General features: G+C 68.1%; 46 protein-coding genes and 1 pseudogene (1 of these 47 running past the window's edge). 13 read left to right on the forward strand and 34 right to left on the reverse strand.

The features are described 5' to 3' along the window. Positions 1-339: 339 nt before the first annotated feature. A complete protein-coding gene (locus tag AB0F41_RS16005; RefSeq protein WP_357424339.1) occupies positions 340-1,029 on the forward strand; it encodes a hypothetical protein in 690 nt (229 codons plus the stop codon). Positions 1,030-1,036: 7 nt separating this feature from the next. Here AB0F41_RS16005 and AB0F41_RS16010 read toward each other — a convergent pair whose 3' ends face one another. Together AB0F41_RS16010 and AB0F41_RS16015 are read right to left on the reverse strand one after the other, a co-directional pair. After that, on the reverse strand, positions 1,037-1,978 hold the full coding sequence (locus AB0F41_RS16010; RefSeq protein ID WP_357424341.1) for a diacylglycerol kinase family protein: 942 nt from the start codon (positions 1,976-1,978) through the stop codon (positions 1,037-1,039). Beyond that, on the reverse strand, positions 1,975-3,552 hold the full coding sequence (locus AB0F41_RS16015; protein WP_357424475.1) for an FAD-binding oxidoreductase: 1,578 nt from the start codon (positions 3,550-3,552) through the stop codon (positions 1,975-1,977). The genes AB0F41_RS16010 and AB0F41_RS16015 overlap by 4 nt, the downstream gene beginning before the upstream one ends. Positions 3,553-3,692: 140 nt before the next feature. On the opposite strand from AB0F41_RS16015, the gene AB0F41_RS16020 reads away from it, so the two are divergent. Both AB0F41_RS16020 and AB0F41_RS16025 read left to right on the forward strand, forming a co-directional pair. Next, positions 3,693-4,409 carry a TetR/AcrR family transcriptional regulator gene (locus tag AB0F41_RS16020; protein ID WP_357424343.1) on the forward strand — a complete coding sequence of 239 codons (717 nt, stop codon included), beginning with the start codon at positions 3,693-3,695 and terminating at the stop codon, positions 4,407-4,409. A gap of 37 nt (positions 4,410-4,446) precedes the next feature. Further along, the gene (locus AB0F41_RS16025) at positions 4,447-6,000 is read left to right on the forward strand and encodes a glycerol-3-phosphate dehydrogenase/oxidase (protein WP_357424345.1); all 1,554 of its coding nucleotides are present in this window, start codon (positions 4,447-4,449) and stop codon (positions 5,998-6,000) included. On the opposite strand, the gene AB0F41_RS16030 is transcribed toward AB0F41_RS16025, so the two are convergent. Continuing rightward, entirely contained in the window at positions 6,001-6,522 is a 522-nt protein-coding gene (locus AB0F41_RS16030; RefSeq protein ID WP_357424347.1) for a GNAT family N-acetyltransferase, read from the reverse strand. After that, a complete protein-coding gene (locus tag AB0F41_RS16035) occupies positions 6,519-6,659 on the reverse strand; it encodes a hypothetical protein (protein WP_357424348.1) in 141 nt (46 codons plus the stop codon). The genes AB0F41_RS16030 and AB0F41_RS16035 overlap by 4 nt, the downstream gene beginning before the upstream one ends. A 132-nt stretch (positions 6,660-6,791) precedes the next feature. On the opposite strand from AB0F41_RS16035, the gene AB0F41_RS16040 reads away from it, so the two are divergent. From AB0F41_RS16040 to fdhD, 3 genes are read left to right on the forward strand one after another with little or no spacing between them, the layout of a single operon-like run. Continuing rightward, positions 6,792-8,087 (forward strand): FHA domain-containing protein, encoded by a 1,296-nt coding sequence (locus tag AB0F41_RS16040; protein WP_357424350.1) that lies wholly within the window; start codon positions 6,792-6,794, stop codon positions 8,085-8,087. A gap of 48 nt (positions 8,088-8,135) precedes the next feature. Beyond that, entirely contained in the window at positions 8,136-10,445 is a 2,310-nt protein-coding gene (locus AB0F41_RS16045) for an FdhF/YdeP family oxidoreductase (protein WP_357424352.1), read from the forward strand. Continuing rightward, entirely contained in the window at positions 10,442-11,269 is an 828-nt protein-coding gene (fdhD, locus tag AB0F41_RS16050; RefSeq protein ID WP_357424354.1) for a formate dehydrogenase accessory sulfurtransferase FdhD, read from the forward strand. The genes AB0F41_RS16045 and fdhD overlap by 4 nt, the downstream gene beginning before the upstream one ends. Before the next feature lie 48 nt (positions 11,270-11,317). On the opposite strand, the gene AB0F41_RS16055 is transcribed toward fdhD, so the two are convergent. After that, on the reverse strand, positions 11,318-12,517 hold the full coding sequence (locus AB0F41_RS16055) for an FAD-dependent monooxygenase (RefSeq protein WP_357424356.1): 1,200 nt from the start codon (positions 12,515-12,517) through the stop codon (positions 11,318-11,320). Positions 12,518-12,595: 78 nt separating this feature from the next. On the opposite strand from AB0F41_RS16055, the gene AB0F41_RS16060 reads away from it, so the two are divergent. Then, positions 12,596-13,315, forward strand: coding sequence for a TetR/AcrR family transcriptional regulator C-terminal domain-containing protein (locus AB0F41_RS16060; protein ID WP_357424358.1), 720 nt, complete (start codon positions 12,596-12,598; stop codon positions 13,313-13,315). A gap of 22 nt (positions 13,316-13,337) precedes the next feature. On the opposite strand, the gene AB0F41_RS16065 is transcribed toward AB0F41_RS16060, so the two are convergent. Further along, positions 13,338-13,775 carry a nuclear transport factor 2 family protein gene (locus AB0F41_RS16065; protein WP_357424359.1) on the reverse strand — a complete coding sequence of 146 codons (438 nt, stop codon included), beginning with the start codon at positions 13,773-13,775 and terminating at the stop codon, positions 13,338-13,340. A 118-nt stretch (positions 13,776-13,893) separates the two neighbouring features. Next, on the reverse strand, positions 13,894-14,208 hold the full coding sequence (gene mihF, locus AB0F41_RS16070) for an integration host factor, actinobacterial type (protein WP_030523251.1): 315 nt from the start codon (positions 14,206-14,208) through the stop codon (positions 13,894-13,896). Between the two features lie 455 nt (positions 14,209-14,663). On the opposite strand from mihF, the gene AB0F41_RS16075 reads away from it, so the two are divergent. Next, positions 14,664-15,041, forward strand: a complete 378-nt coding sequence (locus tag AB0F41_RS16075; RefSeq protein ID WP_357424361.1) for a nuclear transport factor 2 family protein — start codon at positions 14,664-14,666, stop codon at positions 15,039-15,041. A 224-nt stretch (positions 15,042-15,265) separates the two neighbouring features. After that, positions 15,266-15,835: a carboxymuconolactone decarboxylase family protein gene (locus tag AB0F41_RS16080; RefSeq protein WP_357424363.1), complete on the forward strand. Its 570-nt coding sequence runs from the start codon at positions 15,266-15,268 to the stop codon at positions 15,833-15,835. 3 nt (positions 15,836-15,838) lie between these two features. On the opposite strand, the gene AB0F41_RS16085 is transcribed toward AB0F41_RS16080, so the two are convergent. The 6 genes from AB0F41_RS16085 to AB0F41_RS16110 all read right to left on the reverse strand — a co-directional run bounded on the left by AB0F41_RS16085 (position 15,839) and on the right by AB0F41_RS16110 (position 21,959). Beyond that, entirely contained in the window at positions 15,839-16,222 is a 384-nt protein-coding gene (locus tag AB0F41_RS16085) for a hypothetical protein (RefSeq protein ID WP_357424365.1), read from the reverse strand. A gap of 143 nt (positions 16,223-16,365) precedes the next feature. Beyond that, positions 16,366-17,646 (reverse strand): ATP-dependent Clp protease ATP-binding subunit ClpX, encoded by a 1,281-nt coding sequence (gene clpX, locus AB0F41_RS16090; protein ID WP_357424367.1) that lies wholly within the window; start codon positions 17,644-17,646, stop codon positions 16,366-16,368. Positions 17,647-18,009: 363 nt separating this feature from the next. Beyond that, on the reverse strand, positions 18,010-18,675 hold the full coding sequence (locus AB0F41_RS16095) for an ATP-dependent Clp protease proteolytic subunit (protein ID WP_357424369.1): 666 nt from the start codon (positions 18,673-18,675) through the stop codon (positions 18,010-18,012). 86 nt (positions 18,676-18,761) lie between these two features. Continuing rightward, positions 18,762-19,349 carry an ATP-dependent Clp protease proteolytic subunit gene (locus AB0F41_RS16100; protein WP_357424477.1) on the reverse strand — a complete coding sequence of 196 codons (588 nt, stop codon included), beginning with the start codon at positions 19,347-19,349 and terminating at the stop codon, positions 18,762-18,764. 439 nt (positions 19,350-19,788) lie between these two features. After that, positions 19,789-21,177 (reverse strand): trigger factor, encoded by a 1,389-nt coding sequence (gene tig / locus AB0F41_RS16105; protein WP_357424371.1) that lies wholly within the window; start codon positions 21,175-21,177, stop codon positions 19,789-19,791. Positions 21,178-21,395: 218 nt separating this feature from the next. Beyond that, positions 21,396-21,959: an FKBP-type peptidyl-prolyl cis-trans isomerase gene (locus tag AB0F41_RS16110; protein ID WP_357424373.1), complete on the reverse strand. Its 564-nt coding sequence runs from the start codon at positions 21,957-21,959 to the stop codon at positions 21,396-21,398. A 283-nt stretch (positions 21,960-22,242) separates the two neighbouring features. On the opposite strand from AB0F41_RS16110, the gene AB0F41_RS16115 reads away from it, so the two are divergent. Further along, complete coding sequence (locus AB0F41_RS16115) at positions 22,243-24,705, forward strand: phosphoketolase family protein (protein ID WP_357424375.1); 2,463 nt, start codon at positions 22,243-22,245, stop codon at positions 24,703-24,705. 333 nt (positions 24,706-25,038) lie between these two features. Continuing rightward, the gene (locus tag AB0F41_RS16120) at positions 25,039-25,350 is read left to right on the forward strand and encodes a hypothetical protein (protein ID WP_357424377.1); all 312 of its coding nucleotides are present in this window, start codon (positions 25,039-25,041) and stop codon (positions 25,348-25,350) included. Positions 25,351-25,363: 13 nt separating this feature from the next. Here AB0F41_RS16120 and AB0F41_RS16125 read toward each other — a convergent pair whose 3' ends face one another. From AB0F41_RS16125 to AB0F41_RS16140, 4 genes are all read right to left on the reverse strand, one after another. Further along, entirely contained in the window at positions 25,364-27,898 is a 2,535-nt protein-coding gene (locus tag AB0F41_RS16125; protein ID WP_357424379.1) for an AAA family ATPase, read from the reverse strand. Positions 27,899-28,006: 108 nt separating this feature from the next. Further along, positions 28,007-28,579 carry a dihydrofolate reductase family protein gene (locus AB0F41_RS16130; protein WP_357424381.1) on the reverse strand — a complete coding sequence of 191 codons (573 nt, stop codon included), beginning with the start codon at positions 28,577-28,579 and terminating at the stop codon, positions 28,007-28,009. Between the two features lie 214 nt (positions 28,580-28,793). Continuing rightward, positions 28,794-29,549: a MerR family transcriptional regulator gene (locus tag AB0F41_RS16135; RefSeq protein WP_357424383.1), complete on the reverse strand. Its 756-nt coding sequence runs from the start codon at positions 29,547-29,549 to the stop codon at positions 28,794-28,796. An 87-nt stretch (positions 29,550-29,636) separates the two neighbouring features. After that, complete coding sequence (locus tag AB0F41_RS16140) at positions 29,637-29,933, reverse strand: WhiB family transcriptional regulator (RefSeq protein WP_357424385.1); 297 nt, start codon at positions 29,931-29,933, stop codon at positions 29,637-29,639. Between the two features lie 146 nt (positions 29,934-30,079). Here AB0F41_RS16140 and AB0F41_RS16145 point away from each other — a divergent pair, with 146 nt between their 5' ends. Then, positions 30,080-30,463: a DUF1707 domain-containing protein gene (locus tag AB0F41_RS16145; RefSeq protein WP_357424387.1), complete on the forward strand. Its 384-nt coding sequence runs from the start codon at positions 30,080-30,082 to the stop codon at positions 30,461-30,463. 4 nt (positions 30,464-30,467) lie between these two features. Here AB0F41_RS16145 and AB0F41_RS16150 read toward each other — a convergent pair whose 3' ends face one another. Together AB0F41_RS16150 and AB0F41_RS16155 are read right to left on the reverse strand one after the other, a co-directional pair. After that, on the reverse strand, positions 30,468-33,059 hold the full coding sequence (locus AB0F41_RS16150) for a tetratricopeptide repeat protein (protein WP_357424389.1): 2,592 nt from the start codon (positions 33,057-33,059) through the stop codon (positions 30,468-30,470). A gap of 222 nt (positions 33,060-33,281) precedes the next feature. After that, the gene (locus AB0F41_RS16155) at positions 33,282-34,805 is read right to left on the reverse strand and encodes an amino acid permease (protein ID WP_357424391.1); all 1,524 of its coding nucleotides are present in this window, start codon (positions 34,803-34,805) and stop codon (positions 33,282-33,284) included. Positions 34,806-35,009: 204 nt separating this feature from the next. On the opposite strand from AB0F41_RS16155, the gene AB0F41_RS16160 reads away from it, so the two are divergent. Continuing rightward, complete coding sequence (locus AB0F41_RS16160) at positions 35,010-36,146, forward strand: SPFH domain-containing protein (protein WP_357424393.1); 1,137 nt, start codon at positions 35,010-35,012, stop codon at positions 36,144-36,146. An 83-nt stretch (positions 36,147-36,229) separates the two neighbouring features. On the opposite strand, the gene AB0F41_RS16165 is transcribed toward AB0F41_RS16160, so the two are convergent. The 15 genes and pseudogenes from AB0F41_RS16165 to eccCa form a co-directional block, all read right to left on the reverse strand. Next, the gene (locus tag AB0F41_RS16165) at positions 36,230-37,207 is read right to left on the reverse strand and encodes a hypothetical protein (RefSeq protein WP_357424395.1); all 978 of its coding nucleotides are present in this window, start codon (positions 37,205-37,207) and stop codon (positions 36,230-36,232) included. A 132-nt stretch (positions 37,208-37,339) separates the two neighbouring features. Next, a pseudogene (locus tag AB0F41_RS16170) lies at positions 37,340-40,588 on the reverse strand (NAD-glutamate dehydrogenase domain-containing protein); the annotation flags it as partial. A 240-nt stretch (positions 40,589-40,828) separates the two neighbouring features. After that, positions 40,829-41,728, reverse strand: coding sequence for a hypothetical protein (locus AB0F41_RS16175; protein ID WP_357424397.1), 900 nt, complete (start codon positions 41,726-41,728; stop codon positions 40,829-40,831). A 27-nt stretch (positions 41,729-41,755) separates the two neighbouring features. After that, positions 41,756-42,874, reverse strand: coding sequence for a discoidin domain-containing protein (locus tag AB0F41_RS16180; protein ID WP_357424399.1), 1,119 nt, complete (start codon positions 42,872-42,874; stop codon positions 41,756-41,758). Between the two features lie 95 nt (positions 42,875-42,969). Then, the gene (locus AB0F41_RS16185) at positions 42,970-43,314 is read right to left on the reverse strand and encodes a helix-turn-helix transcriptional regulator (RefSeq protein ID WP_357424401.1); all 345 of its coding nucleotides are present in this window, start codon (positions 43,312-43,314) and stop codon (positions 42,970-42,972) included. A 23-nt stretch (positions 43,315-43,337) separates the two neighbouring features. Then, positions 43,338-45,065 (reverse strand): type VII secretion protein EccE, encoded by a 1,728-nt coding sequence (gene eccE, locus AB0F41_RS16190; protein ID WP_357424403.1) that lies wholly within the window; start codon positions 45,063-45,065, stop codon positions 43,338-43,340. Continuing rightward, a complete protein-coding gene (gene mycP, locus AB0F41_RS16195; RefSeq protein ID WP_357424404.1) occupies positions 45,062-46,420 on the reverse strand; it encodes a type VII secretion-associated serine protease mycosin in 1,359 nt (452 codons plus the stop codon). Before mycP ends, eccE begins: the two co-directional genes overlap by 4 nt. Next, positions 46,420-47,958, reverse strand: a complete 1,539-nt coding sequence (eccD, locus tag AB0F41_RS16200) for a type VII secretion integral membrane protein EccD (protein ID WP_357424405.1) — start codon at positions 47,956-47,958, stop codon at positions 46,420-46,422. Before eccD ends, mycP begins: the two co-directional genes overlap by 1 nt. Beyond that, entirely contained in the window at positions 47,955-49,829 is a 1,875-nt protein-coding gene (locus AB0F41_RS16205) for an AAA family ATPase (RefSeq protein WP_357424407.1), read from the reverse strand. Before AB0F41_RS16205 ends, eccD begins: the two co-directional genes overlap by 4 nt. Positions 49,830-49,859: 30 nt before the next feature. Continuing rightward, the gene (locus tag AB0F41_RS16210) at positions 49,860-50,693 is read right to left on the reverse strand and encodes an ESX secretion-associated protein EspG (RefSeq protein WP_357424409.1); all 834 of its coding nucleotides are present in this window, start codon (positions 50,691-50,693) and stop codon (positions 49,860-49,862) included. Positions 50,694-50,810: 117 nt separating this feature from the next. Further along, positions 50,811-52,193, reverse strand: a complete 1,383-nt coding sequence (locus AB0F41_RS16215; RefSeq protein WP_357424411.1) for a PPE domain-containing protein — start codon at positions 52,191-52,193, stop codon at positions 50,811-50,813. A 27-nt stretch (positions 52,194-52,220) separates the two neighbouring features. Next, positions 52,221-52,580 (reverse strand): hypothetical protein, encoded by a 360-nt coding sequence (locus AB0F41_RS16220; RefSeq protein ID WP_357424413.1) that lies wholly within the window; start codon positions 52,578-52,580, stop codon positions 52,221-52,223. Between the two features lie 348 nt (positions 52,581-52,928). After that, positions 52,929-53,228, reverse strand: coding sequence for a hypothetical protein (locus tag AB0F41_RS16225; protein WP_357424415.1), 300 nt, complete (start codon positions 53,226-53,228; stop codon positions 52,929-52,931). A gap of 37 nt (positions 53,229-53,265) precedes the next feature. Continuing rightward, positions 53,266-53,682: a hypothetical protein gene (locus tag AB0F41_RS16230; protein ID WP_357424417.1), complete on the reverse strand. Its 417-nt coding sequence runs from the start codon at positions 53,680-53,682 to the stop codon at positions 53,266-53,268. Positions 53,683-54,347: 665 nt separating this feature from the next. Then, on the reverse strand, positions 54,348-57,671 hold the 3' portion of the coding sequence (gene eccCa / locus AB0F41_RS16235; RefSeq protein ID WP_357424419.1) for a type VII secretion protein EccCa. 687 nt of this gene lie beyond the right edge of the window; only the last 3,324 of its 4,011 coding nucleotides appear in the window; its start codon lies beyond the right edge, outside the window — the gene reads right to left on this strand; its stop codon occupies positions 54,348-54,350.

The following is a 57,671-nucleotide window of genomic DNA, read 5'->3' on the forward strand; positions in this document are numbered from 1 at the left end:
GCTGTCAGCCCTCGAAGCGCATGTGGCGAAGCCACGAGTCTCGAGGGCTGACAGCAGACGCCAAGAGGGCCGAACCCTCGAGCGGCGGAGCCGCTCCAAAATTAAAGAGGCGGAGCCTTCGGTGGATGAGGGACACCGAGGACTCCGCCTACACCGATCAGACTACCGTCGTTCGGGCCCGTCGCCCTGAATCCATAAGCAATTCTCAGCTTCAGAGCGGATATTCTCAGGTCACGGGCGGGCCAGGGGTATGGACCGCCGGCACCGGCCGACCCCCCTGGATCACCGGCGGAAGTACACATCTTGCCGAAATCGGTCACACTGGGGACCCTGGACCGAGTGAACCCCCCGCTCGATTCCGTGCCGCTGTATCCGCCCGAAGCCGTCCTACCGGAATCGGATTCGGAAATCCTCCGCCCTCGGGGCCTCGACGATCTACGCGGCCGGCACGCGGGGTCGCTGTACTATCCGGCAACCGCGGCGGTGATCTTCGCCGGAATACCCGGGGCCGGTAAGAGCACCGCGCTGCGCAGGCTTTTCGATGCCGGGCCGGAGGCCGAGCACGCCTCACCCGGGCCCGATGAGTCGCTGGTGTTCGATTCGATCCAGGCCCGCAATTCGTGGCGGCCCCGGCTGTCCTGGCTGCCTTACCCGCTGTGGCGTCCGGTGGTGCATATGGTGCATTTCCACCGGATCTGGATCGCTTTGCGCGATCATCGCGGCCCGGTGGTGATCCATGACTGCGGCACTGTCGATTTCACCCGCGGGATGCTGGCCCGCTGGGCGCTGCGGCAGGGTCGTGAACTGCATATGGTGCTGCTCGATGTGCCGGCGGAGTCCGCGCGGGCTGGTCAGTTCGCGCGTGGGCGGCGGGTGGGGCGGGCATCGTTCCATTGGCATGTGTGGCGGTGGAGACGCCTGGTGCGCCGGGTGGAGGACGGTACGGGTCTGCAACCGGCGCCGGCGTCGGTGGTGCTGCTCGACCGGCGCGCGGCCGACCGGCTGCGCGAGGTGCGTTTCGCCGCGTAAGCCGTGTTCAGGGAATCAGGACGGTCAGCGCCGCGGGTTCGACCCGCGCGGTCAGCGGTAGCCGGCCGGCCGGTTCGCCGTCGGCGGTGGCCGGGGCGCCGGGGGCGCGCAGGCTCAGTGAACGTGCCCGGTACTGGGATACCGCGGGGTGCTCGATGCGTTTGCCCGCCGAGAGGGCGGGCAGGATCCGCAGCATTTCCGCATGCGACACCTTGCCGACGACTGTCAGGTCGAGCAGGCCGTCGTCGCAGCGGGCGTCGGGGCAGATGAGCATGCCGCCGCCGTAGGTGGTGGTGTTGCCGACTGCCGCGAGCAGGGCTTCGGTTTCGATGACGGTGTCCGGGTGATCGCCGCCGTCGAGTTCGATCCGGTAGGGGACGGCGATTCCGTGCGCGATTTCCGCGACCGCGGCGAAGGTGTAGCGCAGCCGGCCCCGCGGGTAGCGCATCCGGTTGGCGCGCAAGGTGACCCGGGCGTCGAAACCGGTGCAGGTGACGGTGGCGAACCACATCGGTTCGTGGTCGGCGGGTTCCAGCCGGCCCAGGTCGATGGTGCGCACCCGCCCGTGCCGGATCAGGTCGGCGGCCGGGCGCGGATCGTCGCCGATACCGAGTTCGCGGGCCAGGTCGTTGCCGGTACCGGCCGGGACCAGTGCCAGCGGGATGCCGCTGTGCGCGAGGGGTTCGAGGATCGTGTTGACCAGGCCGTCGCCGCCCGCGCACACCACCACATCCGGGGCGTCGCCGGCGAGTACTTCGCCCACCCGGCGGCGGGTGCCCGCGGCGGAGGGCTCGTGGATTTCGAGGACGTCGATATCCGCCGCGGCGAGCAGCTGGACCACGGTGGCGGCGGCCTCCCGTGCCTTGCCCTGGCCCGACGAGGGATTGGTCACCACGGCGACCGAGCGCACCGTACGGATATCGGCCCCGGGGCGATCGGCGTCGCTCATGGCAGCAGTGTGCCAGGGTTGAGAATGCCGGCCGGGTCGATTTCGCGTTTCACCGCGCGCAGGATCCGGATGCCCACTTCGCCGATCTCGCCGGGCAGCCAGGCCCGGTGGTCGGCGCCGACCGCGTGGTGGTGGGTGATGGTCGCACCGACGGTGGCGATGGCGTCGCCGGCCGCCTGCTTCGCGGCGCGCCATTGGGCGATCGGTTCGTCGAGCAGTTTCGCGACCACCGTGAAATACAGCGACGCGCCGGTGGGATAGGTATGCGATATATGGCACATGACCAGCGCGGGAGTCCCCTGCGCGGTGAGCGTTTCGGTGAGCGCCGCGGTGACCTTCGTCTTCAGTTCGCTCAACCGGCTCCAGGTGGTCGCGGTTTCCAGGGTTTCGCACAGCACCCCGGCGTCGAGCAGCGCGTCACGCAGATAGGGCGCGGCGAAGCGGCCGTGCTCCCAGTCCCGCGCGGGTCCGGGACCCAATTCCGTTCCGCCCGCGGCACGTAGCAGTTCCGCCGCTTCCGCGCTGCGCGCGGCGACGTGCGCGGCGGTGCCCTCGAAGGTGGTCACGGCGAGACATCCCGCGACCGGGGCACCGCCGATATCACCGGCCCGGGCCAGGTTCAGCCCGGTTTCGGCCTCGTCGGACAGCCGCAGCACGGTGGGGGCCGCGCCGGTCTGCACCACGCTGCGCAGCGCGGCGGCGCCGGTCGCGAAATCGGGGAAGGACCAGGCCGTATGCGCGGTGGTTTCGGGGACCGGATGAACCCGGACGGTGACTTCGGTGAGCACCCCCAGGGCGCCCTCGGAGCCCACGAACAGTTCCCGCAGATCCGGGCCGGCGGCCGAAGCCGGCGCACGCCCCAGGTCCACGGTTCCGGTGGGGGTGGCGACCCGGATGCGCTGGACCATATCGTCGAAGCGGCCGTATCCGGCCGACGCCTGTCCCGAGGACCGGGTCGCGGCGAATCCGCCGATACTGGCGAACTCGAAACTTTGCGGGAAATGCCCCAGTGCGAATCCGTGCGCGGCGAGCAGTTCTTCGGCGCGCGGGCCGGTGACACCCGCACCGAAGGTGGCCGTCGCGGAAACCGGATCGCAATCCAGGAGGGCGTCGAGCCGACGCAGGTCCAGGGCGATCACGGTGTCGAATCGTCCGCGGACCGGATCCACTCCGCCCACCACGCTGGTGCCGCCACCGAACGGGACCACGGCGATACCGTGCGCGGAGCAGTAGGCGAGAACCGCTGCCACCTGCTCGTGGTCGGCCGGGTACACCACGGCATCCGGCGCGTCCTGCGGAGATCGGTCGCGGCGTCGCAGCAGGTCGAGGGTGCTCTTGCCACCCGCATGCCGGAGCCGTTCGCCCGCCGCGGTGGTGAGGTGCCCGGCTCCGACGATATCGGTCAGACCGGCCCGCCGGTCCTCGGGGAGGACCAGCGGGCGCAGCGCCACGTCGCCCTCATCGCGACGCGCCGCGAGCTCCCCCGAGACCCCGAACACCTGCGTAAGCAGACCGCGGATCGGCTCGGGCAGCGTGGTACGGCCCTCGGGGACGCCCCAGGCATCCCACACCATATCGGGCCGTTCGGTGCCGTGGGCCGGGTCGGCGTCACTGGGGTGGTGCTCGGTCTGGCCGCGCCGTGTGGTCATGCGTTACAGTTTGACATGTTCTGTCAAGCAGTAACTGCCCGGTCCCGAAAGTGAGGGCGGAATCCGTGTCCACCGGCACCGGTCTCCCGGACCCCGGCCCCGCGCCGGTCGATCAGACGATCCTGGACGCGGCGCGGGAATGCGTGGCGGAGTTCGGGGTCCGGCGCACAACACTCACCGAGGTGGCCCGGCGGGCCGGGGTGAGCCGGCCCACCGTCTATCGGCGCTGGCCCGACAGCCGCGCGCTCATCGGCGAACTCCTGGTCCGGGAACTGCGCGCCATCGTCGCCACCGCCATGCCCGGCACCGGGCCCGCGCGCACACGGCTGATCACCGGCGTGGTGACCGGGGCGGCCGCGGTCAGATCGAATCCGCTGTTCGGCAAGATCTTCCGGACCGATACCGATCTGATGCTGACCTATGTGTTCGGCCGCCTGGGCCGTAATCAGCGCCAGCTGCTCGACCTGTTCACCGCGGCCATCGGCGAGGGCCAGGCCGATGGGTCGATCCGCGGCGAGGATCCCGGCCGGCTCGCGGCCATGGTGCTGCTCATCGCGCAATCGGCGGTGCAGTCGGCGACCACCGTGGCCGATCTGCTCGACGACGACGCGATGGATACCGAACTGCGCCACGCCCTGGATGCCTACCTCGCCCCCGGGATTCCCTCATCGCCAACCCCCGCGGCTCCCTCGTCACAGCCCCCCGCGGCTCCCTCGTCGCAGCCCCCCGCGGCTCCCCCCTCGTCACAGCCCCCCGGGGTTCCCCCGTCACGGAAGGAGTAGCGCACGGCGTCCGGCGACGCACCCGTGCCGCGAACAGATGTCCGACACCACACCCCCACACCCCGGTCCCGCACTCGACGCCGGGCGCCGCCGCCGCGAACTCGCCGCGCTCGGTGACGCCCCCGATATCGACCTGCTGGTCATCGGTGGCGGCGTCACCGGCGCCGGAGTCGCCCTGGACGCGGCCGCGCGCGGCCTGCGCACCGTCCTGGTGGAGAAATCCGATCTGGCCAACGGCACCAGCCGGTGGAGTTCGAAACTCGTCCACGGCGGGTTGCGCTACCTGGCGAGCGGCAAGATCGGCATCGCGCACGAGAGCGCGGTGGAACGCGGCATCCTGCTGGCCCGCAACGCCCCGCATCTCGTGCGGCCGCTACCGCAACTGGTTCCGCTCCTGCCCGGGATCGGATTCCCGGCCCGGACCCTCATCCGCACCGGCTTCCTCGCCGGAGACGCCCTGCGGGTGGCCGCGGGTACACCGGCCGCGATGCTGCCACGCTCGCGCCGGGTCACCCGGGCCGAAGCGCTGCGGCTGGCGCCCACGGTGCGGCGGGACGGTTTGCGCGGCGGGTTGCAGGCCTGGGACGGACAGCTCGTCGACGATGCGCGGCTGGTGGTCGCGCTGGCGCGGACGGCGGCGGCGCACGGCGCCACCGTACTGACCCGGGTCGCGGCCGAATCGGTGCACGGCGACCGGGCCACGTTGCGCGATACCCGCACCGGCGAGACGCTGGCCGTACGTGCCCGGGCGGTGATCAACGCGACCGGGGTCTGGGCGGATCTGGTGGACCCCAGCATCCGCCTGCGGCCCAGTCGCGGTACCCATCTCGTCTTCGACGCCGCCGCGTTCGGCGGGCTCACCGCCGCGCTCACGGTTCCGGTGCCGGGGACGGTAGGCCGGTTCATCTTCGCGCTACCCGCCCCGCACGGCCGGGTATATCTGGGACTGACCGACGAGGACGCGCCCGGACCGGTGTCCGACGAACCCCGCCCGTCCGAATCCGAGATCGGCTTCCTGCTGGACACGGTGAACACGGTGCTGCGTATCCCGTTGACCCACAGCGATATCCGCGGCTCCTACGCCGGCCTGCGGCCACTGCTGCGGACCGAGGGCGACAGTACCGCCGATATCTCCCGCGAGCATGCGGTCCTCACCTCCCCGGACGGCGTGATCACCGTGGTCGGCGGCAAATTGACGACGTACCGGAAAATGGCCGAGGACGCGGTCGACACGGCGGTCGCCGGGGGCGGGCTTGTCGCCGGACCGTGCCGCACCACCGATCTACCGCTGGTGGGCGCTGTCACCGGGGCGGCCCGGGACGGGCTCGCGGCGCCGCAACTGCTGATCGACCGTTACGGCGCCGAAGCCCCCGCGGTGGCCGCGCTGGCCGCGGCGAATCCGGACCTGGCCGGACCGGTGGCCCCCGGACTGGACGTGATCGGTGCCGAGTTCGCCTGGTCGCTCACGCAGGAGGGCGCCCTGGACGCCGGCGACCTGCTGGACCGCCGCACCCGGATCGGCCTGGTCCCGGGCGACCGCGCGGCGGCCGAGCCGGCCGCGGCGGCCGCCGTGGCCGGCTGGAGCCGATGATCAGGCGTAGCGCCAGGTCGCGATCTCGGCCCGCATACAGGCCCGCGGCCACATATCCAGGCCGTGCGCGGCTTCGGCGGCGCGCAGGGCGCGCAGTTGCGGTGTCTCCTCGGACCGGTCGAGGTACCGGAATCCCAGTCGTCGGTAGTAGGGACCGTTCCACGGCACCTCGGTGAACGTGGTGAGGGTTATCGCCGGTAGTCCCCCGTCGGCGGCCCAGCGCACCGCCCGGTCGATGAGACGGCGTCCGATCCGGGCCCCGCGGAGTCCGGGCAGCACCGACACCTGGTCGATATGGGCCATCCCGTCGACAACGCTCGCGATCAGATAGCCCACCGGCACTCCGTCGCCGGGGTCCCACACCCAGGCCCGGCCGTCGAGGACGAATTCGCCCAGCGTCTCCGCCGGCAGGGGTTCGTCGCCCGCCACGGCCGTCATCCCCACGTCGGCGAAGGGTTGCCCGGCGCGCACCTCGATATCTTGCAGCACCGGGATATCGGTGACGGTCGCCTCCCGGATCACGACCGGGACCCCTCTCGGAGCCACGGTGCGCGGGCCCGGGACACGAACGGGACGATTCGGATATCCGGGCCGGGGAGTGCGCGGTATCCGGCGACCACTGTCGGGTTCGCGGTGACTTTCGCGCTGATGAACGTCATAGGTTCCTTTCCGGAGCCGACCGGCGGTGTGACCCGTCCCGGTACGGGCCCTCTTGTCGTCCCCATCTCACACGCCGGGTAACGGATCCGCATCTATGCTGGATCCGGTGCTGCGCCAGGAAGGAGCCGTGAGTGCGCGTCGATACGTCCACCATCGGTATCGCGCCGGGTGAAGGCCTGGTCGCGCGCTTCGGTGAGGTGGTGATCTACCTGGTGGGCGCCAACGCGTCCACCGAGCGGATACTCGGCGCCGTCGAGGCCGTGGCGAATGCCGAACATCCGGGTGCGGCCATCGCGCAGCGGCTCGCGGCCGTCGTCTTCGGAACCGGATCCGAACCACCCCCGTTCGGGCTGGTGGCACCGGCCGCCGACGGCACGCTGGTCCTGCTGCGGGGTCCGGTGTCGGCGTCCATCTCCGGCGCCGAGGGCACCCGGACCCTGGTCGGGGCGCGCGCCTTCACCTGGGTCGACGAGATCCTCCGTGATCCGGTGCGCACCCTCGCGGTGGGCCCCGGCTCGGACGCACGGGTCACCCCGTATCCGCGCACCGACCTCCGCGCCGGTGTGGTTCCCGGCGGCGGTTTCGTGATCCACGCCGCGGTGCGCCGCACCAAACGCGCGAAGAATCCCGCCGCCGTGGTGGCCGCCGGCACCCCGAACGAGCCCGCGGCCACCGCCCCGGCCGGACTGGCCGCCGCCGAACCGGAACCCGAATCCGATTCCGGCCCGCCCACCGGGTTCGCGGGATCGCCCGCCGCGGATCCACTGCCCGGTACCCGGGCCTGGTCCGCCGCACCGGGGCCCCGGGTCAAGGCGGAACCGGTCCGAATCCGTCCCGAGGCGGAGCGATCCCGCGCCGGTACCGCGGCGAAGGCGATCGGTTCGGGCGGCCCTCAGGCGAAACCGGCTCGGGTGGACCCGCAGACGAAAGCGGCTCGGGTGGAGCCGCAGACGAAGGGGGCTCGCGCGGAGCCCGAGGCGAAGCCGGGACGAGCCGGAGCCGAGCAGAAACCGGTCCGCCTCGGTAAGGAGCCGGGACACCCGTACGCGTCCCGCGGACACGACGAGGGCCGGCACCCCGCCGCCCCGGTCCTGGTGGCCGAGGACGGGACCGCCTACCCGCTGGACCGCGCGTACGTCATCGGCCGGGGCCCGTCGGTCGACGAATCGGTGCGCCGCAACACCGCCGCACCACTGGTGCTCCAGCGGGACAGGCATATCTCCCGGGTGCACGCCTACCTCGCGGTCGACGGCGGCAAGGTTTTCCTGCGCGATGCCGGGACCGCGGCGGGCACCTTCGTCTCCACCCCCGGCGAACCCCGGTGGACCAGGATCAGCCAGTCGCCCACCGAACTGCCGCCCGGCGGCCGTATCAGGATCAGTGAACAGGTCCTGACCTACCAGGATTCGGGGAACGGCTCGTCCTGAGCCGGTGCCCCCACCGCGCCGCCGGCCGGCCCGGCGCACAATGGCGGTATGCACCGCAACAGCCCGGCCGACGATATCGACGAGGCGGAACTCACCGTCACACCGCCGAAAACCCAGGCGGCGGGCCTGCGGGCGGTCGGGGTCGCCCTGCAGCGGGCCGTCTCCGATATGGGTGTGGTTCGCACCGCGCGCTCGCTGGCCCGGGTGAACCAGGTGCACGGGTTCGACTGTCCGGGCTGCGCCTGGCCGGAGCCGACGGGTCATCGCCGCCCCGCGGAGTTCTGTGAGAACGGCGCGAAGGCGGTCGGCGAGGAGGCGACCCTCGACACCGTGGGCCCGGAGTTCTTCGCCGAACACTCCCTCGCCGATCTCGCCGGGAAGAGCGGTTACTGGCTGGGCCGTCAGGGCCGGCTCACCCACCCGATGGTGCTGCGTCCCGGCGATACCCACTACTCCCCCATCTCCTGGGACGACGCCTACCGCCTGATCGCCGGGCAACTCCGGAACCTGGAATCTCCGGACGAGGCGGTGTTCTACACCTCCGGCCGCACCGCGAACGAGACGGCGTTCCTGTATCAGCTGCTGGTCCGCAGTTATGGCACCAACAACCTGCCCGATTGCAGCAATATGTGTCACGAGTCCTCGGGGACCGCGCTCACCGCCTCGATCGGGATCGGCAAGGGTTCGGTCACCATCGACGATTTCGCCGCCGCCGATCTGATCCTGGTGGCCGGGCAGAACCCGGGCACCAACCATCCCCGGATGCTCAGCGCACTCGCCGACGCCAAGAAGTCCGGCGCCCGGATCATCGCGATCAACCCGCTGCCGGAGACCGGGCTGATCGGCTTCCGGGATCCGCAAACCGTGCGCGGGCTCACCACCGGTGTGGATATCGCCGACGATTTCCTGCAGATCCGGCTCGGCGGCGATATGGCCCTGTTCCAGGGCCTGGCGAAACTCCTCTTCGACGCCGAGGACCGCGCGCCGGGCACGGTCCTGGACCGCGCCTTCCTCGAGTCGCATACCGCCGGGTTCGACGAGTACGAACGACATATCCGCGCCGTCGATCTCGATACCGTGGTCGAGGCGACCGGGCTCACCCGCGCCGACCTCGACCGCACCGCCGCGCTGCTGGCCGGGTCCGAGAAGACCATCCTGTGCTGGGCGATGGGTCTCACCCAGCACACGCATGCGGTCGCCACCATCGAGGAGGCCACCAACCTGCTGCTGGCCCGCGGCATGATCGGCAAACCGGGCGCCGGGGTGTGCCCGGTACGCGGGCATTCCAATGTGCAGGGCGACCGCACCATGGGCATCTGGGAGAAGGTCCCCGATTCGTTCCTCGAAGCCCTCGACCGCGAGTTCGATATCACCAGCCCCCGCGCGCACGGGTACGACACCGTGGCCGCCATCCGCGCCCTGCGCGACGGCCGGGCCAGGGTGTTCTTCGGTATGGGCGGCAATTTCGTCGCCGCCACCCCGGACACCGCCGTCACGGAGGCGGCATTACGGGGCTGCGCGCTCACGGTCCAGGTATCCACCAAACTCAACCGCAGCCATATCGTCCACGGCGCCACCGCGCTGATCCTGCCGACCCTGGGCCGGACCGATCTGGACCTCCGGAACGGTGTACGCCAGCAGGTCTCGGTCGAGGATTCGATGTCGATGGTGCATCTGTCCACCGGCCGTCTCACCCCGGTCTCACCGGAACTGCGTAGTGAGGTCGCCATCGTCTGCGAACTCGCCCGCGAACTGCTGGGCCCGGATCATCCGGTGCCCTGGGCGGAATTCCGCGACGACTACGACCGCATCCGGGATGCCATCGCCCGGGTCGTACCCGGCTGCGAGGACTACAACACGCGGGTCCGGCAGCGCAACGGTTTCGTGCTCCCGCATCCGCCGCGCGATGCCCGCGAGTTCCGCACCGCCACCGGCAAAGCGAATTTCGCGGTCAACGATCTGCACTGGGTCCCGGTTCCACCGGGCCGGCTGGTGCTACAGACCCTGCGCAGCCACGACCAGTACAACACCACGATCTACGGACTCGACGACCGCTACCGGGGCGTACATCACGGCCGGCGGGTGGTGCTGGTACATGCCGGGGATATTGCCGAACTCGGTTTCCGCGACGGCGATCTCGTCGATCTGGTGTCGGAATGGACCGACGGCGTCGAACGCCGGGTCGAGGGCTTCCGGGTGGTTCCCTACCCCACACCGCGCGGCAACGCGGCCGCCTACTATCCCGAGACAAATCCGCTGGTACCGCTGGACCACGTAGCGGCACGATCGAATACGCCGGTATCGAAGGCCGTCACCGTCCGGCTCGAAGCCCATATCCACCGGCCCGGGCCGCGATGAGCCGAGTCACCGCACGACGCCGGATGCGGCGTCTCACGCCGTCCGGCGAGATCATCCGCCCCGACACCCTGGCCGTCGAAGAACCCCTGGAAATCCGGGTGCGCGGGGAATCTCTCACCGTCACCATGCGCACCCCGGGCAACGATATCGACCTGGTGCACGGATTCCTGTTCGGCGAGAACCTGATCGCCGACGCGTCCGATATCCATACCGCCCGCTACTGCGCCGGTACCGACGACGAGGGCCGCAACACCTACAACGTGCTCGACGTGGATCTCCGTGCCCCGGTCGCGCTTCCGGCCCGGCCCTTCCTGACCACCGGCGCATGCGGGCTGTGCGGGCGAACCGCGCTCGAGGAGATCCGGTTGCGCAGCCGCCACCCCATCCCGGCGCCGGAACCACTGCTCGACGCGACCGTCGCGGCCGGGCTTCCGGAGGTCCTGCGCGGCCGGCAGACGGTATTCGACGCCACCGGCGGTCTGCACGCCGCCGGCCTGTTCACACCGGACGGCGCGCTGCTCGCTGTGCGCGAGGACATCGGCCGCCACAACGCCGTGGACAAGGTGATCGGCTGGGCGCTACGGGAGAACCGGATCCCGGCCTCCGACCTGATCCTGGTGGTCAGCGGGCGGGCGTCGTTCGAGCTGGCGCAGAAAGCGGTCCTTGCCGGTATCCCCGTGCTGGCCGCCGTTTCGGCGCCCAGTTCGCTGGCCGTCGACCTGGCCGAGGATTCCGGGCTCACCCTCGCGGGTTTCGTCCGTGGCGCAACGATGAACATCTACAGCCACCCGGAGCGGATCCGCGGATCCGCTCTCGCCGGGTGACGTCGGCCGGCAGCCGGCTCGGCAGGCATCGGAGGGGGGCCAGGCCCGCTATCGCGCCACCGCGCCGGCATAGTCGGTCAGCTCGATATCGTCTTTGGCGCCGGCGGCGAACCTGTCCATCAGGCCGAACCAGCGCGACCCCAGGAACCAATTGCGGAGTCGCAGGCCCCAGGCGGTTTTCGGCGCGAGGAACGGACCCGGGCTGCTGCTGCCGCCGAGCTTCGCGTACCGGCGCATGATCCGCTCGTAGCGGGCGAAGGCCGCGGTGTGATCGCCCGCGGCGGCGGCGAGTTCACCGGCCAGTACATAGGCCCCCACGAGCGCCAGACCGGTCCCGAAGCCGGCCAATGCATTCCCGTAGGCGCTGTCACCGACCAGGGCGACGCGCCCCGATGTGTAGGCGGGCAGGCGCACCCGGGCCAGCGCGTCCAGGTAGAACTCCTCGCAATCCGGGAGTTCGGCGAGCATCTCGGGTACGGCCCCCGCCATGCCGGCGAAACGGTCGGCCAGGACGCGGCGCTTCTCGGCGTCGTCGGCGAATCGCAGTGCGGGCGCGGCGAACATGTACAAACTCTGCGCCTTCGGGCCACCCCGGACCGCGAGCCGTCCCGGCGCGCTGTAGGCCGGTGCCACGCGCCGGCGCGGACCGTCGGCGAGTTCGCCGGCCGGCGGCTTCCCCGCTATGGCGTAGTAGTAGCCGCGGTGCTGCACGAATTGCTCTTCCGGCCCGAATACCAGGCCGCGCACCCGCGAATGGATACCGTCCGCACCGATCACCAGGTCGAACCGCCGCGCCGGGCCGCGCTCGAATTCGACCTCGACACCGTCGGTGGTCTCCCGCAGCGCGCTGACCGAATCGCCGAACAGGTAGGCGCAGCGTTGTGCCGTGAGCCCGTAGAGAATTTCGGCGAGATCACCCCGCAGGATCTCGATATCGCCGCCGGTGAAATCTCCGGAGATCCGCGCCCGCTCTCGCCCGCCCGCGTCCACGAAGACCATATCGGTGGCGCCGGTACGGCGCCGCCGGATCTCGTCGTAGACGCCCATCCGTTCGAGCACTGTGCGCTGCACCGACCCTTTGAAGTCGACCGCCTGACCGCCCGGGCGCAGGGCCGGGGCGCGCTCGACCACGGTGACGTCGAATCCGTAGCGGTCGAGCCAGTAGGCGATAGCGGGGCCGGCGATGCTCGCGCCGGAAACGAGAACCGTGCGGTTCTGCATGACGAACTCCCTCTTATCGGCGTCCACCGGAAACTGTTTATGATGGACGCTGATTAGCGTATGGTAGACACGGTGGCACGTCAACGACTTTTCGAAAGGCCCCCGATGGCGACCCCGACCGTGCTCGAACTGCTCTGGGGCACCGACCGGCGGCCGACCCGGGGCCCGAAACCCACGCTGACACGTGCCGCGATCGTCACCGAAGCGGTCGGGCTGGCCGATACCGAAGGTCTGGCCGGACTCTCCATGCAGCGCCTGGCCGACCGGCTGGGCTACACCAAGATGTCCCTGTACCGCCATCTCCCGGGCAAATCGGAACTGACCGCGCTGATGCTGGAGGCAGCGCTCGGGCCACCACCGGAATTCGATACCGCCGCGGCACCGCAGTGGCGGCCAGGACTCCGGTCCTGGGCCCTGCTGACCTTCGAACGCTACCGGCGCCACCCCTGGGTCATGGAATTACTGACCGGCGCGCGACCGATCGGCCCCCACGAACTCGGCTGGATGGATACCGCCCTGCGAGCCCTCGACGGAACCGCCCTCAGCGGACCGGAACGCCTGGACACCCTGGTCGTCCTCAACGGCCACGTGCGCAGCCTGGCACAGCAGCTGATGAGCCCCGGCGGTAACGAGGCGGCGTTCTCCCGGGGTATCGCCGCATCACTGGAAATGGCCGGCGATCGCTTCCCCGCCGTCCTCGCCGCACTATCGGAGCCGTCGGGCGCGGGCGCGCCGGGCCGGGACGCCGCCCTCGAATTCGGGATCGAACGGATTCTGGACGGTATCGCCGCCCTGCTCGCGGAACGCGACGGGCGCGGGGCGTGAACGCCGGCGGCCCGGGCATCGGTCACATTCCCGGCAACCGGACGCCCTTCTCCGCGGCCAGCCGGGACAGCTGCTCCGCGGCGTCGATATCGATCGCGACATAGGCGCGCCAACCTTCGTCATCGCGACGCAGCACATATTCGTAATCGCTATCGGCCATGAGTGCGTCGTCGCTGTCGAAGAAGTGCCAGCGCACCCGGATCCGGACCAGCGCGGCGGTCAACTCGGCGAGTTCGATGATCGTATGATCGACGCGGGACAATCCCAGCGCCTGATAGATCGGATGCGCCTGGGCCAACCCCTGGGCCATATCCTCGCGCGAATGCAGGGCGCCGACGAACTCGTCACCGACGATGGTGCCCGGCGTCCCCCACAACGACGCGGTGCGTTCCGCGTCATAGCTGCTCAACGTGGACTGGTACTCGTCCAGGAACGATTCGATTTCGTCGCGAACGGCCATACCGCCACAGTAACCACCCCCACCGCGTCCCGCCCGGGCCATGCCGGTCGTGTCGCGCTACGACCGGCCCGGCCCGCGGCCGGAGTTCGGAGCGTTCACGACGGAACGCTCCCCCTCCTCAGTTGGCCAGCGCCTCGAGCAGCGCGGCGCGCTGCCGGGCTCCCAGGCCGCCGATACGGCGGTCCTCCGGGATATCCGCCTGATCCATCAGCTTGGCGGCCTTCACCGGACCGACGCCGGGCAGCGCCTTGATCACGGCGACCACCTTCGTCTTCTTGACCAGCTCGTCGCTGTCGGCCTTGCGCAGCAGGTCGGCTACAGAAACCTTGCCGTCCTTCACCTGACCGATCAGTTCGGAGCGCGCCTTGCGCACCGCCGCCGCTTTGGCCAGAGCCTCCGTGCGTTGTTCCGCGGTCATCGTTGGCAGTGCCATATTTCCTCCGCTTCCACTTGTCGCTCGAACATCTGGTTGATCGGGTCGATTCAACATCACAATACCGACACCTAACCGCAGACACACCGGTCGGACCTGCAGTCATAGCAATGATTTCTCACTGGCGACCGGATCGTGGCTCGCGGAACGGCTGCACACGTGACCGGGAATTCTGCGCGATCGGACACTGGAACACGTAACACTCGGAGTCGGCAGACCGACATTCCTGGCAGACGCATAATCTGCACGGCGGCGATTCAACGGCGAACCGAGGGAGTCAGCGGCGATACCCGCCCGCCAGCAGCGGCAACCGCGTCCACCAGCAGTTTTTCTTCGACAACGAGGCGGAGGCCGCTACCCGGTATTCGGTCGCGCCGCACCAATCCGCTGACGTAAACCCACACGACTGCTACGCTGCCGAACCTAGAACACGTTTCAATTCGGTAGGAGTGATGATGGCACGCGAGATCCGCGATGTGGTCGAGCAGTATGTGAAACTCGTCGGCTCGGGCCCGACCGAGGATATCGTCGCTCTCTACGCTCCGGACGCCATCATCGAGGACCCCATCGGCACCGAGCCGAAACAGGGCCACGACGCCATCCGCGAGTTCTACAACGTGATCGCGAGCCTGGATCGAGAGACCGGCCTTGCCCCGGAAACCGTCCGCATCGCCGGACGCCATGCCGCCTTCGTCTTCACCCTGGTCACCAAGGCGGGCGGGCAGCGGATGACGCTGAGCCCGATCGACACCATGGAATTCGACGACGAAGGCCGGATCACCCGGATGCGCGCCTACTGGGGTGCCGACGATATGTCCGTCGAACCCGAATGAGCCGCGATGCGGCGACTCGACTGCGCTGAGCCGCCCGCATCGCTTGCCCGGGTCGCCCACGACCGGCCCTGCCCCCATCACGCAGCCGGCACCTGCCCACAAGTTCCGGCTGCGCCGGGCCGAGATCGTGGGCGCCCCGGGCGCCATATTCTCGTCCGCGTCACGCGGAGCGCCCCTGTCTCGTCCTGCTTGTAGACCGATAACCACCGGCACGAGGAGCATCGATGAGCACAACCCGCATCCCCGCAGTCGCACCGCAGGACGCCGGACCTCTGACCCGGGTGATGTACTGGTTCGCCCGCCGGCGAATGGGCGAGGTCCCGGAACCATTCGCGGTCTCGGCCCATCACCCCGGAATCCTGATCGCGAGCGGCATCCACGAACTCGCCGTCGAGCGGGCATCGAAGAAATTGCCCGCCAATATCCGCGAGATCGCGGTGTACCGCACGGCGTGGACCGTCGGCTGCTCGTGGTGCGTCGACTTCGGCACCATGCTGCAGCGCTTGGACGGCCTCGATATCGACCGTCTCCAGCACATCGCCGACTACGAGACCTCGCCGCATTACACCGACGACGAACGCGCCGCCATCGCCTACGCCGACGCCATGACCGCCACCCCGATGACCGTCACCGACGACCAGGTCGCCGACCTCGAACGGCGCTTCGGCCGCCCGGGGGTGATCGAACTGACCTATCAGATCGCGCTGGAGAACTCGCGGGCCCGGGGCAATCACGCTCTCGGTATCACCGCCCAGGGATTCAGCACCGATTCCTGCCGGGTGCCCTGGGCCTGATGCTCAGATAACCCAGCAGGCGTAGCCGATATGCTCGCCGCGCCCGACGAAGACCCGCACAGTGGGCGCCTGACCGTCCCCGCCGGCCTGCAGCGCGGACAGAGTGTGATCACCCTCGTACCCGGGCACCCAGTGCGCCAGCGCCAGCCCACCGCCGAGGGGCGGGACGGTGCGGAACGGGACCCCGTTGTCGAAGAACGTCACCGGTGACACCGCCTCGCTCAACCAGGCTCGCACGGTGTACGTGCAGCCGGTGCCGTAGTTGGTACGGATGCCGGCATTCATATCGGGCGCCACGCTCACCTGACGCACGGTCGCGGCGGCCGGGGGCGCGGCGAGCAGCACGACCGCCACCGCCGCACCGAGCACAGATACGAAAGCACCCACACGGTTCATCCGTGTGGGTGCACATCGTCGCGGTATCGCCATGACCTGCTCCTACATCGCACGAATGCCGGGTGGTCACCGAGGGTACTGCGAGCCGGATCAGGATAGGCCCCGATCCGGCATCGGAACGATTGCGACTGCCGTCAGGCGGACTTTTCCCGGCGCTCCGGGCGCTCCCGCTTACGCGGCACGATGGTCGGCAGCACATTGTCGTTGACGGTATCCGCGTCGACCACGACCTTGGCCACATCGTCGCGGCTCGGGATATCGAACATCACCTGCTGGAGCACCTCTTCCATGATGGCGCGCAGCCCACGTGCCCCGGTGCCCCGCAGAATCGCCTGATCCGCCACGGCCTCGAGCGCGTCCCGGGTGAACTCCAGATCCACACCGTCCATCTCGAACAGCCGGATATACTGCTTGACCAGCGCGTTCTTCGGCTCGGACAGGATCTTGACCAGCGAATCCTTGTCGAGGTTGGTCACCGAGGCCACGACCGGCAGGCGGCCGATGAACTCGGGAATCAGACCGAACTTGATCAGATCCTCCGGCATCACCTCGGAGAAATGATCCGTGGTGTCGATCTCGGCCTTGGACCGGACCTCGGCACCGAAACCGATCCCGCGGTGCCCGATGCGATCGGAGATGATCTTCTCCAGGCCCGCGAACGCGCCCGCCACGATGAACAGCACGTTCGTCGTATCGATCTGGATGAATTCCTGATGCGGATGCTTGCGCCCGCCCTGCGGCGGCACGCTGGCCTGGGTACCCTCCAGGATCTTCAGCAATGCCTGCTGCACACCCTCGCCGGAGACATCGCGGGTGATCGACGGGTTCTCGCTCTTACGGGCGATCTTGTCGACCTCGTCGATATAGATGATCCCGGTCTCCGCGCGCTTCACATCGTAATCGGCGGCCTGGATGAGTTTGAGAAGAATATTCTCGACGTCCTCACCCACATAACCCGCCTCGGTGAGCGCGGTGGCATCGGCGATCGCGAACGGAACGTTCAGCATTTTCGCCAGCGTCTGCGCGAGATAGGTCTTACCGCAACCGGTGGGACCGAGCATCAGGATATTGGACTTCGCCAACTCGACGCTCTCCCCGCGCGCATCCCGGCCCTTGTCCCCGGCCTGAATACGCTTGTAATGGTTGTACACGGCGACCGCGAGGGTGCGCTTGGCGGTGTCCTGCCCGATCACGTAATTCTCCAGGAAATCCCGGATCTCCGCGGGTTTGGGCAACTCGTCGAGTTTGACCTCACTCGACTCCGCCAGTTCTTCCTCGATGATCTCGTTGCACAGATCGATGCACTCGTCGCAGATGTACACCCCTGGTCCCGCAATGAGCTTCTTGACCTGCTTCTGGCTCTTTCCGCAGAACGAGCATTTGAGCAGATCGCCGCCGTCGCCGATGCGCGCCATCTCGTGGGTCCCTACTTCCTTGTTCGCGTGCAACCATCCGTCCAGCTGTCAGCCGGCCGCCGCCTGAGGTGGAGCGAATCCGGCGGTATCACCCGGATCTGTGGGCGGTGCTGTCAACCGGGAACAAAGGTCCCTGTGTTTGACCGTACCCGGTGTGCGCGATGGAGGTCGACAACTCGGGCAGGTTTCTCGTCGCGGTTGTGCGGGGTTTCACGCGGATACCTCGTCGCGGTGCCTTTTTCGCGCGCCGCGCCGAACGGGGCGTGTCGGGCGACGCGCCCGCGATATCCGCATGGGCCACAGGCCCACCCCCGCCCGGTCCGGCGTACCGCGCTCGCACGGCCCGCCGGATCCGGGCACGCCCTACTTCTGGGCGCTGAGCTTGCGGTAGTCGAACACCGTATCGATGATCCCGTACTCCTTGGCCTCCTCGGCCGTCAGGATCTTGTCGCGATCGGTGTCCTTGCGGATGGTGTCCGCGTCCTTACCCGTGTGCCGGGCCAGGGTGGTCTCCATCAGGCGGCGCATCCGCTCGATCTCGGCGGCCTGGATCTCCAGATCCGACACCTGCCCCTGGATGCCGCCCTCGACCGAAGGCTGGTGGATCAGCACCCGCGCGTTCGGCAGGCACGCCCGCTTACCCGGCGTACCGGCGGCCAGCAGTACCGCCGCCGCCGACGCGGCCTGCCCGAGGCAGACGGTCGCGACATCGGCACGCACGTACTGCATGGTGTCGTAGATGGCCATCAGCGAGGTGAACGAACCACCGGGCGAATTGATGTACATCGTGATATCGCGGTCCGGATCCAGCGATTCGAGCACCAGCAGCTGCGCCATGATGTCGTTCGCCGACGCGTCGTCGACCTGCACGCCGAGGAAGATGATGCGTTCCTCGAACAGTTTGTTGTACGGGTTGGACTCCTTGACGCCGAAACTCGAATGCTCGATGAACGACGGCAGGATGTAGCGCGACTGCGGCCCCGCCGGGGCGATACCACCCAGGCCGCGAGGATCGTTCGGATTGGCCATATTCGTCTCCAAGTCTGTGAGTGAGCTTTCCGCCGGACGGATTCGCGAAAACGAACCGCGCACCGGTCCGGATCCGCGGCGACGCCCTAGTTGCCCGTGCCGCCCGCCTGGCGAGCATTGCTGATCACGCGGTCGATGAAGCCGTACTCCAGCGCCTGATCGGGCGTGAACCAGCGATCGCGGTCGGCGTCGGCATTGATCTGCTCCACCGGCTTACCGGTGTGCTGCGCCTGCAACTCGTTCAGCTCACGCTTGGTGTAGGCGAACTGCTCGGCCATGATCGCGATATCCGCGGCCGAACCGCCGATACCGGCCGAGGGCTGATGCATCATGATCCGGGTGTGCGGCAGCGCGAAACGCTTCCCCGGCGCACCCGCGGTCAGCAGGAACTGCCCCATGGACGCCGCCAGACCCATCGCGGTGGTGGCGATATCGCATTCGGCGTACTGCATGGTGTCGTAGATGGCCATACCGGCGTTCACCGAGCCGCCCGGTGAGTTGATGTAGAGCGAAATATCTTTGGTCGGGTCCTCGGCCGACAACAGCAGGATCTGCGCGCAGATCTTGTTCGCGATGTCATCGTCGACCTGGGTGCCGAGAAAGATGATGCGCTCACGCAGCAGGCGCTCGTACACCGAATCACTGAGATTGAGCCCAGCGGTCGGAGCTGTCATGACCTCGGCTTTGTTGATTGTCACGGATACCTGCCTTCTCTTCGCCGGCTCGTTGCTGTCACAAACACTAACGAAACAGGGCGGCACCGATCTCCCGGTACCACCCCGATTCGCTCAGAGCGCAATATCTATGGCGCCGCCTCCGGCGGCGCGGGGGTTCGGGGCCCCCTGGTGTCTCGGTTCTTCACTCCTGCGCTCAGTCGCTGCGCTCCTTCGCTCCGTCGCTCCAGAACCGAGACGGGCCCCGAACCTTGGATGCTGACCATACGGATGAAGGAAAGGTACGACCTCCCCGCCCACTGGATGCGACCATCGGGAGGACGCGGAAGCCCTGGGGGTCGGGGTGTGGGCACAACGCGGACAGCGATTGTTCGTTTGCTGTCTCCGGATGGCCAACACCGCCTCGGTCCCAGGGCTTCTCTGCGCGGTCCTCGTGGAATTACTCGGCGTCGGTGGTGGATTCCTCGGTGGTGGCGTCGGCGTCGGCGTCGGCGTCGGCGTCGGCCTTGTTGCCGAACATCTCGTCGGTGTCGACGGTGTTGCCCTCGGAATCGGTGACGGTCACCTGGACCACCACCTCCGCCAGGGCCTTGCCGCGGCGGACGTCGGCGAACACCGCGCCGAGCTGGCCGGCCTGCTGCACCTGCTGGATGAACTGCTCGGGCGCCATCCCGTAACGCTGGGCCTGGAACAGGATCCGCTCGGTGAGCTCCTCCTGGCCGACCTGGGTGCCCTCGGCCTCGGCGACGGCGTCCAGCAGCAGCTGGGTCTTCACCGACTTCTCCGCGGCTTCCTTGGTGTCGGCGTCGAACTCTTCACGGCTGGAGCCCTGCGCCTCGAGCGCCTCGGCGAATTTGGCCTCGTCGTGGTCGAAACCGTGGACGGCGTCGTGCTCGACGGCGTCGATCTCGGCCTTCACCACGGCCTCGGGCAGCGGCACCTCGACGGTGTCGAGCAGATGTTCCAGGACCTTGTCGCGGATCTCGCCGGCCTGGGTCACCTTCTTGACCCGCTCGACGCGCGCGCGCAGATCGGTCTTCAGCTCGTCGATCGTGTCGAATTCACTGGCGAGCTGGGCGAATTCGTCGTCGGCCTCGGGCAGTTCGCGTTCCTTCACCGAACCGAGGGTGACGGTGATGGTCGCTTCCTGCCCGGCATGCTCACCGGCGACCAGGGTGGAGGTGAACTCCTTGGACTCACCGGCCGACATGCCGGTCAGGGTCTCGTCGAGGCCCTCGATCAGCTGGCCGGAACCGACCTCGTGCGACAGCCCGGTGGTCGCGGCCTCCGGGACTTCCTCGCCGCCGACGGTGGCCGACAGATCGATGGAGACGAAATCGCCGTCCTGCACCGCGCGCTCGACACCGGTGAGGGTCCCGAAACGCTGCCGCAGCGACTGCAGCTGCTCGTCGATATCGGCGTCGGTCACCTCGATGGCGTCGACGGTGACGGCGATACCGCTGTAGTCCTCGGGCAGGGTGATCTCCGGGCGGATATCGACCTCGGCGGTGAACGCCAGCTCCTCGCCGTCCTCGATCTTGGTGATCTCGATTTCCGGCTGACCGATCACCTTCACCTCGGAGGTGGTGACGGCCTCGCTGTAGCGACCGGGCAGCGCGTCGTTGACGACCTGCTCCAGCACCGCGCCGCGACCCAGACGCGCCTCGAGCAGCTTGGCCGGCGCCTTCCCCGGACGGAAGCCGGGAATACGCACCTGCTTGGCCAAGGCCTTGTAGGCGCGATCGAAGTCCGGCTTCAGCTCCTCGAAGGGCACCTCGACATTGATCCGGACCCGGGTCGGGCTCAGCTGCTCGACGGTGCTCTTCACGGACATGCTCCTTGTTTCTCGTCGGTTCGTGTTCTCTCCGGCCCCGCACGCATACGTGCAGGTCACCGGATGGTGGCGCGTGGTCGGCGACGGCACGTGGGTACGCGCCCTCGGCGTACCGTCCGAAGCGGCGAGCACCTGCGGTTTCACGCGCCCGGGATACGCATCCCGACCAGGGTAGTTGACCGGCCTGCTCGCGCTGCAGGCCGGTGGCGGTATTACAGCCGGTCGGTGACGAAGACGAGCGTCTCGTTCGGCTGCACGCCGTTACCGCCGGCGCCGTAGCCCAGCTCCGGCGGAATGATCAGCAACCGGCGGGCACCCTGCTGCATCCCTTCCAGGCCCTGTTCCCAGCCGGGGATCACCATGCCGGAGCCGAGGGTCAGTTCGAACGGTTCGCCGCGCTCGAACGAGGAGTCCAGTGTCTGTTTGTCCGACCAGGTGACCAGCGCGTAGTTCATCTTCAACTGCTGGCCGGCGGCGGCGCCCGGGCCGGTGCCGGGGACCAGATCCTTGACGATCAGCTGTTTCGGCGGATCGCAGTCGTCGGGGATGGTGATCTGCGGGACCTCACCGTAGCCGCCGCCGACACCGATATCGTCGGCGCCGCATTCGCGGCCCTTGGAGGCCGTGGGGCCGGCCTGCGGGGGGGCGGTCACCGAGGCGGCCGCGGTGGTGGTCGGGGCGGTGCTCTCGGAGCTGTCCTCCGAGCCGCACCCGGTGAGGCCGAGTGCGGCCGCGCCGACCGCGGCGACGGCGATGATCCTGCCGAATGTCTGCATGCGGGGACCCTATCCGCCACCCGGCCGGCCACCACGGCCGGGCGATCCCGGCGGCGCCGGAACCCGTCCGGGCCGAGCGGTCCGACTCCCGGAAGTCTCGGCATGCCGGTTACCGGGTCGCGGGTCGGGTATGCCGCCCTGCGACAGCGTTTCGATGGCATGGCCGCCGGTTCGTACCCGCCGAACCGGACGCGGTACGGCACACCTACAGCTATCGTGGTGGCAGTACCGCACCCGGCGGGTGGGCGGCCGTTGCGACCACGACCTCCAGGAGGTTCGGCGTATGACGCAGTTGGCGAAGACCGGCGGGGATACGGGCGCCGACAATGTGGGTGCGAGCGGTGGCGAATCCCTCGCACCCCGGCCCTATGTCCTGTCCGCCACGGCGACAGGTCCGCTGGGCCCCGACGAGCTCGAATCACTGGACGCCTGGTGGCGGGCCGCCAACTATCTGTCGGTGGGGCAGATCTATCTGATGGGCAATCCGCTGGTGCGGGAGTCGCTGGCGCCGGAACACATCAAACCCCGGCTGCTCGGCCATTTCGGGACGGTCCCCGGGCTGAATCTGGTGTGGGTGCACGCGAATCGGGCCATTCTGGCGCGCGACCTGGACGCGGTCTTCGTGGCCGGGCCCGGCCACGGCGGCCCCGGTCCCAATGCGTGCGCATGGCTGGAGGGCACCTATTCGGAGCTGTACAGCCATATCCCCCGCGACCGCGAGGGCATGCGGGCGTTGTTCGCCCAGTTCTCCTTCCCCGGCGGGGTGCCCAGCCACTGCGCCCCGGAGACGCCCGGCTCCTTCCACGAGGGCGGCGAGCTGGGCTATTCGTTGCTGCACGCGTTCGGCGCGGCGCTCGATCATCCGGAACTGACGGTGTTCTGTGTGGTCGGCGACGGTGAGGCCGAGACCGCTCCGCTGGCCGGCAGCTGGCATGCCAACAAGTTCCTGAATCCGGCCCGTGACGGCGCGGTGCTCCCGATACTGGCGCTCAACGAGTACAAGATCGCGAATCCGACCCTGCTCGCCCGGATTCCGGAATCCGAACTCGTCTCGCTGTTGCGGGGCAACGGGTACGAGCCCCTGATCGTCGCGGGCCGCGACCCGGCACAGGTGCACCAGGACATGGCCGCGGCGATGGACGCCTGCCTGGAGCGGATCGCGCAGATCCAGCGCGCCGCCCGGGACGGCACCGATACCAGCAGGCCGCACTGGCCGATGATCGTGCTGCACACGCCGAAGGGGTGGACCGGCCCGCCACAGGTCGACGGCAAACCGGTGGAGGGCACCTTCCGCGCCCATCAGGTGCCGCTGCCCGCCGCCCGGGACGACGCCGCCCATCGCTCGGTACTCGAGCAGTGGTTGCGCTCCTATCGGCCCGAGGAGTTGTTCGACGAATCCGGGGCGCCGGTCTCGGAGCTGCTGGCGCTGGTTCCGCTCGGGACTCGCCGGATGAGCGCCAACCCGGTGGCCAACGGCGGCGAGCAGGTACGCGACCTGCGGCTGCCCGATTGGCGCGAGTACGCGGTGGACGTCCCCGGACCGGGCCGTACCGTCCACGAGGCGACGCGGGTGCTGGGTGGCTGGCTGCGCGAGGTCACCGCGCGCAATCCAGACAACTTCCTGACCTTCGCCCCCGACGAACTGGCCAGCAACCGGCTACAGGACATCCTCGAGGTCACCGGCCGGAACTGGCAGGCCGAGATCGGCGTCCACGACGAGAAGCTCGATCGCGCCGGCCGCGTGGTGGAGGTGCTGTCCGAACATATGTGCCAGGGCCTGCTGGAGGGATATCTGCTCACCGGCCGGCACGGGGTCTTCACCTGCTACGAGGCCTTCGTCCACATCGTCGACGCGATGTTCAACCAGCATGCCAAATGGCTCGACGCCAGCGCCGAGGTCCCGTGGCGGCGGCCGCTGGCCAGCCTGAACTACCTGCTGTCCTCGCATGTGTGGCGCCAGGACCACAACGGTTTCACCCATCAGGATCCCGGGTTCCTCGACGTGGTGATGAACAAGAAGCCCGAAATCGTCCGGGTGTACCTGCCGCCGGATGCCAACACCCTGCTGTCGGTCTACGACCACTGCCTGCGGTCGCGGCATTACGTGAATGTGGTCGTGGCGGGTAAGCAGCCGCAGCCGGATTGGCTCCCGGCCACCGAAGCCGCTCTGCATTGCGCACGCGGGATCGGCATCTGGGGCTGGGCCGGTAATCGCGATGAGCCGGCGACGACACCGGACGTGGTACTCGCCTGCGCCGGCGACGTGCCGACCCTGGAGACGCTGGCCGCCGCCGCCATCCTGCGGGAGCAGTTGCCCTGGCTGCGGGTCCGGGTGGTGAACGTGGTGGATCTGATGCGGCTGCTGCCGTCCGACGAGCATCCGCACGGCCTGCCCGACAGCGAATTCGATACGTTGTTCACCCGTGAGTCCCCGGTGATCTTCGCCTTTCACGGCTACCCGTGGCTGGTCCACCGGCTGACCTATCGCCGCACCAACCACGCCGGAATGCATGTCCGGGGATACAAAGAGCGCGGGACCACCACCACTCCCTTCGATATGGTCATGCTCAACGACCTCGACCGATATCACCTGGTGATGGATGTGATCGACCGGGTGCCCGCATTGCGCCAGCAGGCAGCGGGACTGCGGCAGGAGATGGTGGACGCGCGGCTGCGGGCCCGCACCTGGACCCGGACACACGGCGAGGACATCCCGGAGGTCGCGGACTGGAGCTGGCCCGCCTGATCTGCGGCCCCCGATCCACCTGAACAGACGGACGAACGGCATGGCCCCGGAGCGCGTCACGCTCCGGGGCCATCCTCGTACCGCCTGATCGGCGCCGCCCGGCAGCCGGCAGGCCTGCCAACCCACGACCTGCGCATTCCCTGATTGCCGCCGAGGGCGAGTAATCGAATCGGGCTGACCACAACTATTCCCACCAGAGAGAAAAACCAAACCGCCCGAATACGAGCACTCGTGTACCGTACCGTTATATAGCGGCACATAGAACTACGGACCCACAGACATTGATCCGCCGTAGAAGTTCTAGACGCCGAACACACGGAAACGGAGCCCACCATGACCATCACCACCCGCCCCCACGCCCTGATCAAGAAGTTCGCCGTGGCCGCCGCCCTCGCCGGCGCGCTCGCGCTGGCCCCCGCCACCCTGGCCACGCAGACGGCCTCCGCCGATGTCGGCCACAGCACCCGCGGCGACAGCCACCCGGGTAACGGCACCTACAACGACACCCACAGCCTCCCGAGCGATCCGAGCAACCGCAGCGAGCCGGTGCACGCGATCCCGGCCGAGCGCAGCGTCACCTACGACAGCGACGGCGGCTACATGGACGTCTGCGCCTACAAGCCGTACTTCTACGCCTGCCGGTAATCCGCGCGGCGGGCTACCTCGTCGCCCGCCGCCGGTACCGCCGGTTACCGGCGGCGGAAGCGCCTTCGGCCCGCACCGTCTCGGCCAGTTCCGCCGGAACATGGCCCGCGATATCCCGGCGGGAGGAGATCAGCAGCTTCTGCCGGATACTCGCGACCTGCGCGTCCACCGTGCGCACCGAACTCTTACGCCGTTCGGCGATAGCGCTGTTCGGCCACCCCGCGGCGGCCAGCAACGCGACTTCGCGTTCGGCCGGGGACAGGGCATCCCAGCGCGATACCCCTCCGGTATCCGACGGGCGGAGCTCGGACACCCGCATCGGCCACCGGTCGCGGAGATACCGTTCGACCACACCGGTACCCGGCCGGAATTCGCCGCCGCTCTCGTGGGCGGCGGCGAATTCCGCCGGTCCGATGATCGCCTCCGCCACCTCGGTCGCGCGCCGCACGCCCAGGACCATCATCGGCACCCGCTCGACGCATACGCCCATGGCATGATGACAGGCCCGGAAAACACCTGTCAGCCAGGCGAGTTCGGTGGCCCGCACCCGCACCGCGGCCACCGCGCCCACGGCGGCGGAATCGCCCGCCAGCACCCGGGTCAGCACCACCATGCACACCGCCACCGACCACGACGTCATCCACGTATCGCGCACCGCGCACGGCCCGGACAACACCTCCCGCGCCGGTTCCAGGGCGGCGGCGGGCTCGTCGGACCGGGCCAGCGCCAGCGCCCGGGCCACGCGGGCCCAATGCGCGGCCAACGCTGATTCCGAGGCCAGCGCACGATCCAGATGGCGCCGGGTCATCCGGTCGGCCTCGACCGGATCGCCGAGCATGGACGCGGCCAGCGCGGCGAATACCCAACCACGCTCCACTCCGATCCGGTCGCCCACCGCGGTGAATTTGCGCCCGGCGCGTTCGAGCACCCGGATCGCTCGCGGATCCCGGCGGAACAGCATCAGTTCCAGCCCCCAGATCCACTCGACCGACGCGGGCAGACCGGTATCGGTCTCCGGTGCGTTCCGCCAGGAACGACCCGGCACGCCGCCCGGATGACATCCGGCCACGCATTCGTCGAGCAACTGCGCCGCGCGTTCGTCATCGCCCTGCCACAGGTGGTACCAGCCGAGCAGGGCCGTCGCCCGGATGTGATGCCGGGTGGCCCCGGACGCGGCCTCCCGGGTGACCTCCAGCGCCGCCTCGGTGAGCCGGATCAGGACCCGGCTGCCGCCGTTGGCGAACGGAACCCACACCGACAGCAGGACCGACGCCGTCTCCAACCCGATGAGCGCCTCATCCGGGTCCGCGAGCCCGGTTTCGATTCCGATGAGGATGTCGTCCCACGAGGTACGCGCCCAATCGATCCAGGACTGCTCCCCCGGCCCGAACCAGAGCGTACGGGCCGCTACCACCCGGTCCCGGTGGTAGCGGCGGTGCCGCCCGGCGAGGCGGGACGCCTCGGCGGCGTCGGCGCGCAACCGGTCCGCCGCGAACAGCCGCACGCTCTCCACGAGGTACCAGCGCACAGTCGTCGCGGACCGGAAGGTCGAGACCAGGGAACGCTCGGCCAGCCGCTCCAGCAGTGCGATCACCCGCCGCTCGGGCAGGCGCTCGTCGGCGCACACGGCGACGACGGCGGCGAGTTCGACCCCGTTGCGCTGCGGTTCCACCCCGTCGGTCTCGTATCCGGCGGCGAACACCGACAACCGTTGCAGCAGCAGTTGTTCCTCGGTCTCGCACAGGTCGAACGACCAGGCGATCACATCGAATACGCCGCGGTGGCGCCGCTCGGTACCCGACCGATCCCCGTGCGACCAGCGCATCCGCTGGTCGTCGGCGTCGCCGGTGAGTTCGGCCAGCAGCATCGCCGGCGGCCGGTGCCGCAGCCGGGCCGCGGCCAGCCGGATCAGCAACGGGCTGTGTTCCACGCGGCGGCAGATCCGGCGTACGACCGCGAGCTGGGCCGGTTCGTCCGGTACCGGCCGGCCGATGAGTTCGGCGCGTTGCCGGAACAGTTCCAGCGATTCGAACGGCGACAGCGGCGGCACCGTGAGGATGTATTCGTCGGCCCAGCCGATGGGTTCGCGGCTGGTGGCCAGGATTGTCAGGCCCGCGGTGGTCGCGAGCAGATCGATCACGACCCGGCTCACCGAGGCCAGGACATGTTCACAGTTGTCCAGCACCAGAATCGCCCGATCCGCGACCACCGCGGCGGAGGCACCGGCGGCCACATCCGGGGCGCTCGGATCGCTGATATCGGTGCGGACCACCGATCGCAGCACACATTCGGGGGATCCGTCGCAGTCGCGCTCCAGTTCGGCCAGCCGCGCCCAGTAGACCGGCCGGCCCGGATCGTCGCGCTGCGCCCGGCGCAACGCCTCGGCGGCGAGGCGGGTCTTGCCGATACCGCCGGGACCCACCAGGGTGACCAGGCGCGCCCTACCGGATCGCAGCAGGTCCTGCAGGCGCACGAGCTCGCGGTCCCGGCCGAAGAACTCGGCCGAGGGCGCGGCGGGTGCCGCACCGTCCGGGTAGATCACCGCCATAGGAACGTAAATTAGTGCACGTCACGGGCCAGTGTCGGGTGAACCCGGTCATTCACCGGTCGTCGGCGGAGATTCCGGATCGACGGATTCGCCGAAATCGGATGTCGCTCAGCACAACGCGTGCGCGGTCTGCCGGTAGTGCATCTGGACCACGGCACTGTCGAAGGTCAGCACATCCAGCAGCCGCAGACCGGTGGTGTCGACCGGCGAGCGGAACAGCGGGACACCGCTGCCGAGCAGCAGGGGGTGCACGAAGAGCCGGAACTCGTCGATCAGGTCGTGTTCGAGGAAGGCTGTCGCCGTCTCGGCGCCGCCGAGCAGCACCATGCGCTGACCGGCGGCCTTGCGGCGGGTCACCTCCTCGACCAGATCGAGCCCGATGACCTGCGTGTTCCAGGACGGATCGCGCAGGGTCCGGGAGACGACCAGCTTCGGCGCCATCCGCCAGAACCGGGCGAACTCGACGTAGAACGGGGAGACGGGCGTCAGATCGGCGGTGGGCCAGAAAGCTGCCATGATGTCGTAGGTTTTCCGGCCGCAGAGCAGCAGATCCGCCCGCCGGAGTTCATCGAGGTACTCCGTACAGATCTCCTCGTCGACAACCGGCCAGTGGACCGCTTCGTCCGGGCCCTCGGCGAACCCGTCGAGTGAGATCTGCATCCAGAGTGTCACGCTTCCCATGCCAAGCCTCATCTACCGCGTCAGATACCAGGCAGCAGATTCTGCACCCACCCGGGGTGCGGCGCATCGGTAGCCGGCGACAAACCTACTTAAGTAGGAATTCACCGAGGGTTCAGGGGACAGTGGAAGAGCCGCCGTCGAATGTACCGTTATCCGGCGCAGTATTCGATCGTGACTTCCCACAGCCGGAAAAGCCCCGCGCGGTGTCCGGGCATCACTCCTCGGTGGCGACCTCGGACAGCTCGCTGTCGCTCTCTATGTAGTGCGCGACGAACCGGTTGACCAGCTCGGCGGCGGCCTTACCGGGCAACGTCCTGGCCAGCTGCAACTGCCCGGTCAACTCGGCCAGATCCGCCGAACTGCGCTCGGATTCCCGGTACTTCTGCCAGGCGGTGCGGTGGAAGAGATCGACGAACCGGCGCGCCATCCGATCGCAATCGGCCCGCATCCGCTCGAGCTCGCCCAGCACGTCGGCATCCGGGACCCCGGCGGCGGCCAGCTGGTCGGCCATCCGCACGAGCTGCCGGTCGGCGGGCCGATAGGTGACGGCATCCACCGGTTCGTACAGGCCGGCGGCGACGATACGGGCCAAGCCGTTGGGCACCGAGGCATAACGTTCCTGCAGCTCGGTGGCCGGAATCGTATCTCCGTCAGCGATCGGTGCGCCGGTCGGCGGTTCACCGGGCTCCAAACCGCTGAGCAACGACCCGACACCCAGGATATCGCCGAGGTCGTCGCCCCGATCCCAGGCATTGAGCAGCTCTTTTATCCCGTTGAGCTTGATACCGCGATCCAGTAACCGGCTGATCGTTCGCACCCTGTTCAGGTGCTCCGGGCTGTAATAGCCTGTCCTCCCCTTGACCTGCGGTGGGGGCAGAACCCCCCGTTCGTGATAAACCCGCAGGCTGCGCACGGTCGTACCGGCAGCGCGCGCCAGTTCATCGATCGTGTACTCGTCACCAGCAGCCATATATCAAGGAAACCACACGGGCGGGGTCGCGACCGGCGGCGGACACGACCGAAACGTCCGATTCAGCGCAAGTTGGTGCGAGATTTGCTAATTCGTCGATCGCGAAACAGTGGCCCGTTCGGTATGGGTGCGACGCTCGTCCTCCGACATTCCGCCCCACACGCCGTAGGGCTCACCCACCGCCAGCGCGTAGTTACGGCAACGGTCGAGGACCGGGCAGGAATCGCAGATCTGCTTGGCCCGGCGCACCCGCGCGGCGCGGGCCCGGCCGCGTTCCCCCTCGGGGTGGAAGAACACCGTCGACTCCAGCCCGCGGCACGACCCGTGCAACTGCCAGTCCCAGGCTTCGGCGGCCGGGCGCCGATACCGAGTCACGGTCGTCATACACAACTCCTCTGCCGGCGGATCTGTAGGCCAGCGTAATTACTCCCCACATCTGGGAATCGGTCCCGGAGCGGGGCGCACCGACTTCCCGGCAGTGGCGAACACCGGTCCGGCCCGACCCCCGGAAACCGTCCTATGCTGCGGGTATGAGTGAGTTACCGGGGGCACGGATCACCGTCACGGAGCGCGATCGAGCGTTACGAGAACTCGCCGAGCATCTGGGTGCGGGCCGGTTGACACTCACCGAATACGAGCGCCGATCGGCGGCCGCCGCGGCAGCCGTCACCATCCCCGAATTGGCGGCGCTGTTCACCGATCTCCCGGCCGCGCCCGCTCCGGCCGCCCCACCGCAACCCTCCGATCCGGCGGCCGGTTTCGCCGTGATGGCCGGGATCGCGGCCGCGTTCGCGCTGATCCTCGCCATCGTCTTCGGGGGGTGGTTGTGGCTGTTGCTGCTGGTGATAGTGCTGGTCTCCGCCCCGCTGCTGCCGACCGTGCTGCACCGCCGCCGGGCGATCGGGCGGCTCTGACCCCTCACCACCGGGTATGCGGACGCACGCTGTTCGCCAGATCCACCAGACGGTAGCGGTGTAATTTGCCCGGCGCGGTGCGTGCCAGCGCGCGCAACCGTGATTCCAGCCCGCCGCGCAGGCCCGCCACCGTCAGCGGATAGCCGAGCAGCGTGCTGTCGGCCGCTGCCGGACGCAACCGCGACCGCAGCCATTCCAGCGCCGCCCCGACCACCACCACCTGCATCTGCAGTGCCCGGGGCTCATCGGGGAGTTCCAGCCGCGAGGCAGCCTCGAGCAGGTCGACCTCGGTGATGTCACCGTGCGGCCGGGAGACCAGCAGCAGACTGCCGGTCATCCGCGCGGTGCCGTGATGGCGGGAAGTGTCGGGGACCCCGTCCAGTACCTGCACCGCCTGCAGCAGTTTCCCATCGGCGGCCAGCCGCCGCGCCAGGCCGAAAGCGGCGCTCACGACACCGTGGTTGGTCTGCCAGACGAGCCGGTAGAAGCCCTCCGCGGCCCGGTGCCAGCGCTCGGAGTCGGCGGGATCCGACAGCGATTGCAGTACCAGTTCGGCGCTGGCGGCGAGGGCCAGCGCGGCGGCGATCTCCCCGGGCAGCATGGTGTGCACTTCGTCGAAATGCAGGTACGCGTCCTCGTACCGCTCGGCCAGCAGGGCGGTCACCCCGGAGAACCATTCGACCCGCCAGTCGGTCACCGCACGTGGCCGCAGCACCTCGAGCAGGGCCCGGGCCGAGTCCAGATCACCCAGGTCCAGATGGGCGCGGATGGCGGTGAGTGCGCCTTCCACCTCGAAGGTCTCGGGTGCGTCGATCGTGCCCGCGGCGATTCGCTCGGAGGTCTGCCGCAGCGAGTCGAGGGTCTGGCGGGCATCGCTGTGCAACAGCGGGGCGAGCAGTTCGAGACTGGGATCGTCGGCATCGATCAGCGGGATCGGGAGCGCGGCCACGACGGCCGCGGCGTCGAGTCCCAGGCTGCGATGTCCGCCGTCGACCATTCCGTCGGTCTGGCCGATCAGGGTATCGATACCGAAATCACCGCGCAGTGAACCGAATTCGACCGAGGCCTGTGGATGTTCGCGGCCGGAATCGGCGGCCAGCACCATCCGCAGCACGCCGGCGAGCTGACAGTACATCGCGTAGCCGGACGGGAAGCGGCGGGTCGGATCGGTATGGGTGGCACGGACGAGCAGCCGCTGCAGACACGGATACCGCCGCAACAGCGGATAGTCCGCGGCGGTCGGCGCGTCGGGACTGTAGTTGCCCTGGGCATCCTTGCGCAGGTCCAGCACCAGTGCGGCCAGCGTGCGGCCGGCCGCGTAGATATCCGAGGCCACCGTCGGACCGGTCTCGATGATCTCCGGAGCCTGGTAGCCGGGCGTCCCGTAGATACTGCCGTAGGACTCCATCGCCGCTACGGCGCCCAGATCGATGAGTTTGACCTCGTCGTCGGTGACCATGATGTTGTCCGGCTTGAGGTCGTTGTAGGCCAGCCCGAAGGAGTGCAGGTAGTCGAGGGCGGGCAGGACCTCCATGGTGTAGGCCAGCGCCTCGGCCACCGGAATCCGCTCCGGGGCCGTCATATCAAGCATCTTCTTCAACGAACGCCCGCCGACGTACTCCATGACGATATAACCGTCGGCGATTTCGCGATGGGACCGATGTTTGACGAAGTTGTAGATCTTCACCACGCCGGGATGGGTGATCTCGGAGAGAAACTGCCGCTCCGCCAGCGCCACCACATGCGCCTCGAAATCCTGCGGATTCTGCAACCCCTTGAGCACCACCCAGCGGTCGCTGACATTGGTGTCGACGGCCAGGTAGATCCAGCCGAGGCCGCCGTGGGCCAAACAGCCCTTCACCACGTACTGCTCGGCGACCACCTCTCCTTCGGACAGCGCCGGCAGATAGTTGTAGGCCGAACCGCAGCGCTCGCACTCCCCGGCCACCGCCCCCGGGCCCGACGGTCCGGAACGGCCGTTGGGCGCCTGGCATTTCCAGCAGAACCGCTTGTGCTCGGGCACCACCGGATCCGCGAGTACCGCACTCGCGGGATCCACCGGATCCACCCGCGGCAGGGCGACCAGTCCGGCGCCGAGCCGGCGCACGCTCGGCCGGGACCGCGCGTTGCGACCGGAAACCGCTTCGTCCTCGAAACCGGCGAAGGGATCCAGGTCACCCGGATCGTCCTCGTCGTCGGCGGCGGCGAGCAGCAGCGCCAGGTCGTCGTCATCGTCGTCGTCGGCCCCGCCGAGGCTGTTGAGCCGGGCGATATCGTCGCCGGTCAGGGCGGCGATCGCACGATCGAAATCGCTGAGGTCCGGAGGTGGTCCGGAGGCGGTGTCCGGCTGGGTCGCGGGTATCACCGCGTCCGGCGGCGGGGGCGCCGCCACGGCCGGGCCGGAACCGGCGGTGACCGGGACGAAAACCCCGGAGACGCTGGGCAGGGCCGCGGCGTCGGTGGCGCTGCGCGGACCGGACTCGGCGAGCAGTTCCTCCGCGGCGCGGGTCAGATCCGATTCTGCGGCGGCGCGGTGCACACTCTCGCTGCTGGTGGTGCGGCGGGTCGACCAGGTGTGCGTGGCACGCCGGGGCATATCGGCACCGCGAATCCGCCGCTTGGACCACGGCGGTGGGAGCGGACGCTCGGAGGAGCTGGGATGCTCTGGCATGCACGACCTCTCAAAACCCACGGGTGAACCGAGAGTCCATTGTGATCCTGCCGCCCCGGCGCCGGGAGGCGAAGGTTTCCCTTCCCTGGGAAATACGAACTTCCCCGGGGTGATACCCCGGGGAAGTTCGCTCTCCGACCGCGGTGACTACCGCTGATCTTCGGGTTCGTCCAGGATGCGCACGGTCGAGGACGGTTCGCCGGACTCGACGGGCCCGGCTGCGACCGCCGCCCGGCCGGCGTTGAGTTCGCCGACCCGCTTGCGGGCCAGGAACCAGCCGCCGACCAGGGCCGGCACGCCGATCACGACCATCGCGATCACCGCGGCCCGCTGCTCGACCTCCTCGCTGAACGCCATCAGCAGCACCACGGCGACGAGGAAGACCAGGGTGGCGTAACTGGTGTACGGGGTACCGGGCAGCCGGAACTTCGGCCGGGTCACCTTGCCATCGCGTGCCCACTTCCACAGCTGGAGCTGGCAGAGCACGATGGCGGTCCAGGAGAAGATCGTGCCCAGCGCCGAGACGTTCAGCACGATCTCGAACGCCTGCTCGGGCACCATCGCGTTCAGTCCGACGCCGGCCAGTGCGATCACACCGGTGGCGAGGATACCGACGTAGGGCACGCCGTTCTTGGACATCCGGCCCGCGATGGTCGGAGCGCTTCCGTTCATCGACATCGAGCGCAGGATGCGTCCGGTCGAATAGAGACCGGCGTTCAGGCTGGAGAACGCCGCGGTCAGCACCACCAGGTTCATCACCGAACCCGCACCGTCGATACCGATCTTGGAGAAGAAGGTGACGAACGGGCTCTCACCGGATTTGAAGGCGGTGTAGGGCAGCAGCAGGCCCAGCAGGACGAGCGAGCCGACGTAGAACAACGCGATCCGGGCGATCACCGAGTTGATGGCGCGCGGCATGATCTTCTCGGGGTTCTCGGCCTCACCGGCCGCGGTGCCGATGAGTTCCACGGCGGCGTAGGCGAATACGACACCGGTGGTGACGACGATGAGCGGCAGGAATCCGGTCGGGAACAGGCCGCCGTTATCGGAGATGATGCTGGGTCCGGTCGGGTTGCCCTCGATATCGAAGCGGCCGGCCAGGAAGATCGTGCCGATGATCAGGAAGCTCACCAGGGCGACGACCTTGATCAGCGCGGCCCAGAACTCCAGTTCACCGAACCATTTCACCGAGATCATATTGATCGCGACCACGATGGCCAGCGCGATCAGCGCGATGGTCCACTGCGGTATCACTTCGAACGCGCCCCAGAAGTGGACGTAGGTGGCGATCGCGGTGATATCCACGATGCCGGTCATGCACCAGTGGAAGAAGTACATCCAGCCGACCGCGAAGGCCAGTTTCTCGCCGTAGAACTCCCGGGCGTAGGACACGAACGAGCCCGAGGAGGGGCGGTGCAGCACGAGCTCGCCGAGGGCCCGCAGGATGAAGAAGACGAAGATCCCACAGATGCCGTAGACCAGGAACAGGCCCGGGCCGGCATCGTGCAGCCGGCTACCGGCACCGAGGAAGAGCCCGGTACCGATGGCGCCACCGATGGCGATCATCTGGAGCTGCCGGGGACGCAGCGATTTGTGATAGCCCGCGTCTTCGGCGTGCAGTCCATCCGCCGCCGGCGCCTCCTGTCCCCGAGGCTGTTGAACAGTGGTCATCGTATTGCCTTTCGAGTGGCGCAGATCATGTCTGCGATGAATGTACCGCTATTCAGCGGCACAATCAACAGGTGCCCACCGTGTGTAACACGGTGGAAACCAGGCTCTTTGGCTCGAGCAGGCGTTTCACCTGGATGGGAATGATTGATCGAGCCGCTGAACGTCGATACGCTGGATGGGTCAAATCGATGAGGGAGTGCTCTGATGGCCTGGTTCGAACGCGAGTTCATCGCCGTACCGGAAACCGGAAAACAGCAACTCGTCTACAAGTGGCCGGATGTGAGCATCCGCCGGTACTCCCGGGCGATCGTCAACGCCGACCAGACCGCGCTCTTCGTGAAATCCGGGCATGTGGTGGGGACCCTGGGCCCCGGCCGGCACCGGATCGACGCCGATGAGCTCCCGCTGCTCGGCGCCCTGGTCGATACGCTCTCCGGCGGCAACTACTACCGCGCGGAGTTGTACTTCGTCTCCACCCGCGAATTCGCCGGTCTCAAATTCGGCGGCCGGCTCGCCGATATCGCCGACCCGGTGAGCGAGCAGATCGTCACCCTGCGCGTTTTCGGCGAGTTCGCGGTCACCGTGCGCGACGCGCAACAGCTGATCACCTCCCTGGCCGGCAGCACCGACCTGCACGACCCGGCCCGAATCGAATCCTGGAGCGCCGACCTGCTGCTCAAGGCCATGAAAATTGCCGTCACCCAGGGCATTTCCCAGGGCGAATGGCCGGTCCTGGGCCTCTCCGGACACCTGATCGATATCGAGCGAGCCGTCCTGCACCACACCAACACCGCCCTCTACGAGTACGGGCTGCGGCTCCCCCGGCTGGGCAATTTCGATATCACCCTCGCCCCCGAAGACGCCGACCGGCTGAAACGACTGGCCAAAGATGTCACCTATATCCGGCTGGCCGGAGATTTCCGGCAGTACGCGGCCGGTGAGATGGCGCTGGGCGCGGGACACGGCCTGGCGACCGGGCACGGGCACGAAGGCGGGTTCCTGGGGGCGGCGCTGGGCATCAACGCGCTACAGCAGTCGAGTCCTCCGGTTCCCGGGCAACTGCCGACCGCGCCGCGTTCCCCCTGGCAGCAGGCTCACACGGCATCGGAGCCCCAGGAACTCGCGAACCCGGCCCCGGCCGAATTGCCGCCGGGCAGCAGCGCGGAGGGTCCCGCGTGCACCGCGTGCGCCACGGTCAATCCCCCGGGCGCGAACTTCTGCGTGAATTGCGGTAACCGCTTCGCTCCCGCCGAACCCGCTCCATGCCGCGGATGCGGCGCGAACCTCTTGGCCGCGGCGAAATTCTGCGCCGCCTGCGGAACCCAGGCCGCCCGCACCTGACGCGGCGGCCGAACCGATCTCCACCACAGTGTCCGCTCAGCGCGACGGCGCCGACCTCCGACACGCCATACGGGGTCGACCCTCTATTCGGGCTGGTCACCCTGCAGCGACGAGGCACTGTCGGTATCGGGTTCTCCGGCAGGCCCTTCACGCCCCTCACCCCCGACAAGCCCGGGCAAACCCTTCCCGGGCACCGCATCGCCACCGTCGCTGCCCGGTTCGGCGTTTCGGTCCCGGGGCTCCGAAGGTCCGTGCGAATCGGCGTAGTTCTCGTCCCAGAGTCGCTCGAGCTCGGACACATAGTGTTCGTACGGCCGGCTGCCGATGAAGTCGGCCACCTCGCCCTGGGCATCGGCACGGGACAGTTCCCCGGCGCGCTGTCGCTCGTAGATCGAGACGATCTCGTCGTCGACATTTCCGATATCGGGGCCGCCGCGGGCCAATATTTCCCGCCGTGCCTGCGCGGTGGTCAGGCCGCTCTCGGCCTCACCCAGGTCGCGCTGCCGCATGTTCCGTTCCAACCAGGTGCCGAATTTCTCACCGGGCCCCGGCGCGTCGGTCGTCGCATGGTAGGCGCCGGGGTAGGCATGGCCCACTTCGTGCGCGAGTATGGCGGTCGCCCAGAGGGGGTCCTCGCGCATATCGGTGTCGATGACGATTTTCTTCTCGCCCCCGAGGGTCACGCCCAGGGAGTCGATATCGCCATAGCCGATCTCCCACCCCTCGGCACGAAGACGTGCCAGTTCTTCCCGCAGAAAAGGGGACATCTCGGCATAGCGTTCCACTTCGGGGTCGAGGCCCGATTCGATCTCCACACCGGAAGGCGGGCCCTCGGCATTACCAAGGGTTTCTACCGCCACGTACACGCTCAATCCGGTGCCCACGATGAGCCCGACTTCCTTCCCCCGGCGGTGATCGAGACGCCGTATTTCCTCGGTACTGCGCAGTCCCCCGGCGGCCCGGTGGTAGGTCCCCGATCTGCCACGCGCCACCGAACCCAACACCGAACGCACCCGATCCTTGACCGTGCGCATCACCGCACCCACACCTACCGGTCCCATATATCCCTTCGAGCCCACCGCACACCACGATCCAGCGTGCGGTTACTCGTGAAGACTGCCCCCGGACCGGTCCTGCCGAACCACGCGGTTCGGCCGGCTCGGTCCTGTCGCACCGAGCCGGCCGAACCGGGCTCAGCCCACGAGCCCCGACTCCGTGCTGCCCGCCAGGCTGCGGACCTGCCGCGCCGCCACCGAGAGCGTCGCCAGATCGTGCCGGGTCACCCCGAAGATCTCGGTCAGCGCCGCCCGGGCCCGGGTCAGCCGGGAACGGTTGGTCTGCTCCCAGTAGTCGAGCTTCTCGCCCACCGGATCCTCGGGGTCGGTGGCGGTCGCGATATCCAGGGTGAGTAGCCGCAACGATTCGAACAGGTCGTCACGCAGCGCCAGCCGTGCCAGTCCGGCCCAGCGCTGGTCGTAGTCGAGGTCGTTCACCGCGCTGATCAGCCGGGTGATCTCCAGATGGGCGTTCAGCGCGAAGTAGAGCTCGGCGATCTCGCGCGCGTCCCGTTCGGCGATATCGGCGATATCGAGCACGTCCAGCAGCGGGTACAGCTGAATCAGGTGGTAGACCTCGACGGCCAGGTCGGCGGGCGCACCGTGCTCCGCCTCGTCGGCGGCCCGCGCCGTGACATGGTCGGACAGCGGGGTGGGCAGCCAGCCGGGGACCCGGCTGGCCAGCGCCCGGACACCGTCGCGATAACGGGCGATATCGGCACCGATGGCGATGGGCTGGGGCCGATTCAGCAACAGCCAGCGGGCGGCCCGTTCCAGGATGCGATGAGTTTCCAGCTCGAGCCGATCGCGCACCGCCGCGGGCATGGGAGTCGTCCGGATCCGGGCCCACAGCTCCCGCAGCTGGAAGATTTCCACCGCGGCGGTGAAGGCGCGCACGGCATCATCGGTCGTGGCACCGATTTCCTCGGCCAGGCGGAAGGCGAAGGTCGCGCTCGCGAAATCGACCATCTCGTTGACCACCACGGTCGCCACGATCTCCCGGCGCAGCGGGTGGGTGGCGATGGCCCCGGCGAAACGCTCCCGCAGTGGAGTCGGGAAGTACCGCGGCAGGATCGCGGTGAAAGTCGGGCTGTCGGGCAGATCGCCGGCCAGCAGATCCGCTTTCAGCGAGAGTTTGACATGAGCGATGACAGTGGCGAGTTCGGGTGAGGTGAGCCCGGCTCCGGCGGCGATACGGCGCTCCATCTCCGCGTCCGACGGCAGCGCCTCCAGGTGACGGTCCACACCGCGCCGGGTCTCCAGCTCGGTGAGCAGACGCCGGTGCACGGCTCCGCGCCGCGCGGCGATCGAACGGGAGAGCCCGATCCGGAAATTCTGCGAAATATTGTCCCGCAGCACGAGTTCGGCGACCTCGCCGGTCATCTCCGCCAGCAGCGGGTTTCGGTCGGCGATATCCAGCTCGCCCGCGGAGACCGCGGCGTCGAGCAGAATCTTGATGTTCACCTCGTGATCGGAGCAGTCCACACCGGCGGAATTGTCCAGCGCGTCGGTATTCATCTTCCCGCCGTTGCGGCAGAACTCGATCCGGCCGCGCGGGGTGGCGCCGAGATTGCCGCCCTCACCGATCACTTTCACCCGCAGCCGATCGGCGTCCACGCGTACCGCGTCGTTCGATTTATCGCCGACATCGCCGTTGGTTTCGGTGCTCGCCTTGATATAGGTGCCGATACCGCCGTTCCAGAGCAGGTCGACGGGAGCTTCCAGGATGGCGCGGATCATTTCCGGCGGGGAGAGCCGGGTGACCGTGGCCGGCAGTTTCAGCGCCGCCCGGACCTGGGGGCTCACCGGGATCGCCTTGGCGGTGCGGTCGTAGACGCCGCCACCCGCGCTGATCAGCGACCGATCGTAATCCGCCCAGCTCGACCGGGCCAACCCGAACAACCGCTCACGCTCCGCGAACGACGGCCCCGCCACCGGATCGGGGTCCAGGAAGATATGCCGATGGTCGAAGGCGGCCACCAGGCGAATATGTTCCGACAACAACATTCCGTTGCCGAACACATCCCCACTCATGTCCCCGACACCCACCACCGTGAAATCCTGCGACTGGGTATCCACACCCATTTCCGCGAAGTGCCGCTTCACACTCTCCCAGGCACCCCGCGCCGTGATACCCATCGCCTTGTGGTCATACCCCGCCGAACCACCCGACGCGAACGCATCGCCCAGCCAGAACCCGTACCGCCCCGCCACATCATTGGCGATATCGGAGAACGTCGCCGTACCCTTGTCGGCCGCCACCACCAGATACGTATCGTCACCGTCACGACGCACCACCCGATCCGGCGGCAGCACCGCACCGGTGCCGTGTTCGACGTTGTCGGTGAGATCGAGCAGCCCGGAGATGAAAGTCCGATAGCAGGCGATACCTTCGGTGAACAGCGCCTGGCGGTCGGCACCGGCGTCGCCGGTGGCGGCGGGCGGGCGCTTCACCACGAAACCACCCTTCGCACCCACCGGCACGATCACCGCATTCTTCACCGCCTGCGCCTTCACCAAACCCAAAATCTCGGTCCGGAAATCCTCCAGCCGATCCGACCACCGCAAACCACCACGCGCCACCGCACCGAACCGCAGATGCACACCCTCCACCCGCGGCGAATACACGAAAATCTCGTACTTCGGCCGCGGCTGCGGCAACAGCGTGATCGACTGGGGATCGAATTTGAGCGAGAGATGGGCGGGCGGTTCCCCGTCGGCGTCGCGCCGGAAGTAGTTGGTCCGCAGGGTCGCCGAGACCACACCGAGCACCGCGCGCAGCACCCGGTCGGTATCGAGGCTGACCACCGCGTCGATCTCGGCTTCCAGCCATTCGGTGATGGCCGCGGCCGATTCCGCGACGCCGTCCGGATCGAAATGGGCTTCGAAGAGTCGCACGAATCCGCGCGACATATCCGGGCTGGCCAGCAGCACCCTGGTGATACCCGCCGCGCCGTAGGAGAACCCGGCCTGCTTCAGGTACTTCGCGTAGGCCCGCAGGATCACCACCTGCCGCCAGTGCAGGCCGGCGCACAGGATGAGCTCGTTGAGGGCGTCGACCTCGGCCGCGCCGAACCACATGGCCTCGAACGCGGCGGTGAATCGCTGCGCGATGCCCTGAGCCCCCGGACTGTCGGGCAGATCCAGATCCGCCTCCAGTTCGGGGTCGAGTTGGCTGCGTAAGACCGCCGAGACCACCCGTAACCGGAAATCGTAGATCCAGTCGGAGTTCTCGTTCTCGGTCTCGAGCTGATAGGGCCGCTCGTCGACGACCTCGACACCGAGGCTGTGCAGAACCGGAAGTACCCGGCTCAGCGACACACCCTCGCCGGCGGCGTAGAGGGTGAATCGCCATTCGCCCGGCGGCGCATCGGCTGTGCGGTACAGCGCGGTCCGGAAACGAGCCGTCCCCAGTTCGTTCGGATCAATCCGGAATCGCATCGGCGAAACTGTCTCCTGAATTGTCGTCACCGTGATCGCGCCTTTCCGCTTCGGTTTCGAGCACTTGCTACCTGGGTACTGTACGCGTTTAATGTGCCGTTGTATAGCGGTACGTTGCGCGTGTGTAGGTGATCACCCTGGCACTGGTCTGGAAGAAGGTCGCGATCGGGGGTGTTCGCGCGCGCGTCAGGGCTGCAGCAGACCCGAGCGCGTCAGGAAAGTGCGTGCGCCCGCGGCATTGGCGAATGAACCGGTGTCCACTCGCAATCCGGAGTTCGTATCCGCGAACCACACCGCGGCGGCGGCGCTCACCGCCGCGAATACATCGCCGTCCGCCACCACGCTGGCACCGGCCGTGCGCCATTGGGCGATGGCCTGCCGCAATGCGGCCGGGGTCGAGGTGTGCACTTGAAACGCGAGCGCACGCCCACCGGTGATCTCCCCCATCAGCAGCGGACTGCCGGCGGCGAGCACGCAACTGCGCACACCCTCGGTTTCGGCGTGCGGCCGGCAGGTCGCGGCACGCAGCGGCGCCGGGAGCGCGGCAAGCGGATCCGAATCCACCGCCCCCGGACCGGCGGGCGCGAAACCGGGCGGCCCGGTGAGCGCAGGAGTGGTCAGCGCGCAGGATTTGACCATCAGGAAGGCGAGTAGCAGCAACACCGCGACCGCCGCACCGGCCGCCGCCCGCCACTGCCACTTCGGATGATGCCGATGGACCACGGCCTCCGCCTCGCCGGCCAGATGCCGGCGCACGAACCCCAGGGCCCCGCGCGCCGGATGATGCCCGGCGTGGTGATGTTCCGGGTGTTGGTGTCCGGAGTGCTCGGCATGCGGGCCGGGCCGATGGCCGTCTGCCGCACCGTGCCGTGCGGGCGAATGCGGACCACCGAGCCCGGCAGCCCATCCGGCGACCTCGGCCTGATACGCACCGAGCATCCCGTGCCGCGCCGGCCCGTGCTCATCGCCCGCCGCGCGGCCGTGGACCGCGGGCATCTCCGCCGCGGGCAGCGGCGCACCACAGTTCGCGCAGGCCCCGGCACCCGGACCCCCCGCGTGCCCGCAGTACTGACACCGGACCGTCATCCACGCGCTCCGCGTCTCATCCCCGCCTCACTGCCCGGTGATCACGATCGACGAGATCGCGACGGTGTTGGTGGAGGTGGAACCACTGGATTTGAGGACGGTCAGGGTGATCTCCGACGCCGTGATGGGGGGCTCGATCCGCGTCACCACCAATGAGCGCTGATCCAGCGTCTCCTGGGTGTAGGTGGTCTTGTCGTCATCGTCGAACTGGTACGAGAGCCTGCTCACCGTGCGGAATTTGGTCCACTGATCGGTGCCATCGGTACCCACGTGATCCCACCCCGGCACGATCGCGATCGAATCGATCTCGTACTCCTTGCCCAGATCGATCCGCAGAACCTGCCCGTCGATCTTGTACGCCCGCGGGCACGACCACGCCTTGTCCGGTTCGCCGGAGAAGGCATCCATCCCGTCGGTACCGCCGTCCGGGCAGCTCGATTCCGCGGATTTCACCTCCAGGGTGCCGCTTGCGGCCTCGTCGGTGGTCTGCGGGGCGGCCTGGGTGGGTGCGGCGGTGACCGCCAGGGGTGCGGTGTCCGAGTTCTCGGTCCCGCTGGTGAACACCAGCAGGATCACGATCAGCAACGCGACCACCGCCGCCACCGCGAGCGCGACCTTCGGTTTGCGCAGTTGGTCGACGACCTCACGCGCCAGTTCCTGCGGCGACTGCCGTTCGGCAGGGGCGGGCTCGGGTTCGGGCGGCCGTTCCGGTTCGGCATCGAGCGAATTGCTGCCCGCGAGCCGTCCGGCGACCCGCTCGGAGTTCTCGGCGGCGAGCGAGGACGACGGTCCGGCGTCCGGGAGCTGCCCGCTGAGCAGCGCATTGATCCGTTCGCTCGCCGAGGGACCGGCAGTCGAACGGCGCGGCCTCGACACGACGGGGCCGGAATCGGGGGCGGCCCTCTCCGACCCCACCGACGGCGGGGTGACGCCGACTCCGACCTCGACCGGCTCCCTGGCCGACGGCGCCGCGGCGAGCAGCGAGTCGTCGAATCCGACCGCGGAGTTCTCCGCGGATACTGAATCGGGGATTTCGGTATCCGCGGGAGCTGTTACACCGAGCCCGAATGCCGGATCCGCCAGCAGCGCATCCAGAATCGCGCCTCGATTGCGGAGAAATACATCTCCGGAATCAGCTTCGGGCATAGGCGAAATGGTATCGGCTGCCGGCACCTCACCCTGATCGATATTCCCACCGATGGGGAGCTCCGCTCGCGGGCCGCGGGCGGCGAGCAGGTTTTCTAGCGCGGCTTCTCGGTGGTGACGAAATACTCCGGCGGTACATCGAATACCCGCGCGAGCGCGATGATCAGATCCAGTCGTGGGATGGCGTCACCGTGGATCAGCCGATACAGGCCCGACTGCGAAACCGGCACATCGGGATATGCGAGTTCCAGATGCTGGGCCAGCGAATACAGTGTCAGCCCGCGCGTCGAGCCGTCCTCGGTGGATACCACCGATTCGGCGATGAGTTCCGACAGGCGGCTGGAGAAGATCGCCGCGGCGGCCTGCCGCGGGGTCTGCTCCTGCGTGCCGTCCGGGTCGGCTGCTGCGCTGTCCGGTTCGGGGTCCGCTACCACGGTCATCGAGATTACCTGTTCTGCCATAGTCAACGGGTGGGATATCCGTGCGGCCGGGTGACCGGCACGGTGCGCTCGGAATTCACCGGCGGCGCGACAACACTCGACGGGCGTTCCGGCTGATCGAGATAGCGGGTTTCTCCGCGCGGTTCCACCAGATTCACCCGGACCGTACGCATCGGTATCCGGACATCCAGCTGCGCCTCCCCGACCTGTTCGATCGACAGATCCACCGACCCGCGCCGCGGGCTCCCCGGATCGCTGATGGACAGGGTGGTGGGCGCCGCCGATACCTGCGGGGGCAACTGGTCGAACACCGCGATGGTGGCGTCGCCACTCGAATCGCCCTCGTCGACGCCGGCCAGTCGCAGCGACCGGGCATCGCCCACCGCGCTCACCAGATTCTGCCACCGCTGCGGCCGGTTGGTGTGCACTTCGATATCCGCGCCGACCACCGTCGCCCGCAGCACCAACTGCTGGGCCACCGGCAACAGGGCCTGGACATCGACCGTACGGCGGCGCGGGTTGTAGCGGGCGGGATCGTAGAGCGGCAGCGCCAGCTGATGGCGGGGCTGCCCGTTGATCGCCCCCAGGATCTGGCCGTTGGGCCCGATCGGGATCGCCAGCGACGCCGCCGTCTCCGCGGGCGCCTCCTCGACGGTCCGCTCGTCCCGGGCCAGCGCGTTCAGCGTCACCCCGGTCGGCAGGCTGGCACGCAGCGCCAGCGACTGACGGCCGGGTAGCCGGCGCAGATAGTCCGGCAACGCCTCGTTCATCGCCGGCCCCACATACCGCACCACGGCACGCGGACCGTCGTCCGCCGACAGACCGACCACCATGGTGGTACGGCCGCTGTTCCAGGTCCAGCAGTCGTCCAGGCCCGAATCGTCCAGCTGTGTCCAATCGATACCGAAACTGGTGACGAAACGCCCCGGCACCGGAGTCCGCAGACAATCCCACCGCTCCGTCAGATCGGTGAGCTCGGCCCCCGCGTGCAGCAGCCGGGTGGCGTCCACGAACGCCGCGGCCGGTAGCGGATGCGCGGCCACTCCGCGTTCACGGAGCCGGCCGGCGATCCGATGGGCCGCGGTGGCCAGCGTTTTCGGGCCCACCACCGCGCACGGGCCGCGACGTGACAGCGCCCGGAGATTGCGTTCCTGGTCCAGGCGCAGCACCAGCCACGTCAGCCGGTTCCCCACCACCGGCTGGGTACCGATCAGCTGGTCGTAGAGCATGCTGTAGCTGCCCGCGGCCCGGACCCGCTGACCGGTGGTGACGATATCGATATCGACCCCGATCCCGAACTGGTCGAGCATCGGCAGCAGCGCCTCGACCGGCACCGTGTCCTCGGTGTAGATGGTCTGATCGGCGATCACTGTGGGCAGATCCAGATTCGGCGCGAGCTGGACCATGGCGACCAGCACATCGCCCTCCTGCGCGATACCGCACACTCCGGCCGGAACCTCGATATCGCGGACCGGAAGCGGGCCGGCCAGCAGGGCGGCCCGTGCCGTACGGCCGGTCCGGAAGGACAGCCAGTCCAGGAACCACCGCATCGGTGTCCGCTGCCGGACCCGGATCAGCACCGACAGCATGAGCGCGACAACGATCAGCGCCGCACCCCACAACGGCAGGTACGCGGATAAACCGGCTACCACCACACTGCCTCCGATCGCCATCACCGCGAACGGGCCGCGTTCGATCCCGGCGACCCGGCGGTCGGGCGCGCGTACCGCCCTTTCCGCAGTCACCGTCACTCGTGCCTCCGTCGCCGCGCGTTCACGCCGTAGGTCACGCCGGCCCCGATCAGCACCGCCGCGCCGATCACGATCGCGGCCGTGATTCCCGGTGTGTTGTCGGGCGGTCGCGGGGGTGGCGGCAGTTCCAGTGCCGCCGACTGGTACAGGCCCTCGGGCGCCTCGGGCGGAGTGCGGTAACTCAGGGCCGCGATCGGATCGATCATGCCCGCGCCCACGACGTTGTCGATCCCGCGGGCGGGGGCGTGCGCACTCGCGGTGAGCCGGGCGGTGATCTCCGAAGGTGTTTCGTTGGGATACCTCGACCGCAGCAGCGCCGCCACACCGGCGGTGTAGGCCGTCGCGAACGAGGAGCCGCCGACCGGGGACAGTTTGTTCGGTTCGCCCACGCCGTTGATCACGCCGGCGGCGTCCGGGCCCAGCGATTCGATACTGGTGCCGGGAGCGGCCACGGTGACCCACGGACCCAGCATGGACTCGTTGGTGACGCCACCGCTGGCCGTGGTGAAACCGACCGAGAGCACGGATTCGGCGAAAACGCTCGGTACCGAGGCGGCTTGGACGTACTTCCAGTTCCTCGGATCCCCGGGCCGGCCCGGATCGTGATCGGGATTCTGCCGGCAGTTCCCGCCCCCGGTATCGCCGGCTCCCGCGACGATCAGGGAGCCCCGGGTGTGCACCGCATAACCGACGGCCTCGGCGATCACAGCGAGATCTACGCCCGAATCCACCGGTACGCAGATCGGCAGGGGTATCGCGATGATCCCCGCTCCCATATTCGCGGCGTGCGTGATGGCGCGGGCCATGGTTCGCAACTCCCGCGAGATCTGCTCGCGAGGTTCACTGGACGCCCCGTCCTGCCGGAACGCGTTGGAGCGGTAGCGCAGCGAGATGAGCCGGGCGTCGGGAGCCACGCCGGTCAGCCCGTCCGCGGGATCGGACGCGGCTCCGATGATCCCGGCCACGAGCGTGCCGTGGGCGTCACAGTCCTGGAGGCCGTCGCCGCCCTGGACGACGTAGTCGCCGCCGCCGGTCAGGTTCGGCAACCGGGGATGCGGCGCGACCCCGGTGTCGACCACCGCGACGGTCACCCCGGCCCCACGGCTGAGAGTGCGGGCATCGCCCAGGTTCAGCGCGATCTCCGACGGCGGTGTCCGCGAGACGTCGGTGTCCTTCAGCACACCAGCCGACACGCAGCCGCTCGTCTGTTTGGTCGGTCCCTCCGGACCCGGTGGGCCGTCCGGCGGCGCCACCCCGACCACCACCTCCGGCGGTACCAGTGCCCCGGCCGGGCCGGCCCCGGTACTGAGCAGGAGTACGGCCAGTGCCGCGGCCGCGGCCCTGCCCACCCTCATCAGATTCCTCGCATAGCGGTGTAGATGCCCATGATCCAGAACGCGATCACCGGGACGATCAGAATGAGCGCGTATTCGATGAGGTCGGTGATGCGGCGGGTGACCGGCGTCAGTCGTTTCTCGGGCAGCGTCAGTGCCGCCGCCAGTGCCGCGCAGGCGATCAGGGCCACGATCAGCACGACCGAAACTCGCGCGAACGAACTCCCGTACGCCGTGACCAGTACTCCCGCGACACCCAGGACGGTCACCGCGGATCCGGTGATCAGGGCGATGGCCTGCACCCGGTCCGGGTACCACCGCGACCGCATCGCGAGGATCCCCGCGACGGCCGTGCCCATCACGATCTCCCGGATTCCGCCCGGGCTCACGGCAGCACAGATCACCGTCGAGACCGACAACAGTCCGGAGATGGCGACGATCAGACCGCGCAGGCTGGTGACCGCCAGCCGGGCCCGGCTCTCGATACCGACTTCGTTGTTGTGGCGCGACTGTTCGGCCGCGGCCGCGTCCTCGGCGTTCTGCTCGACATCACGGTGGGTTTCCGCGTCGAAGATATCAGTGAGTGTGGCCGGGTTCACCTCGTTGCCCGGATCGGGCAGGTCGGGCGGCCGGATCCGGGCGATCACCACCGCGATCCGGGGAGCGAGGGTGAGCAGCACCAGCCCGACGAACACCGCACCACCGGCGACCTGGCGCGTCACCAGATCGAAGTACGCCAGCGGCAACACGACGATCGTCACAGTGACGCCGAGTACCGCGACACTCATCAGGGTCGCGATACCCGAACCGGTCACCCGCATCAGGGCCATCGCCGCGACCGCCGCCACCACCGCGCCCGCGGCGATATTGGCGGGTGCGAACGGGCCCGGTTCGCCGTAGGCCGGCGGTACCAGCATGGCGCTACCGGAGAAGAGCAGTGGGAGGGCCGCGAGTGCGGCGCCCAGCGAAATCCGCCGGGCCGCATCGGTGCCCTTGATCGCCACCGCCGCAGCCCAGCACAGTACACCCAGCAGCAGCGCGGGCAGCCCACACCACAGAAACGATCCGGACTGCATCCAGGTCCAAGACAGCATGGTGGCGATACCGACCGAGCCGATACCGAAAACGCCCAGGCCGACGACGGCGGCGGTATCGGAATCGAATTCGGCGAACTCACGCTCGTTGATCAGCGCGAGCGCATCGGTGATGTCCTCGACCACCGGGGTGAAGACCTCCGATGATTCGACCGGCGCCAGCAGCAGGACCGTGCCGTCGACGACATCGTGATCCCCCAGGCTGCGCCACCGCGGAATCGGCGGTTCGCCCGGGCGTGCCAGGCTCCACTGTCCATGCGGCGGACTGAAATCGACCTCCTCGTCGCCGATGGCGTCGGCCAGCACGGCCACCAGGTCGTCGATGAAGGTTTCCACGGTGAACTTGGTCGGGACCACCACATCCACCTGGTAGGTGGCCACCATCACCGCGATCCGCGCCCGCGCGACCTCCGCCGGCGCCGCGCCCCCCGCGGGGGACGGCGGCGCCGCCTGCACAGCGGTCACCGATAATCTCCGTGGTCGCCGACCGTCGGCTCGGCGACATACCCGGGGAAGTCGTCGGCCAGATCGGACGCGAGATCCTCGAAAGCCAGCACGGTCTCCTTCTCCAACATGCGCAGATCTATTTCGCCGCCCTCGGCCAGATGCGGGTCGAACGGTATCTGGATCGTCGGCCGCTGCGCCGAGGCGAACAGCTTCTCGATGGCCTCGATCTCCACCGTCGGCTTGGCGGGGTGCTGCCGGACGATCGTGACCACCGAGGAGGCGATCAGATGATCGAATCCGTGCGAACTCAGCCAGTTCAGCGTGGCCACCGCGCCGGTGACCCCGCCTACCGTCGCCGGGGTCACCACGACGACGGCGTCACTGGTCCGCAGCACGGTATTGGTCGACGAATCGAGCACACCCGTTCCGCAGTCGACCACCAGCAGATTGTAATGGCGCCGCAGGATCTCCACGCCGGTCTGGTACTCACTACCGCTCAGCGCTTCGCCGGCGTCGGTACTCCACGGTGAGGCGATCACCGCGAGGTCGGCGGTATTCACCGAAGTGTAGGAGTGCACGGCGGAGAACGAATCCAGCCGGCCCTTCGCCTGGGCGAGATCGCGCAGGGTGAGACCGTATTGGTGCCGGGCCGTGCGGCTGGACAGATCGCCGAAATCCGGGTTGGCGTCGATGGCGACGACCCGGTCGGGCCGCACCTTCGCGAACATGGACCCCAGCCCGGCCGCGATGGTCGTCCGGCCGACACCGCCCTTCACACTCACCACGGCGATCTGGTAGGGCGCGGTGAGCTGGCGGCGTATGCGGCTGCGGCGGTTCTCGGCCCGCTGTTCGGCCGGGGAGAGCCCCAGGTTGAACCCGACCTTGTTGAGCGCGCCGCGCATCCCGCTGTTCGACCGCAGATGCGCCTGGCGTACCGCCGCGATCTCGGCGAGCAGTTCCGCCGACGCCAGGGCCGGGGGCAGGATTTCGATGCGACCGGAGGTTTCGTAGGCGGGGCGGTGGATCCGGTCGGGTACGCGCGAGTTGTCGGTCGATGGATTCGCGGAGGTCGCGGGTCCGCTGGGATAGCTGCCGTAGGCCTGTCCGGCGCCCGTGTAGCCGGTGCTCCCCGTATAGCCGATCTGTGTCTCGGAATGCACCGCGGCCGGAGGCGTCACGGCACCGCTGTGCGATCCGTAACCCGCTTCCGCCCCGGAACTCGTGTGCGCTCCGGGGCCTGCTTGGGCTGCGGGGCCTGCGTGTGTTCCGTGACCCGCTTGTGTTCCGTGGCCCGCTTGCGGTACGTCACCGGCGGGCGGCGTCGCCCAGGACTGCGCGGCCGGTTCTCCCGCCGCGGGCATGTGTTCGGTGTAGGGCGCCGGCGGCGCGCCCACAGGAGGTGGTGTCACCGGCGGTTGCGCGCTCTGTTGCTGTCGCTGCGCTATCGCCCGCCGTTCCTCTTCGGCCGCCTGCTGATGCGCGGTGGCCGCCCGTTGGCGCAGTTCGGCCAGATCGGGTTCGGAGGTGATCGGTGCGTCGTTTCCGGCCTGCGGGCCGGTCGAGGGCTGCGTGGGAGCCGGCTGCTGGGTCGGAGCAGGCGAGACCGCGGCCGGGGCCGCGCCGGATGTCGGCGGCCCGGACACCGGTCTGGCAGGATCCTCGGCGGTCACTGAACTCCCTCGCTCGGCATCGGTTTCCGGCGGCGGGACGGTATCGGCGGCCGGGGCGCCGGACGCCTCCGCCGCGGGACGGGTATCGGAGGGAGGCGGGGAAACCGGTGTGGCGGGACCACTGCCGGGACGTTCCTCGAGCTGCGCGAAATAGGCGTCGTAGCCGCCTTTGGCGAGCGCCGCGGAGGCGTCGCCGTTCGTTGTCGGTGCCCGGTTCATCTCACCGTCCTCTCATCCAGCACTGGAACGTCAACCGGTGCGCGCGGTGTCGAACCAGCTGCGGCCGGGTAGCAGTTCGGCCAATGCGTTGATACCACTGTGCAGGGCCGGGTCGTCGCCGGGGCGGAAAGTCGACCAGAGTTGCCCGTCCGCGGCACGGCTGGGCGTGGCCACCAATCGTCCCGCGAGCGTGTCGATCACGTTCATACAGGCATTCATATCCGGGACACCGCCACCGTCCCGGTGTTGGACCATGATCACTTCGGCCCGTCGTACAACTTCCTCCATGGCCCGGGTGAGCACACTCGCGGTGCGCGGCAGCGCACCGAGCTCCCGCAGTTCGGCCCGGCGCTCGTCCGGCCCGGCCGGAATATCCTCCAGGGCCGCCGCCGGCACCACGAGCGGATCGAAATCCAGCGCCGGATAGTCGCCCAGTGCGGACTTCACCACCGCCGTCAGTGTATTCAAATCGCGGCCTTCGTGAAACACGGCCTGAATCACGATATGGTCGTCGTGGCGGACGGCCAGCACGTGTTCATTGCCCGCACGCACCAGTGAAGCGCGCAGAATGGTGGGCGTCTGCGTCCCCTGGTCCCGATCGATGACCTGCACCATCAGTTCGGTGTCCGGCCGCGCGAGCCGCCGGATCCAGCCGGCGACCACAGGATGGACCTCGTCACCGGAAATCATTCCCGCCTCGGCGAGTTGTTCCCGGACGATCGCCCATACCCGGTCCCGGTCCTGGATCCGAAAGATATTCGGCCGGATCGACAGAACCGGCGGATAGGTGTCGATACCGACCATGCTCCGGAGCAGGAGAGCGGCATCGACATTCAGATCGATGGATACCGGATCGGTAGCCATCGATTCCGCCGTTCCGGCATCGGCCGAGCGATACTCGAACAAATCAGAAGATACCGAGGAACTCGTTGCGGGCCATATCGTTCCTTTCAAGGTTGATTTCAGATACTCGCTGATTGCTCAGCGGGAAGTCTTCTCGTCGTCGCGTCGCTCATCGTCGTCGTCGTCGAGTTGATCGAGTACCCCCACAAAAGACGAGTCGAGGAGGAGGTGCTCCTCGGATTCTTCGTCCTGGTATTCGATGACGCCGATGGCCGGCGGGCGCTCGAGCACGGGTACCTCGAATTGCTCACCGGGAGTGAAGACCTTGCCGGTCCGCTCGTCCTCGTCCTTCTTCCGCCGCCGCATCCGTGCGGTAGGCGCGGAGACCCGCTGGGGCACATTGCGCACCGGTGCACCGCTGGGCGAGCCACTGGTGGCACCGAACGGCGTTCCCGTGCCCGGCGTCCACCCGGTCGGCATCCGGAAACCGGTGGCGGCACCCGGCATGGAGCCGAGGCCACCGCGTGTCATCCCGAGAGCGACGAGACTACCGACTCCGCCGCTGAGACCCGCGAGAGTCGACGACGAAGGGGCCCCGACCAATTGGTCCAGGACCGAAGACGGTCCATCCATACCGGATCCGCCGTCCGTGACCGTATCGAGCCCGGAGGTGGATTGTTCCGGGAGCCCCTGGGACTGCGTCGGATCCGAGCCACCCGGATCGCCGCCGTCACCCCCCGACTGCCCGTCACCCCCCGACTGCCCGTCGCCGCCGGATTGCCCGTCGCCGCCGGATTGCCCGTCACCGCCGGATTGCCCGTCACCGGTGGATTGAGTGCCGTCACCGGCCGATTGGTTGTAATGCTCGGACAGCAGCTGACTGTCGGGACCGTTCTCCGCCAGATCCCGTAGGGCGTCGCCGGGATCGAGCGGCGGCTGCCCGCCCCCGCCGGGCGCGGTGAGGATCGGAGGCGGCGGCACAATCGGCACGGTGGCCAGAGCCGCCACGATGCGGACCGCATCGATTTCGTAGCCCGTCATCGACGCGGCCGCCCGATCCCAGAGCAGCATGTAGGCACCGACCGCCATCGCCAGTTTGGGACCGGTCACCAACGCCGCGGGGGTATTGGCCGTAGGAACGAAATCGATGATGGCCTCTGTGAGGGCCGTTTCGGCCGCCGTGATCTCCGGCAGCGTCGGCATCATGCCGACGGCCGTCAGGTGCGCCATTGTGCCCTCGTCGGCCGCCCGCGCCAGCGCGTCGGCGATGAGTGTTTGACCCCGCACCCATTCGTTGTGCTTGCGGAATGCCGATTGAGCACGCTGCGTACCCAGACCGCCCGGCCATGAAACGGCCAGATCGGACAGGGAACCGTCCGTACTCGACGCGGCGGAATCCAGGGCGGCGCGGACCCCGCGATAGGCGGTAGCCGTATTCATGAGCGGGACCGCGCCTTCCCCGCTGTTCAGACTGGTCCAGTTCGCCCGCGGGGGCAGGGCCCAGTACTCCAAGAACGGCATAGCGACTCCGCTCCACAGGCCTCCGGGTCAGTCGCCGAAGATATCGTCGACGATTTCTTTGCCCTCCGCCTGGAGACGAGCTCGATCGGCGGCACTCACCGTGGCGGCTCCGGTGGTGTCCGCGGTTTCATAGGTGACGCTCACGGGGACCAGCGCCTGGCCGGCACGCACCTTTTCGAGGACCCCGGTTTCGAGGATGGCGAAATAGGCCTCTTTCATTGCCTTGAAGCCGCCAAAGAGTATGTAGCCGGGCAGATGCGCTCCGGTGGGGCGCGATGCCGCGACGGGGCCGGCCGTGTGCAACGCGGACGACAGCGTCGACTCCCCGATCCCCAGCTTTGCGCTGATCGCGGGAAGCTCTTCGTTGAAGACTGAAAGGGGGATCATCGATGGCTCCGATCGACTGTATTCCTGATTTCCGCATCCGAGCGGTGCATCTAGAACGCTAAGCTATCCCCAACCCTGGGGAGTCCCGCTCACCGGATGGGTTCGGTACGGATGCGACACTCCCCATTCCGGGATCCGAACCGCCTGCGTAAGCGGATTGCCGAGGCGAGGAAGTCGTCGATGCCGGCCATCTCCCGGAGGATCAGGGCGACATCGACGCACCTACTGATAGAGATCGGATCGCTGTCCGACCCTCCCCACCGCACGGCCTCGAACAGCACACCCGGACATCACCGCCGAGAGAGCACCGAAAGCTTCCGAGGCCACTCCGTCCAGCGATGCCGTCTGCTACTGGAACAGCCTGGCGATCGCGCTGTCCGTCTGCTGCACGGAACCGCCACTGGCGGCGATTTCGATGACCTTGCTGTTCAGGTTCTTCAAGGACTCCTCCAGCGCACTCATTCGTGCGTGGAACTCCTTGGTGATGACACCGAATTGGTCCGCACCGTCACCCTGGAACGTCGCAACGGTTTCGTTCCAACGATTCTTCACATCCGGAATGATCTCCTCACGAAGCCGGGTGACCTGCCTGTTGGTTTCCCCGGTGAGTTCATCGACTTTTCCGTAGTGATTGGAAATTTCACCCATGTCGGTTCAATCCTTTCAATGGTATGGATTCGACAATTCAGTCGAAGTTGAGATTGATCTTCCCGTAATCCTGCTCCAGGACAGCGGTATCGGTGAATTGCCCGTCACTCCACGCGCCGGTGGCGTTTCCGACGTTCACGACACCGTCATCGCCCATGGCAGCCCGAAGACGTTCCGACTCGTCGAGTGCGGTGGTATCGGTCTTGATTCCCGCGGAGTCCAGGGGATTCATGATCTTGTCCTGGATCATGTGGGCGGAGCCCTTCAGGTGCTCGTACACGTTGCCGAGCGCTTCATAGCCCGCGTTGCCGATCTGCCCCTTGACCGCGGCCAACCACTGCTGCTGGATACCGGACATGGCCTGTGCGGCGCTCTCGATATCGCCTTGGATGACCGCGAACTGACCTTTCGCAGTTCGCAGCAGATCGCCATCGGCGACTGTTTCAATATTCATAGCGGTTTCCGATCCTCTCGAATGATGTGGTTGCGCCTCGGATGATCACCGGGACATCTTTGTGTCGTCGGATTCTGTGCCACCGGCGGACTGTCGAGTGCACCGACGAGTAACGCGCCTGGTACGAAGTTTGCTCCGGCCTTCGGTCTTCCTCCCTCCGGGCGTCGACGCTTCCGCGCCGAAAGTGCGCCGATTTGTTCCGGACGTTCCGCACCGGCGCGCTCGACAACCGGAGGACGTGCCGAAAGTGGTCCAGTCGGAGGGAGTGAGATGTCGCACAGGCTGTCCGAATTGGACAGCTCCGGTCCGAATCCGTCCCGGCCGGCGTTCCGCAGCGGAGCCCGCTTCAGCGGTGGATCGGCCGCGTGAAAATTGTCAATTGGCATGGCGACTCCGTTCCGGAGCAGTTACCGGGTCATCTGGGAGATACCGGCGCGGCGATCCCGACGCCCTGCGTCCCGTTACCGGCGCCGCCCGGAGTCGACCGCTCCGCACCGAGCCGGGCTCCGACGGCCGGACGATGTTCGGTCACTGACAGGGGAACCATGGATATCTCCAATCGACCGTTGCCGAGATCGCATCGAGGCGATACCGAAAACGCTAAGCCATTCCCAACTGTGGGGATGAACTGCGAGACATCGACTTACGCCGATATCGGTGGCTGCTCACGCCGACTGCCAGGCGGCCTGGACGAGGTCTCGGCGTGACAGCAGCGGTTCCACGAGAATCCCCCGGCCCAGCGGCTGCTTGGTCGCCTTCACGTCTCCGATGAGCATGCCGTCCATCTTGGTTCCGTCCATGATGAAGCCGGATGAGTTCAGGTTCTTGACCTGACCGAGCACCGAGTCGTACATGGCCGAATCCGCCTGGGCGATGTTGCGTGCCGCCACGAGGTGGAAGCCGGTGTCGCGACCGTCCAGAATGATCTCTTTCAGCGGATCCAATGGATTCATCTGGCCACGCTGCGAGACCATATGGTAGTCGTCCACCACCACGAAGATCTCCGGCCCGCTCCACCAGGATCGTTCCTTGAGCTGCTGGGTGGTCACTGCGTCCGGCGGTCGCCGACCCCGCATTTTCGCAACGAACGGGGGCAGGTATTCGGTCAGATCGCGAGAACTGGTGAGGTAGCCGACCATATATTCGGGCGGAAGGGCGTCCATGTGCTGACGCCGGTAGTCGACGAGCAGCACTCGGGCCTCGTCCGGGGTGAAACGGGTGCGGATGGACTCCAGGATCGCACCGACAGTTGTCGACTTACCGCATCCGGTCGATCCCAGGATCACGAAATGGGGCGACACCCCGAAATCGATAACGGCCGGCCCGAGATCCGATTCACGGACACCGAACGGCACTGCCAGCCGCTGGGCCAGATTTGTCGGGCGGGGAACGTTTTCCAGGATCGCCGGCAAACTCACTTGTCCTGGAAGCAGCCGGACTTCGGGCGCCCGGCGGCCGGAATACGTCTGGCTCAATTGAGCGATCGTCGCAGTCAATCCCGCGGACGCGGTCTCGGCATCACCTTCACCATCCGTCCGTGGGAGCGCAGTCAGCATATGGAGCGCGTCTGTGGAAATACAGCGCCCAGGCCGGTGGGGCGGAATTCCGGCGACGACTGCCCGATGCGTGTTGAACACGGTATCGGTGAGATCACCGAGACGCATCTCCACACGGGTTTGTAGCAGATCCTTCACCTGCGGCCGGATCGCGGCCCATCGTGAACTGCTCACCACCAGATGGATGCCGTAATTCAGTCCCTGGAGAGCGATATTCTCCATCGTCGGCATGTACTCTTCGTAGAACGGCCCGTTCACGGCGAAACCGATATCCCAGCCGTCCACCACGACGAACACATCACCGTGCTCATCCCCGTAGGACGACAACTCCGCCGAACCCTGCGGGGTTGCCCGGCGCCGCCGGAAATCCCGCATGGAATCGATTCCGAGATGGTCGAACAGCGTCTGACGCGAGGTGATGAGATTGCGGATCAGCGCGAAGGTACGGCGGATCCGGTCCACATCACGGGCCGCGGCCACGGCGCCCACATGCGGGAGCGCCCGCAACGGTGAGAGACCGCCGGAGAAGTCGAAGCAGTAGAACTGGACCTGCTCCGGCGTATGGGTCAGCGCGGCCGAGACCATCAGGGTCTGCAGGGCGGTGGATTTACCCGACTGCGGACCGCCGACCACCGCCACATGCCCGCCGGCGCCGGACAGATCCACCGACCAGACATCCTGCCGCTGCTGACGGGGCCGGTCGACAATGGCCCACGGAATCCGCAGCGTGCCCGCCTCCACGGCCGGCACAAGGCGGTCCAGGGTCGGCGGGACCGCCAGCGGGGGCAGCCACATCTTGTGCGCCGGACGTCCGTGCCGGGCGAACTGTTGCAGCGTCGTCTCCATCACGGTGACCACTTCACCGTCGGTGTCGCCGGGTTCGGGTGCGTGCACCACCTCCACCGGCTGCGCCGGGCGCATCTCCGCGATATAGGCGGCGGTGAACCGTTGCGGCGGACGGTATCCGCCGCCGGGGCGGCGGGCCCGCTGCGCGCTGGACGCGGTGGTCTGCGCGGGTGCGGTGTAGGGGGCGCCCACGTAGGCGGCCTGGAAGCGTTGCAGATCGCCCGCCCCGACGCGCAGATAGCCCGAGCCGGGCTTCTTCGGCAGGTGGTAGGCGTCGGCGGTGCCGATGGCATCGCGGGAATCGCTGGTCTGGTTGGTGCGCAGTGCGATCCGGTACGACAGGTGCGCCTCGAGCTCACCCATCCGGTTGGCCGGGACCTTCTGCGAGGAGAGCAGCAGATGGATCCGCAGCGAGCGGCCGAGGCGGCCGATGGCGACGAACAGTTTCGAGAAGCCGGGATGCTGTTCGAGCAGTTCGGCGAATTCGTCGAGGATGATCAGCAGGGTCGGCAGCGGTTCCAGCTGCGCGCCCTGTTCCCGCGCCCTCTCGTAGTCCGCGACGCTGGCGAAGTTGCCGGCGTCGCGCAGGATCCGCTGCCGCCGTGCCATCTCGCCGTTGATCACGTCTTCCATACGGGTGACGAGATCGGCCTCTTCCTCCATATTGGTGACCACCGCGGTCACATGGGAGAGCCGGTCGAAGCCCAGAAAGGTCGCTCCGCCCTTGAAGTCGACCAGCAGCAGGTTCAGTACGTCCGGAGAGTGTTCGGCGATCGCGGAGAGCACCAGGGTCCGGAGGAATTCCGATTTACCGGAACCGGTCGCGCCGATGCACATACCGTGCGGGCCCATACCCTCTTCGGCCGATTCCTTGATGTCCAGGCGCACCACCTGGCCGGTGGGGTCGTACCCGAAGGGAATGTTCAAGCGGTTGCGGTCGGCGTCCCGGCGCACCGGCCACTGCCGGTCCACGCGGACGCTGCCGGGGTCGCTGATACCGACCATATCCTCCCAGGAGGTGCTGCTGGTGGCCTGTTCGGCGGCCACCGCCTCCACCACCGTGGACAGCCGGTACGGGGAGAGCCGCCGCGCCACGGCGGTGGCCTGCGGTATCGACATGAGGTCGGCGGTCCCGACCAGCCGAGTGCCGCGGGCGGTGATCTCCTGCAGCGCGTGGTCGGCGCCGAGGGCGAACTTCAGCGAACGGGGCAGCGATTGTTCCGAGGGTCCGAGCCGCAACCAGGTGCAGCCGTCGATACCGGAGATATCGCGGTCGGTGTTGGTACCGCCCGATTCCACGATCAGGACGAAATGCGATTTGTCCAGCGCGGGCTCGTTGTTGGCCGAGAACGGACCCCGGTTCAGTCCGGCGAGCACCTTCGTACGCAATTCCGCCACGGTGCGGTAGATCATCCGGCTCGAGCCGATGGCATCGCTGTCGGCCGGATGCTGGGTATGCGGCAGCCATTTCAGCCAGGACCACTCCGGCGAATCCGGATGGTTCAGTACCGCCGCCACCGCGACCTGGTCCGGGCCGTGCAGCACCGCGATCTCGGCGATCATCGCCCGGGCCAGGCCCGCCACCGC

Origin of the sequence: Nocardia sp. NPDC024068 (assembly GCF_040638875.1) — a bacterium.
Classification (GTDB): Bacteria; Actinomycetota; Actinomycetes; order Mycobacteriales; family Mycobacteriaceae; genus Nocardia.

What these genes read in the sequence shown, in the direction of transcription:
- AB0F41_RS16010 (WP_357424341.1), bottom strand. Translation starts at nt 1,978, where the DNA reads ATGAGCGACGCCGATCGCCCCGGGGCCGATATCCGTACGGTGCGCTCG.
- AB0F41_RS16015 (WP_357424475.1), bottom strand. Translation starts at nt 3,552, where the DNA reads ATGGTGTGGGATGCCTGGGGCGTCCCCGAGGGCCGTACCACGCTGCCC.
- AB0F41_RS16025 (WP_357424345.1), top strand. Translation starts at nt 4,447, where the DNA reads ATGTCCGACACCACACCCCCACACCCCGGTCCCGCACTCGACGCCGGG.
- AB0F41_RS16035 (WP_357424348.1), bottom strand. Translation starts at nt 6,659, where the DNA reads ATGACGTTCATCAGCGCGAAAGTCACCGCGAACCCGACAGTGGTCGCC.
- AB0F41_RS16045 (WP_357424352.1), top strand. Translation starts at nt 8,136, where the DNA reads ATGCACCGCAACAGCCCGGCCGACGATATCGACGAGGCGGAACTCACC.
- fdhD (WP_357424354.1), top strand. Translation starts at nt 10,442, where the DNA reads ATGAGCCGAGTCACCGCACGACGCCGGATGCGGCGTCTCACGCCGTCC.
- AB0F41_RS16060 (WP_357424358.1), top strand. Translation starts at nt 12,596, where the DNA reads ATGGCGACCCCGACCGTGCTCGAACTGCTCTGGGGCACCGACCGGCGG.
- AB0F41_RS16065 (WP_357424359.1), bottom strand. Translation starts at nt 13,775, where the DNA reads ATGGCCGTTCGCGACGAAATCGAATCGTTCCTGGACGAGTACCAGTCC.
- mihF (WP_030523251.1), bottom strand. Translation starts at nt 14,208, where the DNA reads ATGGCACTGCCAACGATGACCGCGGAACAACGCACGGAGGCTCTGGCC.
- AB0F41_RS16075 (WP_357424361.1), top strand. Translation starts at nt 14,664, where the DNA reads ATGGCACGCGAGATCCGCGATGTGGTCGAGCAGTATGTGAAACTCGTC.
- AB0F41_RS16080 (WP_357424363.1), top strand. Translation starts at nt 15,266, where the DNA reads ATGAGCACAACCCGCATCCCCGCAGTCGCACCGCAGGACGCCGGACCT.
- clpX (WP_357424367.1), bottom strand. Translation starts at nt 17,646, where the DNA reads ATGGCGCGCATCGGCGACGGCGGCGATCTGCTCAAATGCTCGTTCTGC.
- AB0F41_RS16095 (WP_357424369.1), bottom strand. Translation starts at nt 18,675, where the DNA reads ATGGCCAATCCGAACGATCCTCGCGGCCTGGGTGGTATCGCCCCGGCG.
- AB0F41_RS16100 (WP_357424477.1), bottom strand. Translation starts at nt 19,349, where the DNA reads ATGACAGCTCCGACCGCTGGGCTCAATCTCAGTGATTCGGTGTACGAG.
- AB0F41_RS16110 (WP_357424373.1), bottom strand. Translation starts at nt 21,959, where the DNA reads ATGCAGACATTCGGCAGGATCATCGCCGTCGCCGCGGTCGGCGCGGCC.
- AB0F41_RS16115 (WP_357424375.1), top strand. Translation starts at nt 22,243, where the DNA reads ATGACGCAGTTGGCGAAGACCGGCGGGGATACGGGCGCCGACAATGTG.
- AB0F41_RS16120 (WP_357424377.1), top strand. Translation starts at nt 25,039, where the DNA reads ATGACCATCACCACCCGCCCCCACGCCCTGATCAAGAAGTTCGCCGTG.
- AB0F41_RS16125 (WP_357424379.1), bottom strand. Translation starts at nt 27,898, where the DNA reads ATGGCGGTGATCTACCCGGACGGTGCGGCACCCGCCGCGCCCTCGGCC.
- AB0F41_RS16130 (WP_357424381.1), bottom strand. Translation starts at nt 28,579, where the DNA reads ATGGGAAGCGTGACACTCTGGATGCAGATCTCACTCGACGGGTTCGCC.
- AB0F41_RS16135 (WP_357424383.1), bottom strand. Translation starts at nt 29,549, where the DNA reads ATGGCTGCTGGTGACGAGTACACGATCGATGAACTGGCGCGCGCTGCC.
- AB0F41_RS16140 (WP_357424385.1), bottom strand. Translation starts at nt 29,933, where the DNA reads ATGACGACCGTGACTCGGTATCGGCGCCCGGCCGCCGAAGCCTGGGAC.
- AB0F41_RS16145 (WP_357424387.1), top strand. Translation starts at nt 30,080, where the DNA reads ATGAGTGAGTTACCGGGGGCACGGATCACCGTCACGGAGCGCGATCGA.
- AB0F41_RS16150 (WP_357424389.1), bottom strand. Translation starts at nt 33,059, where the DNA reads ATGCCCCGGCGTGCCACGCACACCTGGTCGACCCGCCGCACCACCAGC.
- AB0F41_RS16155 (WP_357424391.1), bottom strand. Translation starts at nt 34,805, where the DNA reads ATGACCACTGTTCAACAGCCTCGGGGACAGGAGGCGCCGGCGGCGGAT.
- AB0F41_RS16160 (WP_357424393.1), top strand. Translation starts at nt 35,010, where the DNA reads ATGGCCTGGTTCGAACGCGAGTTCATCGCCGTACCGGAAACCGGAAAA.
- AB0F41_RS16165 (WP_357424395.1), bottom strand. Translation starts at nt 37,207, where the DNA reads ATGGGACCGGTAGGTGTGGGTGCGGTGATGCGCACGGTCAAGGATCGG.
- AB0F41_RS16175 (WP_357424397.1), bottom strand. Translation starts at nt 41,728, where the DNA reads ATGACGGTCCGGTGTCAGTACTGCGGGCACGCGGGGGGTCCGGGTGCC.
- AB0F41_RS16180 (WP_357424399.1), bottom strand. Translation starts at nt 42,874, where the DNA reads ATGCCCGAAGCTGATTCCGGAGATGTATTTCTCCGCAATCGAGGCGCG.
- AB0F41_RS16185 (WP_357424401.1), bottom strand. Translation starts at nt 43,314, where the DNA reads ATGACCGTGGTAGCGGACCCCGAACCGGACAGCGCAGCAGCCGACCCG.
- mycP (WP_357424404.1), bottom strand. Translation starts at nt 46,420, where the DNA reads ATGAGGGTGGGCAGGGCCGCGGCCGCGGCACTGGCCGTACTCCTGCTC.
- AB0F41_RS16205 (WP_357424407.1), bottom strand. Translation starts at nt 49,829, where the DNA reads ATGAACCGGGCACCGACAACGAACGGCGACGCCTCCGCGGCGCTCGCC.
- AB0F41_RS16210 (WP_357424409.1), bottom strand. Translation starts at nt 50,693, where the DNA reads ATGGCTACCGATCCGGTATCCATCGATCTGAATGTCGATGCCGCTCTC.
- AB0F41_RS16215 (WP_357424411.1), bottom strand. Translation starts at nt 52,193, where the DNA reads ATGCCGTTCTTGGAGTACTGGGCCCTGCCCCCGCGGGCGAACTGGACC.
- AB0F41_RS16220 (WP_357424413.1), bottom strand. Translation starts at nt 52,580, where the DNA reads ATGATCCCCCTTTCAGTCTTCAACGAAGAGCTTCCCGCGATCAGCGCA.
- AB0F41_RS16225 (WP_357424415.1), bottom strand. Translation starts at nt 53,228, where the DNA reads ATGGGTGAAATTTCCAATCACTACGGAAAAGTCGATGAACTCACCGGG.
- AB0F41_RS16230 (WP_357424417.1), bottom strand. Translation starts at nt 53,682, where the DNA reads ATGAATATTGAAACAGTCGCCGATGGCGATCTGCTGCGAACTGCGAAA.